The organism is Actinoplanes awajinensis subsp. mycoplanecinus, from assembly GCF_001509495.1.
GTDB lineage: Bacteria > Actinomycetota > Actinomycetes > Mycobacteriales > Micromonosporaceae > Actinoplanes > Actinoplanes palleronii.
The window spans coordinates 1-57,671 of the sequence record NZ_LLZH01000212.1; the positions used below are offsets into that span (position 1 = coordinate 1).

44 protein-coding genes and 2 pseudogenes (1 of these 46 running past the window's edge) are annotated in these 57,671 nt (G+C 69.0%); 33 read left to right on the top strand and 13 right to left on the bottom strand.

Going from position 1 to position 57,671, the window contains the following annotated elements:
- Window positions 1–310 precede the first annotated feature (310 nt).
- The 5 genes and pseudogenes from ADL15_RS21975 to ADL15_RS21990 form a co-directional block, all read right to left on the bottom strand.
- A pseudogene (locus tag ADL15_RS21975) lies at window positions 311–1,126 on the bottom strand (IS5 family transposase); the annotation flags it as partial.
- Between the two features lie 68 nt (window positions 1,127–1,194).
- Window positions 1,195–2,664, bottom strand: a complete 1,470-nt coding sequence (locus ADL15_RS21980) for a tyrosine-type recombinase/integrase (protein ID WP_067694263.1) — start codon at window positions 2,662–2,664, stop codon at window positions 1,195–1,197.
- 84 nt (window positions 2,665–2,748) lie between these two features.
- Complete coding sequence (locus ADL15_RS51605) at window positions 2,749–3,111, bottom strand: helix-turn-helix domain-containing protein (RefSeq protein WP_198170944.1); 363 nt, start codon at window positions 3,109–3,111, stop codon at window positions 2,749–2,751.
- 174 nt (window positions 3,112–3,285) lie between these two features.
- Window positions 3,286–4,170 (bottom strand): hypothetical protein, encoded by an 885-nt coding sequence (locus tag ADL15_RS21985; RefSeq protein WP_232344276.1) that lies wholly within the window; start codon window positions 4,168–4,170, stop codon window positions 3,286–3,288.
- Window positions 4,124–4,681, bottom strand: coding sequence for a DNA cytosine methyltransferase (locus ADL15_RS21990; RefSeq protein ID WP_232344277.1), 558 nt, complete (start codon window positions 4,679–4,681; stop codon window positions 4,124–4,126). Before ADL15_RS21990 ends, ADL15_RS21985 begins: the two co-directional genes overlap by 47 nt.
- A 242-nt stretch (window positions 4,682–4,923) precedes the next feature.
- On the opposite strand from ADL15_RS21990, the gene ADL15_RS21995 reads away from it, so the two are divergent.
- A complete protein-coding gene (locus ADL15_RS21995; RefSeq protein WP_198170946.1) occupies window positions 4,924–5,619 on the top strand; it encodes a TIGR02391 family protein in 696 nt (231 codons plus the stop codon).
- Between the two features lie 47 nt (window positions 5,620–5,666).
- Here ADL15_RS21995 and ADL15_RS22000 read toward each other — a convergent pair whose 3' ends face one another.
- Together ADL15_RS22000 and ADL15_RS22005 are read right to left on the bottom strand one after the other, a co-directional pair.
- The gene (locus ADL15_RS22000; RefSeq protein WP_067694269.1) at window positions 5,667–6,647 is read right to left on the bottom strand and encodes a TRM11 family SAM-dependent methyltransferase; all 981 of its coding nucleotides are present in this window, start codon (window positions 6,645–6,647) and stop codon (window positions 5,667–5,669) included.
- Complete coding sequence (locus ADL15_RS22005) at window positions 6,631–7,575, bottom strand: hypothetical protein (protein WP_067694272.1); 945 nt, start codon at window positions 7,573–7,575, stop codon at window positions 6,631–6,633. The genes ADL15_RS22000 and ADL15_RS22005 overlap by 17 nt, the downstream gene beginning before the upstream one ends.
- Window positions 7,576–8,082: 507 nt before the next feature.
- Here ADL15_RS22005 and ADL15_RS22010 point away from each other — a divergent pair.
- The 23 genes from ADL15_RS22010 to ADL15_RS53145 all read left to right on the top strand — a co-directional run bounded on the left by ADL15_RS22010 (window position 8,083) and on the right by ADL15_RS53145 (window position 36,971).
- Window positions 8,083–8,946, top strand: a complete 864-nt coding sequence (locus tag ADL15_RS22010) for a hypothetical protein (RefSeq protein WP_067694275.1) — start codon at window positions 8,083–8,085, stop codon at window positions 8,944–8,946.
- A 512-nt stretch (window positions 8,947–9,458) separates the two neighbouring features.
- Complete coding sequence (locus tag ADL15_RS22015) at window positions 9,459–9,851, top strand: pilin (RefSeq protein ID WP_067694278.1); 393 nt, start codon at window positions 9,459–9,461, stop codon at window positions 9,849–9,851.
- A 3-nt stretch (window positions 9,852–9,854) separates the two neighbouring features.
- Window positions 9,855–10,763 (top strand): hypothetical protein, encoded by a 909-nt coding sequence (locus ADL15_RS22020; protein ID WP_067694280.1) that lies wholly within the window; start codon window positions 9,855–9,857, stop codon window positions 10,761–10,763.
- A gap of 35 nt (window positions 10,764–10,798) precedes the next feature.
- Window positions 10,799–11,713 (top strand): PrgI family protein, encoded by a 915-nt coding sequence (locus ADL15_RS22025; protein ID WP_394326948.1) that lies wholly within the window; start codon window positions 10,799–10,801, stop codon window positions 11,711–11,713.
- 5 nt (window positions 11,714–11,718) lie between these two features.
- Window positions 11,719–13,503, top strand: coding sequence for a VirB4 family type IV secretion system protein (locus ADL15_RS22030; RefSeq protein WP_067694438.1), 1,785 nt, complete (start codon window positions 11,719–11,721; stop codon window positions 13,501–13,503).
- A gap of 68 nt (window positions 13,504–13,571) precedes the next feature.
- Window positions 13,572–16,013, top strand: coding sequence for a type IV secretory system conjugative DNA transfer family protein (locus tag ADL15_RS22035; protein ID WP_394326949.1), 2,442 nt, complete (start codon window positions 13,572–13,574; stop codon window positions 16,011–16,013).
- Between the two features lie 419 nt (window positions 16,014–16,432).
- Window positions 16,433–17,302 carry a replication-relaxation family protein gene (locus ADL15_RS22040; RefSeq protein WP_067694444.1) on the top strand — a complete coding sequence of 290 codons (870 nt, stop codon included), beginning with the start codon at window positions 16,433–16,435 and terminating at the stop codon, window positions 17,300–17,302.
- A gap of 458 nt (window positions 17,303–17,760) precedes the next feature.
- On the top strand, window positions 17,761–18,528 hold the full coding sequence (locus ADL15_RS22045; protein ID WP_338025558.1) for a hypothetical protein: 768 nt from the start codon (window positions 17,761–17,763) through the stop codon (window positions 18,526–18,528).
- A gap of 155 nt (window positions 18,529–18,683) precedes the next feature.
- On the top strand, window positions 18,684–19,205 hold the full coding sequence (locus tag ADL15_RS22050; protein WP_067694286.1) for a hypothetical protein: 522 nt from the start codon (window positions 18,684–18,686) through the stop codon (window positions 19,203–19,205).
- Window positions 19,206–19,788: 583 nt separating this feature from the next.
- Window positions 19,789–21,150 carry a hypothetical protein gene (locus ADL15_RS22055; RefSeq protein ID WP_067694289.1) on the top strand — a complete coding sequence of 454 codons (1,362 nt, stop codon included), beginning with the start codon at window positions 19,789–19,791 and terminating at the stop codon, window positions 21,148–21,150.
- 137 nt (window positions 21,151–21,287) lie between these two features.
- Window positions 21,288–22,163 carry a hypothetical protein gene (locus ADL15_RS22060; RefSeq protein ID WP_067694292.1) on the top strand — a complete coding sequence of 292 codons (876 nt, stop codon included), beginning with the start codon at window positions 21,288–21,290 and terminating at the stop codon, window positions 22,161–22,163.
- A gap of 291 nt (window positions 22,164–22,454) precedes the next feature.
- Window positions 22,455–22,718 carry a hypothetical protein gene (locus ADL15_RS22065; protein WP_067694295.1) on the top strand — a complete coding sequence of 88 codons (264 nt, stop codon included), beginning with the start codon at window positions 22,455–22,457 and terminating at the stop codon, window positions 22,716–22,718.
- A gap of 203 nt (window positions 22,719–22,921) precedes the next feature.
- Window positions 22,922–23,428 (top strand): Lsr2 dimerization domain-containing protein, encoded by a 507-nt coding sequence (locus ADL15_RS53140; protein WP_067694299.1) that lies wholly within the window; start codon window positions 22,922–22,924, stop codon window positions 23,426–23,428.
- Between the two features lie 193 nt (window positions 23,429–23,621).
- Complete coding sequence (locus tag ADL15_RS22075) at window positions 23,622–24,458, top strand: hypothetical protein (RefSeq protein ID WP_157441521.1); 837 nt, start codon at window positions 23,622–23,624, stop codon at window positions 24,456–24,458.
- Between the two features lie 186 nt (window positions 24,459–24,644).
- On the top strand, window positions 24,645–25,493 hold the full coding sequence (locus ADL15_RS22080) for a hypothetical protein (protein WP_067694305.1): 849 nt from the start codon (window positions 24,645–24,647) through the stop codon (window positions 25,491–25,493).
- A gap of 91 nt (window positions 25,494–25,584) precedes the next feature.
- Window positions 25,585–26,274, top strand: coding sequence for a GGDEF domain-containing protein (locus ADL15_RS22085; RefSeq protein ID WP_067694308.1), 690 nt, complete (start codon window positions 25,585–25,587; stop codon window positions 26,272–26,274).
- Between the two features lie 703 nt (window positions 26,275–26,977).
- The gene (locus ADL15_RS55510; protein WP_232344278.1) at window positions 26,978–28,561 is read left to right on the top strand and encodes a hypothetical protein; all 1,584 of its coding nucleotides are present in this window, start codon (window positions 26,978–26,980) and stop codon (window positions 28,559–28,561) included.
- Between the two features lie 104 nt (window positions 28,562–28,665).
- Window positions 28,666–29,742: a peptidoglycan DD-metalloendopeptidase family protein gene (locus ADL15_RS22100; RefSeq protein WP_067694314.1), complete on the top strand. Its 1,077-nt coding sequence runs from the start codon at window positions 28,666–28,668 to the stop codon at window positions 29,740–29,742.
- A 253-nt stretch (window positions 29,743–29,995) separates the two neighbouring features.
- Window positions 29,996–30,673: a hypothetical protein gene (locus ADL15_RS22105; protein ID WP_067694317.1), complete on the top strand. Its 678-nt coding sequence runs from the start codon at window positions 29,996–29,998 to the stop codon at window positions 30,671–30,673.
- Window positions 30,666–30,989, top strand: coding sequence for a hypothetical protein (locus tag ADL15_RS22110; protein ID WP_232344279.1), 324 nt, complete (start codon window positions 30,666–30,668; stop codon window positions 30,987–30,989). Before ADL15_RS22105 ends, ADL15_RS22110 begins: the two co-directional genes overlap by 8 nt.
- A 243-nt stretch (window positions 30,990–31,232) precedes the next feature.
- Window positions 31,233–32,339 carry an AAA family ATPase gene (locus ADL15_RS22115; RefSeq protein ID WP_067694320.1) on the top strand — a complete coding sequence of 369 codons (1,107 nt, stop codon included), beginning with the start codon at window positions 31,233–31,235 and terminating at the stop codon, window positions 32,337–32,339.
- Window positions 32,340–32,362: 23 nt separating this feature from the next.
- Window positions 32,363–33,964 (top strand): VWA domain-containing protein, encoded by a 1,602-nt coding sequence (locus ADL15_RS22120; protein ID WP_067694322.1) that lies wholly within the window; start codon window positions 32,363–32,365, stop codon window positions 33,962–33,964.
- 136 nt (window positions 33,965–34,100) lie between these two features.
- Entirely contained in the window at window positions 34,101–36,971 is a 2,871-nt protein-coding gene (locus ADL15_RS53145; RefSeq protein ID WP_157441522.1) for a tetratricopeptide repeat protein, read from the top strand.
- A gap of 318 nt (window positions 36,972–37,289) precedes the next feature.
- Here the strand turns inward: ADL15_RS53145 and ADL15_RS22135 are convergent, their stop codons facing one another.
- Window positions 37,290–37,631 carry a histone-like nucleoid-structuring protein Lsr2 gene (locus tag ADL15_RS22135; protein ID WP_067694331.1) on the bottom strand — a complete coding sequence of 114 codons (342 nt, stop codon included), beginning with the start codon at window positions 37,629–37,631 and terminating at the stop codon, window positions 37,290–37,292.
- Window positions 37,632–38,267: 636 nt separating this feature from the next.
- Entirely contained in the window at window positions 38,268–41,390 is a 3,123-nt protein-coding gene (locus ADL15_RS22140) for a BTAD domain-containing putative transcriptional regulator (RefSeq protein ID WP_083971573.1), read from the bottom strand.
- Between the two features lie 322 nt (window positions 41,391–41,712).
- On the opposite strand from ADL15_RS22140, the gene ADL15_RS22145 reads away from it, so the two are divergent.
- The 4 genes from ADL15_RS22145 to ADL15_RS22160 all read left to right on the top strand — a co-directional run bounded on the left by ADL15_RS22145 (window position 41,713) and on the right by ADL15_RS22160 (window position 46,131).
- Entirely contained in the window at window positions 41,713–42,852 is a 1,140-nt protein-coding gene (locus ADL15_RS22145; protein ID WP_157441523.1) for an Hsp70 family protein, read from the top strand.
- Window positions 42,759–43,532: a hypothetical protein gene (locus ADL15_RS22150; RefSeq protein ID WP_067694337.1), complete on the top strand. Its 774-nt coding sequence runs from the start codon at window positions 42,759–42,761 to the stop codon at window positions 43,530–43,532. The genes ADL15_RS22145 and ADL15_RS22150 overlap by 94 nt, the downstream gene beginning before the upstream one ends.
- Window positions 43,533–43,560: 28 nt before the next feature.
- Window positions 43,561–45,387, top strand: a complete 1,827-nt coding sequence (locus tag ADL15_RS22155) for an AfsR/SARP family transcriptional regulator (protein ID WP_157441524.1) — start codon at window positions 43,561–43,563, stop codon at window positions 45,385–45,387.
- A gap of 186 nt (window positions 45,388–45,573) precedes the next feature.
- Complete coding sequence (locus ADL15_RS22160; protein WP_067694343.1) at window positions 45,574–46,131, top strand: hypothetical protein; 558 nt, start codon at window positions 45,574–45,576, stop codon at window positions 46,129–46,131.
- A gap of 502 nt (window positions 46,132–46,633) precedes the next feature.
- Here the strand turns inward: ADL15_RS22160 and ADL15_RS22165 are convergent.
- Window positions 46,634–47,239, bottom strand: coding sequence for a DUF3841 domain-containing protein (locus ADL15_RS22165; protein ID WP_067694345.1), 606 nt, complete (start codon window positions 47,237–47,239; stop codon window positions 46,634–46,636).
- Window positions 47,240–47,512: 273 nt separating this feature from the next.
- Entirely contained in the window at window positions 47,513–48,058 is a 546-nt protein-coding gene (locus ADL15_RS22170) for a hypothetical protein (protein ID WP_157441525.1), read from the bottom strand.
- Between the two features lie 263 nt (window positions 48,059–48,321).
- On the opposite strand from ADL15_RS22170, the pseudogene ADL15_RS22175 reads away from it, so the two are divergent.
- Window positions 48,322–49,006: pseudogene (locus ADL15_RS22175) on the top strand (transposase family protein); the annotation flags it as partial.
- A 107-nt stretch (window positions 49,007–49,113) separates the two neighbouring features.
- On the opposite strand, the gene ADL15_RS22180 reads toward ADL15_RS22175, so the two are convergent.
- Together ADL15_RS22180 and ADL15_RS53150 are read right to left on the bottom strand one after the other, a co-directional pair.
- Window positions 49,114–50,136, bottom strand: a complete 1,023-nt coding sequence (locus ADL15_RS22180; RefSeq protein WP_338025559.1) for a restriction endonuclease — start codon at window positions 50,134–50,136, stop codon at window positions 49,114–49,116.
- Window positions 50,030–50,458, bottom strand: a complete 429-nt coding sequence (locus tag ADL15_RS53150) for a hypothetical protein (RefSeq protein ID WP_157441526.1) — start codon at window positions 50,456–50,458, stop codon at window positions 50,030–50,032. Before ADL15_RS53150 ends, ADL15_RS22180 begins: the two co-directional genes overlap by 107 nt.
- 928 nt (window positions 50,459–51,386) lie before the next feature.
- On the opposite strand from ADL15_RS53150, the gene ADL15_RS22185 reads away from it, so the two are divergent.
- The 4 genes from ADL15_RS22185 to ADL15_RS22200 all read left to right on the top strand — a co-directional run.
- Complete coding sequence (locus ADL15_RS22185) at window positions 51,387–51,800, top strand: hypothetical protein (RefSeq protein WP_067694355.1); 414 nt, start codon at window positions 51,387–51,389, stop codon at window positions 51,798–51,800.
- Between the two features lie 329 nt (window positions 51,801–52,129).
- A complete protein-coding gene (locus tag ADL15_RS22190; RefSeq protein WP_067694358.1) occupies window positions 52,130–54,799 on the top strand; it encodes a hypothetical protein in 2,670 nt (889 codons plus the stop codon).
- A gap of 6 nt (window positions 54,800–54,805) precedes the next feature.
- Window positions 54,806–56,308, top strand: coding sequence for an AAA family ATPase (locus ADL15_RS22195; RefSeq protein ID WP_067694360.1), 1,503 nt, complete (start codon window positions 54,806–54,808; stop codon window positions 56,306–56,308).
- A 184-nt stretch (window positions 56,309–56,492) separates the two neighbouring features.
- A protein-coding gene (locus ADL15_RS22200) for a tetratricopeptide repeat protein (protein ID WP_083971575.1) crosses the window boundary here: on the top strand, window positions 56,493–57,671 show its 5' portion. It continues 834 nt past the right edge of the window; only the first 1,179 of its 2,013 coding nucleotides appear in the window; the start codon lies at window positions 56,493–56,495; its stop codon lies beyond the right edge, outside the window.

Below are 57,671 nucleotides of genomic sequence, written 5' to 3' on the forward strand. Positions count from 1 at the left end.
ACATCATCGGCCGCTACAGCGATGGCGCGCTACGGCTCTACGCCGGCAACGGTGCCGGCGGCATCGCCAGCACCTACACCACGATCGCGACCTCCTGGGGCAACATGAGCGAGATCTTCTGACCTAGGGCGAGTTTTAGAAGTTGGGTCGCCAGGTGGAGGTCACGGCGTGGCGGTGATCGATAACTGAAGAGGTCTCCGGTAAGTGGTTTCAGCGACCAAGCTAGAACTTCATACCGGAGACCTTGTGGCCACCTTAGAGAGCATCTGATCCCGACATGTCCGTCCGGCGACGAAATACGAGTTACCCAACGCCAGGTTTGGGTGGATTCTCCGGTCAGTCTGAGCATGATTGTGTTAGACATCGCCCATTGGACCATCGCAGCCGAACGCTGCGGCAGTGCCTCATAGTCGCGGACCATGCGCCGGTGCTGCATCAGCCATCCAAACGTCCGCTCGACCACCCACCGACGCGGAAGAATATGAAACCCCTTCTCGGCGTGGCGCGGCACCACCTCGACGTCGATGCCGAGTCGTGCTCCGTGACGCAGCACCGTGTTCTGGTAGCCACCGTCGACCCAGACCTTGCTCACCGTCGGATGCTTGTCGGCCAGCGTGCTCAGCAGGACCTTGCCGGCGGCAGAATCGGATACCGACGCCGCCGTGACCACCACCGCCAGCAGTAGCCCGAGGGTGTCGGTGGCGATGTGCCGTTTACGTCCCTTGATCTTCTTCGCCGCGTCGATGCCCTGCTCGGATTCCCTTACGTTGCAAGACGTTTTGACGCTCTGGGCGTCCAGCACCGCAGCGCTCGGCTCAGCATCTCGGCCCATCGTCTCGCGCACCCGAGACCGCAGAAGATCGTGGATGCGAGCCGTCGTGCCGTCGGTCTCCCACTTGGCGTAGTAGTCATAGACGGTCTTCGCTGGCGGGAAGTCGTGCGGCAGGTACTCCCACGCCATGCCGGTCCTCGCTACGTACAAGATCGCGTTGACGATCTCCCGCAGATCATGCACCGGCGGCTTGATCCCCAGACCCCGCCGGGCCCCACGCCACTGCACCAGCACGGGCTCGATCAACGCCCACCGGGCATCCGACAGGTCCGTTCGATATGGAAGTCGCTCCATCCCCATGCCGGACCAACGAACGATCACGGCCGATGACATGCGCAAACGTGAACTATCCCCTTAGGGGATCAGATGCCCTCTAAGCGGCGTTTCGCATTGATGCGTTCGGCAACGGCTCCAGCCGCGTCGTGGTGCAGGGTCTTGGTGACGCTCTGGTAGGTGTCGCGGGTCAGAGTGGTGCTGGAGTGGCCGAGTTGTTCGGAGACGACTTTGATGTCGGTACCGGCTTCGAGGGCGATGGTGGCGGCGCCGTGGCGTAGGTCGTGGAACCGGATCGGGGGGAAGCCGCCGCGTTTGACCAGTCGCCGGAATCGCTGGGATACCGAGTTGGGGTGCCAGGCGCGGCCGTCGGGGCGTACGAAGAACAGTCCGGTGTCCGGCCAGTCTTCGCCGGTGGCGAGCTGCCTCCGGTTCCGGGCGGCTTTGTAGCGGGCCAGGACGGCGACCGTGTCGTGGTCGAGGATGAGATCGCGGTTACCGGCTTCGCTCTTGGGTTTCTTGTGATGCGGTGTCTGACCGTGGACGGCGATCTGGTTGACGATGCTGACTTCGGCCTTGCCCAGGCGCACTTCGGCGTCGAGCAGCCCGCAGGATTCACCGCGTCGGGTGCCGCGGTAGGCGACGAAGTGAAGCATCGGGTACAGATCCGCTGCGTTGATCTCTGCATAGTCGAGGAACTCGGCGAGCAGTTGGTCGGTCCAGACCATGACGCGCCCGGGGACTTCGCCGGTGGCCCGCCACCGTTCGACGCGTTCGGGTTCCCAGACGATCGGCTTCGACCGCGGGTTCGGTGTCTTCATCAGCGCGGCCGGGTTCGGCACTCCGGCGATGACGCCGAGCCGCAGCGCGCTGTTGAAGGCGTTACGCAGGGTGCCCCGGATCCGCGACCGGGTGGCCTCGCCGGTGAGACGTTGCCCGGCGACGCTTTTTCGGACCTCCGGGTCGGGGCTGTTGCGCTTCTGTTGGATGTCGTCGTTTCTTTCTTTGATCTTGCGGATGAGGGTCTGGACGTGGTGCGGGCGCAGCTGGTCGAGTGGGATGTCGCCGAGGTGCGGGATGAGGTGCACGGTGATGTGACCGGCGTAGGAGCGGCGGGTGTTCTCGTCGACCTCGAGGTCTTTGATCCATCCGGTCAGATATTCGGCGACGGTGAGGACTCCGGCCAGAGGGCTGCCCGAGCCGAGGCGCTGGCGGAGGGTTTCCACATCGGGTAGGACACCGCTGGTGCGCCGACAGTGCTGTAGGAAGTCGGCGATCTCGACGAGGCGTTTCTTGTTCTTTCCGGCGAGGTCGAGCAGTCGGCGGACGTGGTCGATCTCGTCCTGCGCGTCTGCCTGACTGTCGAAGCCGGTGGCGGGTCGCAGTTGGCGGCGTCTGCCCTCGACGGTTGTCGGGAGTTCGAGTTGGTAGGCCCACTGGCCGTGGGCGGGGTTCCAGGATCGGTTGGCGCGACGGAGTCTCGGACAGTTGTTCCTGAGTGGTTTGCCGGTGTGCGGGTCTTTGCAGCGGCAGATCTTGAACGGCGTGTGGCTAGCCATGGGTGTAGGGCTCCCGGTGGTTCGAGGTCCGGTGTGCAGCGGTTTGCGGGTTGATGGACATCCACGCTCGATGCCGGGCGCAGATCAAGTCGTCGGTGTATCGGAGCGCTTCGGGGCGGGTCCCGGGTCTGCCGCATCGAGAGCATTGAGACCGGCAGCGTCGGCAGGTTCGACGAGTGGTGTCTGTGCGTCGAGCTGCAAGAGGACGAGGAGGCCGGCCACCGCGACCCGGTACTGCTTGCCGACATGGATGACGGGCACAGGGAAAGCGCCGCTACGGGCCAGCCGGTAGGTGCTGTTGCGAGAGATACCGAGGATTTCCCCGGCGGTGAGCAGATCCGTCGTTGCGCCCAGGGCACGTATCTCACCGATGTCCCATGTACGGCGCGGCGGGGCTTCGATCGGGTCAGGGCGGTTGGTCGGCGTGCGAGTTCGACGGTCGTTCATGCGCTGCCACCTTCGTCATGGCGTAGAGACGGATTCGATGATCGGAACGCGGCCGGCCGGCGCGTGCCTCGCCGAGCGCGGTAGACGTGGGCGACTGGGCGGGCGCCCTGGTAGGGACGCCCGCCCAGCGCGAATGGCTGCAAGTTGACCGTCCGCCGATGGCTCGATGAGTGGCTATCCGACCGTCCGGTGGTGTGGGCAGAGCAGGAGCCGCAGGGCCGTGGATGCCTGTTGCCAGACCACACCGTTGCCCAGCACCCGCAGCGCCGCGGTGCGTGGCAGGTCGAGGCCGGTGACCCACGCCTGGTCGAGGCCCATGAGCCACTCGACGAACGGTGGGGCCAGCACCGGTCTGCCGTGCTTGCCCGGCTGCGTCGGGTCCGGGACCGGCCGGCCGAGCAGCAGTTCCCACCGGGCCACCGCGGTGGCGTAGACGCCCCACCGCTGTTCGTCGAGCTCGCCGAGCGCGGCGACGGCGGTGACCAGATCGGCGCCGCCGTCGCCGTGCACGCAGCGGCCGTGCCCATCGCTGGCCCGCGGGGTGGGCAGCATCCGCACCCGGACCGCCGCGGCCGGCAGGGTCAGATCACCGTGGCTGCCCCGCTGCCCGGGGCAGCCCTTCTCACCATCACTGGCCCGCGGTGTGGGGAGCAGTACCTGCGACAGCGGCGGACGGAACCCGGCTCCCGCCCGCTGGCCGGGCGTGCCGGTGTCGCTGGCCCGCGGGGTCGGCAACAGCCGGGCGGCGTCGGTCAGCGTGCGACCGGCGTGCCCGACCTGCGGTGTGCTGCGCCCGGCGGTCGCGTTGGCCGAGCTGCGACTGTCGGCGACCGTCGGGGTCGGCAGCAGCGTGCCGGCCAGTTGGGCGAGGCCGGGCCGGCGGACCGCCCCGGCCGACTCGGATCTGTTCGACCCGTACGCGACCGCGGTCGGGGTGGGCAGCAGCGGATTGCGGCTGCCGCCCGGTTCGATCAGGTCGGGCAGCCCGTACGGGTGGCCGGGGCCTTTGCCGTCACGGGCGCACGGGGTCGGCAGCACCGGCCCCGACGGCGATGTCACGACGGACAGCCAGCAGGAACAGCCGGTCTCGGCGGTGGGCGGCGCCGACGTCACAAGCGCGTAGGCATACCCACCGTGTGTCGTACCCGATCGCGGCCAGATCGGCGTGGACGACGTCGAAGCCGCGCCGGAGGAGCGCGGCCACGTTCTCCACGAAGACCAGCGGGGGTAGAAACGCGCGAACGGCGTCGGCGACCGCTGTCCAGAGGCTGGAGTGCGCGCCGGTGATCCCGGCACGTTTGCCCGCGTTGGAGATGTCATGGCAGGGGAATCCGGTGGTGATGATGTCGACCGGCGCGACGCTGTTCCAGTCGACGGTGCGGATGTCGCCGAGGTTGACGACGCCCGGCCATCGGGCGGTGAGGACTTTCTGGGCGTGCGGGTCGGTTTCGGCGTACCAGTAGAGCCGGCCGCCGAGGACGGCTTCGACGGCGAGGTCGAGTCCGCCGAAGCCGGTGCACAGTGATCCGATGCGGAGCCCGGTTCCGAGCGGCGAGGGCGCGGCAATCACGCCACCTCCCGCAGCCCAGTTATCGGCTGGATCGGCAGCGCCGGTCCCGGACCAGCCGTCGCGTCGCGCGTCGCCAGGTCCGGGGACGCTTCGATCGGACGAATCTCGTATTCGCCAGTACCTGTCTGCACCACACTCGAACGAGTGGCTCTTGCCTGGTCGACTGGCCACGTGCAGTGCCGCATCCTGTCGGCCAGATGGCTGCCCGTCGGGCAGGCACCCGGAGTGGGCAGGATGGTGAGATGACAACGGATTGGACACTGCATGCAGACGAAGTCATCGCACTTCCGCTGGATGAACTTGGCCTGCTCGTCTTGCGAGACGCACATGACAACGCGGTAGGAAACTGGCGCACCTGGCTTTTGACCAGAAGGAACCCGGGCTACGCGAAGCGACCAGACGCGATGGGGGCGCTGAGCGAGGCCTGGGGTTGGATCGAGAACCGAGGACTGATCGCCTGGGACCTTGGCCAGGACACCACTGGGGCATTTCTGATCAGCCGCAAGGGCCACCAGTTCCTTAACGATGGTCTGAACTGGTTGAAGGCCGTTGAACGGCTCGATGTCGACCTCGTACCCGCCCTGGAGAGAACCGCTCGGCCCCAGTTCCTTCGAGGTGACTTCGAGATCGCTGCGTTCGCGGCGATGAAAGAGGTCGAGGTCCAAGTGCGTGCCAGGTCCGGTCTCGGCACCGCACCTGACGAGATCGGCACCAAGCTGATGGTAAAGGCGTTCAAGCCAGGCGGACCGCTTTTCCGGGAGGAACTCGAGGGTGGCGAATCGACCGCACAGATGAATCTCTTCCAAGGCGCTATCGGGCTGTTCAAGAATCCGTCGAGCCATCGACGGGTGGACTTCAACGACGCCACCGAGGCCGCGGAGATCGTGCTGTTGGCCGACCTGCTGCTGCGGCTGCTCGACAAAATCGAAGTCCCGTAGCAGATGGTCGGGCCGGTCGAGGAGGAGAAAGCGGGCGGCAGGTGCGGTCACGCCACCACCCCGCTATCGGGCATTGGCGGCGCCTGAAACACCAGCACGTCCTCATGCGCGATCAAATGCATCGGCGTGCCGGCCCTGCGTGCCTTGCGGACTGCCTGCAGCTGGAAGAAGCTGGGCCGGGCGACCAGGCCGCCGTCTCGGACCGCGGCGAGCAGCGCTACACACCGGTCCACCGGGATGAGCCCGGCCCGCAGCCCGGCGCCGATGACCGCGGACGGCAGGTCGACGAGCTGCCCGTTCTTGCGCCACGGACGGGCGGTCACCACGACCACCCCGCCGGGGCGCAGCAGCACCCGGCAGCCGGCCAGGATCTGCGCGAACCCGTCGGCCAGGCCGGTCAGGTCGCGGTAAGCAAGATTGCCGCGGTCGGTGCCGTCGTTGTAGGTGTTGTCGGATTTGCGGACGCCGCCTTCGCCGGGTTCGACCAGGCCGTGCACCGTCGGCCCGTACGGCGGCGACGTCACGACCAGGGCGACCTGCCCGGTCAGGGCCGCCGGGACCAGCGACAGGATGCCGGTGGAGTCTCCGCGGATCACCGCGGCCCGGCCGGTCGCCCCTTGGGTGTGAGCGTGTTTGATGTTGGCGTCGGCGATATCGGACCACCGCGACTCGTACTCGATGCCGAACGCGTCGCGGCCGGCGTGCACCGCCTCGACGAGGGTGGTGCCGATCCCGCACATCGGGTCGAGCACCAGATCTCCTGGCTCGGTGTAGTGGGTGATGGCGTGCTCGGCGATCGCCGGGAGCATCCGGGCGGGGTGCTTGATCGACTCGGCGACGTAGCGGCCCTTGCGCTGCACCGGCCCGGTCGACTGGGCGGTCGCCCACACGCTCAGCCCGTCCGGGCCGTCGCTGCGGTGCCGGGCGTCGTAGGCCCGGTGCCTCCCGCCGGAGACCGGCCGCGCGGCGGGAGCCTCGGGCGGGGTGCCCGGCTCTTGATGGGAACGGTGCTTAGCCACGGCGGCCACCGCCCTTACGACCAGTCTTGCCGGAAGCCGGGTCGGGTCGGCTGGTCTGGCTGAACACGAGCAGGTCGGCGTGCACGCGCAGGTGCGCGGCCTGCCACTTGCCGGTGGCGTCGGCCAGGGCGAGCAGCTCTTCGTCGGTGACGTGGTAGATGAACGCGTCGCCGTCGGTGTCAGCGGCGACCGCGACGATGTGCTGCAGGTAGCCGAGCCGGACGCCGGCGGCGGCCTGCACGACCGAGGAGAAGTCCTCCGGGATCGGCGGAGTGCCCGCCGGGACGGCGACGATGAGGATGAGGCAGCCGCCCGGGCGCAGCAGCTGCGCGCAGGCAGTCAGCAGCCACGCCAGACGGACCCGGTTGGCAGCGTCGCCGGTCTCGTCGAGCGGCCAGCGGGCGACCACCAGACTGGTCACGCCGTGCAGGGAACCGTCGACCGGAAGACCGTCGACCGGAAGGCCGGTGCCCGGGGTCGCCGGGTGCAGGGCGGGGTCGGTGAGGTCGTCACCGAACCAGGCGCTCAGATCCGGCAGGTCTTCGTCGTCCTCGCCGTCGCCGGTGCCCTCGGGCACGGTGTCGGCCGTGGTGTCGGCGGAGCGGACCGGGCTGGCTGGGCCGACGATCAAGCTGGGCGCGTCGGTGAACCAGGCCGGGTGGTGCAGACGCCCACCAGCCGTGCAGGCCTGGGTGAGGGCGTGGCCATCGGTGAGGTCGACGACGACCTCACCCGGGCGGGAGTAGGCGGCGATCAGCCGGGCCGCGAGACGCGCGCCGATGCTGCGTCCGGTGTCAGCTTCGGTCCGGGCGGTACGCCAGACGGTGATCGGGACCGGCGGGTCGCCGGCGATCAGGTCGGTCGGGGCCGCATCGATCGCGGCCGGATCGGTGGAGGTGGACGGGCTGGTGTGGTGCTGCGGCGTGTGCTCGCTCATGAACTGGTGGGCTCCACGCCGCGCCGTGATGCGCTGACACCCTCAAACCGGGTTTTGTGCGCTGTGGCGAACACTCGCCGGTCTGTCAGCGGTCTAACGCTTTTCTGACAGCGCCCCGCCTGTCGGCTCCGCCGGCGAGCGCCGGGCCAGCCGGCCGAGGCTGTCAGTCGCGATGAGGCCGCGCGCGGGCCCGCTGCCAGACCCGGCGGCTGCTGCCAGATTCCTGTTGGTCGTTGGTGCACCCACGACTGACACCGCGCCGCGCGCATGAAACCGCCGGTCAGCGCGGGTTTTTAGAACCGTGTCAGGCGGCTGTCAGACGGCGTGCGGGCCTGCTGAACGCGCCGAACGCCCGGTATCGGCCGCCTTCACGCGCGCTGACTTGCACTGTCAGAACGGTGTCAGCCGCTCGTGGCCCAATCAGCGGCATGCCTGCACGGCCGGCCCGATCCCCATAGGGCATGGCCGCGGCGAAACCTGCCGTCTCGATTCCCAGGAGTTCGTTGCATGACCGCCACCGACTGGCCCGATTCACCGCTGGACGCCGTCGACGCCGCCTTCACGGCTCTGACCACCGGCCCGCAGCCGCTGCTACTCGACCTGGAGCCGCTACGCGACGGCACCGACCTGCCCGCGGGCAGGCCCAGCCTGCCCGCGCTGCGGCGCTGGCTACTCAAGCACCCGCACTCCTTTGAGGCCCGCGACGCGGTATGGCGAGAGCTGATCCGCCGCGCCCGCCTCGACGGCTCGGCCTGGGTGATCGCCGCGACCGCCCTCGCCCTGCCCTCGCTGCGCCGCTACGCCGGACAGCTGCGCCGCGGCTGGGGCGGTGACGCCTACGACCTGGACGCGGAAATCCTCACCGGGTTCCTCACCGCGCTGCGGGACCGGGTCGACCTGGTGCGGCCGGCGCCGTACGCATCGCTGTGCCGGGCCGCGTGGCGCGCCGGCCACGAGCTGCACCAACGCGACGGCGCCGAAGCGATCCCACTCCCGGAGGAGATCCTCGAACACGCCACCGGGCCCCGCACGCCGAAACGGCCGTGGGGACACCCAGACCTACTGGTGCGCCGCGCTGTCGAGCTGGGCATCGTCGACGCCTGCGACGAGCAGCCCTACATCGACCTGCGGCTCGGCAACCGGGCGATCGAACCGATCGCCGCCCGCCTCGGCCTGGAGGTCAGCACCCTGCGCCGCCGCCTCGAACGTATCGACGCCCGCATCGCCGAGGCCGTCACCGACGGCATGCTCACCGAGACCACCTCACCGCAGGTCCGCCAGGAATGGAGAGAGCGAGCCGAACAGCGCCGCCGGATCCGAGCCGGCCGTGGCGCTGCCACACCGCAACAGCCGCAGCTACTCGCTGCCTGAGATCATCCGCGCCACCCGCAGCGGGCCCGACACCTTGTCGGGCTCGCTGCTTTGTAGTGGGTGGGGTGGGCTCCGATTCTCCGTATCCAGTCGAACAGCCACGGAGTCGTGAAAGCAGCCCTGAGCTGCACTGTCAGAACCATCGGGCTTCTGTCAGCCGCGTGTCAGACAGCCGAGTGTTCGCCACAGCGCACAAACACCGGTTTGAGGGTGCGAAACCGCGACGACACCGGGATGACCCGGGTGCCCTCCGCGGTCTTCGCCCGCCGTCGAGCCCCGAGTCTTCGGGTCGGTCGCCGTGAGCCGGGACGTTCTCGGGTGCCGCGCCCTTGATGCGCTGACACCTCATCACCAGCGAAACCCGAACAGGGAGGACGAGCTCCTCCCGAGACATCCGCGCTCACGTCGTATCTGCCCTTCGCCTCTGGCGTCCGGCGGCGGTTCCCTTTCCGCCGTTTGAGTATCGCCGCGCACCCGCCTGTCGTGGGTGCGCGGCGGGAGGTGACCCCGCCATGTCCCGCACGCTGTGGGCACGTCTGCGTGCCCCGAACACCCGTTCCACTCTTCTCGCCCGCCGGGCTGGTCTCGTTGCCGCGGCCCTCGTTGCGGCCGTCCTGATCCTGCTCGTCCCGGCCGCCGCCCACGCCGATGCCGGCACGGTGACGGCGGCCGCGAAAACCCTGCCGCAGGTCGTCGCGAACCTGCGGGCCTGGATCATGGGAATCCTGGCCGCTGTCGCCACGCTGTTCTTGGTCTTGGCCGGTGTGTACTGGGCGACCGCCGGCGGTGACCCGGCCCAGGTCGACAAGGCCAAAGGCGCGTTGAAGAACGCGTTGGTCGGTTACGGCCTGGCGGTCCTCGCCCCGGTCCTGCTGCAGGTCGTACGCGGCATCGTCGGCGGCTGAGCCATGGGTTGGCTCGATCCGACGCATTGGCTCGACAAGATTCTGGACTGGTTCGCCGGCCTGCTGCTGGACAGCCTCAACGCGCTGATCGCGGTGATCACCAACGTTCTGCTGGTCACCCCGAACGTGACCGGGCTGCCGCAGGTGCAGGCGTTGACCGGCCGTGCCGTGTGGATCGTCGACACGATGTTCGTGCTGGTGTTCCTCGCCGTCGGCGTGCTGACCATGACCAATCAAGGCGACGAACGGTCCCGCTACACGGTCAAGGACCTGATTCCGCGCTGCGTCGTCGGGTTCATCACCGCCCACTTCTCCCAACTGATCGCCGGCCAGATGATCGACTTGGCCAACGGCCTGACCAGCGCGCTGACCGAACAGAACTTCAACCAGGACGGCGCGTTGCAGGCGATGCGCAACAACATCACCGCCGGCGACGGCGGCCTGCTGTTCCTGGTCTGCGTGTCGATCATCTTGTTCCTGATGGCCGCCACCGGTTGTTCGGCGATCGTCAGGTTCGTTGTCGCGCTGGTCCTGACCGCCTGCGCCCCGATCGCGCTGGCCTGTCACGCGTTGCCGCAGACCGACCCGGTGGCCCGGCTGTGGTGGCGTTCGTTCGCCGGGGTCCTCGCCGTGCCGATGTTGCAGGGCTTCGTGCTGTTCTGCGCGCAGTGGATGCTGCTGGATCCGGCCGCGACGTGGCCGATGCTCGGCCTGCCGGTCGAGCCCGGCAGTGTGCTGAACCTATTCGTTGTCATGGTTCTGCTGTGGACCTGCGTGAAGGTTCCCGGCCTGGTCCGCCGCTACGCCACCGAAGGTGGGCGCAGCACCAACTTCCTCGGCGCGATGGTGAAAGTCATCGTCGTTCAGCAGATTAGCCGGGCGCTGCCCGGGATCGGCCGGGTGTTGCGATGAGCGAGCGCCGTGACAGCGACGTCGTGCGGGCGAGGATGCCCGCCGACGTCGACGCCCCCGACAAAGTCGCCTACGGACTCACCTTCCGCCAACTGGCGATCCTCGCCGTCGCCGCGGTCTGCGGCTACGGCGCCTGGCAAGCCCTGCAGGACCTTCTGCCGGTACCGGTGCTGCTCGGTGCCGCCGTCGTTCTCGGCGGTCTCGTGTTCGGGCTCGCAGCCGGGCGCCGCGACGGGCTGCTGATGGACGTGTGGCTGCTCGCGGCGGTGCGGCACTCCCGCGCGCCGCGGGCGCTGTCGACCACTGACACCACCGCCAAGGTCCCCGACTGGGTCGAGGCCCCGAAATCCAGGGTGATGCTGCCCGCCCCGCTGAAGCTGCCCGCCGCCGCGATCAGCGACGACGGCGAGATCACCCTCGGCAGCAGCCAGGCGGCGATGGTCGCCGCGACCAGTGTGAACCTGGCGCTGCGCACGGCGGACGAGCAGGCCGCCTTGGTCGACACGTTCGGCCGGTGGCTCAACAGTCTCTCCACGGCGACGCAGATCGTCGTCTCGGCGCAACCGGTCGACCTGCGGTCACACGCCCGCACCCTCGCCGCAGCCGCGGACACGATGCCGCACCCGGCACTCGCCGACGCGGCCGCCGACCACGCCCGCTTCCTCGACGACCTCGCCGAACGCCGCGACCCCTTACGCCGTCAGGTCCTGATCGTGACCCGCACCGGCGCGGGGGAGCGCGGCGAACACGCCGCCCATCGCCGCGCTGACGGCACGGTGCGGGCGCTGTCCGGGCTCGGCGTCACCACCCGAGCCCTTGACGGTCACGCCGCCACTGCCGCGCTGGCGGCGGCCGCGGACCCCTACCGGCCGCCGCGCCCGGGTGGGCTGGCCGCCCCCGACACCGTCATTACCGGCCCCACACCGGCCACACCCAGGAGACGAACGTGAAGACACTGACCCGCAAACGGGAACGAACTCCACCTGTTGAAACCCCGGCCTCGTCGCTGGCAGCCGCCGCTGCCCCGGCTTCCGTCGAAGTCACCCCCCGATTCCTGCGGGTCGGGGACGGGTACGCCGCCACCCTGGTGGTCACCGGTTACCCGGCCGAGGTCGGCCCGGCCTGGCTCGAACCGCTGTTGTCCTGGCCCGGTCGCCTCGACCTGGCCCTGCACATCGACCCGATCCCGGCGCCGGTCGCCGCCGGCCGGTTGCGGACCCAGCGCGCCCGATTCGAATCGAGCCGACGGGCGGACGCGGCGAAGGGCAAGCTGGCCGACCCGTACGTGGAGGCCGCCGCCGACGACGCCGCCGACCTTGCCGAACGCCTGGCCCGTGGAGTGTCGAAACTGTTCCGCGTCGGCCTCTATCTGACGGTGCATGCCCGGACCGAGGCCGAACTCCTCGAGGCGTGCAGTCAGGTGAAAGCCGCTGCCGCGTCGACGTTGATCGAGGTGCAGCCGGCGACCTGGCGACATTTGTCGGGCTGGACCACCACCTTGCCGCTGGCCACCGACAGTTTGCAGATGCGCCGGACCATGGACACCGCCGCCCTGGCCGCCGCGTTCCCCCTGGCCTCGGCGGATCTGCCGGCACCGCTACCCGGCGATCCCGCGTCGACCGGTGGGGTGCTCTACGGCATCAACCCGGACTCGCAGGGCATCGTCTGGTGGGACCGGTGGAGCCAGGAGAACTACAACAGCATCGTCCTGGCCCGCTCCGGTGCCGGGAAGTCGTACTTCGTCAAACTCGACGTGCTGCGCAACCTCTTCCAGGGGGTGCGGGTCGCCGTCGTCGACCCGGAGGACGAGTACCTGCGCCTCGCCGACGCAGTCGGCGGCACCATCGTGCGGCTCGGCGCCTCCGGTGTGAAGATCAACCCCCTCGATCTGCCGGTCGGCGACAACCGCCCGGACGTCCTCACCCGCCGCGGCCTGTTCCTGCACACCCTCATCACGGTGCTCCTGGCCGAGGCGCCGCCACCCGGCGAACGCGCCGCCCTGGACCGGGCGATCCTGCAGACGTACCGGCAGGCCGGGATCACTGCGGACCCGGCCACCCACCACCGGGCCGCCCCACTGCTGAAAGACCTGACCGCGGTGCTCGACGCCGACGGCGACCCGGCGGCGACGCAGCTGGCTGCCCGGCTCGCGCCCTGGGTGCACGGCTCTTTCGCCGGGCTGTTCGACGGGCCGACCACCACCCGCCCCGACGGGCACCTGATCGTCTGGAGCCTGCGACAGCTGCCCGACGAGCTGCGCACGGTCGGTCAGCTGCTGGCTTTGGACGCGATCTGGCGCAGCGTCGACGCGCCCGGCCGGGCCGGCAGGTCGGTGCGCCGGCTGGTGGTCGTGGACGAGGCATGGCTGCTGATGCGCGACGGCGAGGGCGCCAAGTTCCTGTTCAAGATGAGCAAGGCGGGCCGTAAACGTAACGCCGGCCTGTCGGTGATCACCCAGGATGTCGCCGACGTGCTCGGCACCGATCTCGGTCAGGCCGTGGTCGCCAACGCCGCTACCCAGGTGCTGCTCAAGCAGGCGCCGCAGGCGATCGACCGGGTCGCTGACGCGTTCGGTCTCACCGCCGGTGAGCGGCGCATGCTGCTGTCCGCCCGGGTCGGCCGCGGCCTGCTCATCTCCGGCCCGCAGCGCACCGCGTTCGAGGCGATCTCGTCGCGGGCCGAGCACGGTCTGGCCACCACGAAGCCGTCCGACCTCGACGACGAGGAGACCGAGCTGTGAACACGATCCTGTCCGTACTCTCCTCGCCCACGTCGGCGCCTGGTCCTTCCGGACCGGGCGCCGATGTCATTGCGCCGCCGAGCGCGCCCGCGCAGTGGATCCTCGACACCGGCACCTGGGCATGGCAGCGGCCCTGGCTGCTCGGCGTCGCCGCCGCGCTGCTCGTCGTGTACGTCGCGGCCCAGAATGTCCTGGCCGGGTGGCGTCACCACCGTCACGCCGAAGGCGCGCGCCTGGTCACGGTGGCGCCGCCGCCGGAAGTCGACGCGGCGTCGGCCGGCGCGTTGTGGGCGAACCTGCACGGCACCCTCACCCCCTCCACGAAACGGCGGCTGCTGTACGGCAGCCCGCACGTCGTCTGGCAGTACACCTGGACCGGCCGGCAACTGTTCATCTCCATGTGGGTGCCCGGCACCGTCTCGCAGGGCGCGGTCGAAGCCGCCGTCCGCGCCGCCTGGCCGTCCGCGGCGTGCACGACCGGCGTCGCAGCACCACCGATCCCCCTGCAGGTGCCGCAGGCGACCGGCGGCCACCTGCTACCCCAGGCCTCCGAGTGGTTGCCGTTCGAAACCGACCACGACAACGACCCGCTGCGCGCGTTGATGTCAGCCGGTTCCCAGCTCAAGGACGACGAGTACGCCTGCGTGCAGATCCTCGCCCGGCCCGCCCCACCCCGCCGGGCGGCACGGGCACGCCGGGCCGCCGGCCGGCTGCGCGACGGCAAGACCGCGGTGCCGACGATCAACCCGGCAGCGCCGCTGCTGTTCCTGCTGGAGATCTTCCTACCCGGCCGCAGCACCCCCACCCGCAGCGCACCGGCCGCCAGCCGACGCGACCCCGGCCTGGAACGCGACGTCCGGGCGATCCTCGACAAGACCGTCCACAGCCTGTGGACAATCGGGATCCGGTACGTCGTCGCCAAGGACAACCCGCGCGGCGGCGCCCGCTCGGCCGACCGCCTGCGCGGCATCGCCGACACGATCGCCTCCGCCTACGCCGTGTACGCCGGCCGGAACCGGCTCGCCCACCGCACCCGCATGGGCCAGCCGGTGGAGGTGGTGGCGGCCCGGCGCCTCGGCGCCGGGTTCCTCGCCTGCACCCCCGAACTCGCGGTCATGGCCGCACTACCCCGGGACCTGGCGGTCCCCGGCCTGGACCGGGCCCGGGCCAAGTCGATGCCGGCGCCGGTGGCGGTCCCGACCGGCGGGCGTGGGGTGAAGGTGCTCGGCGACGCCGAGATCGGCGGGCACCCGGTCGCCCTCGCCGTCTCCGACGCCCGCTATCAGATGCACGTGGTCGGGTCGACCGGCTCCGGCAAGACGACGCTGCTGGTGAACATGGCCGTCGACGACATCATCGCCGGCCGCGGCACCGTGGTGATCGACCCGCACGGCGACCTCGTGCTGGACATCCTGGACCGGCTCCCCGCCAGCGTGGCGGACCGGGTGGTGCTGTTCGACCCCGACCAGCCCAACCCGCCCACGATCAACCCTCTTGAAGGCGACGACCCGGACCTGGTCGTCGACAACATCGTGAGCATCTTCGGCAATATCTTCGCGAAAGCGTGGGGGCCGCGGATGGACGACGTCATGCGGGTCGCCTGCCTCACCCTGCTGCGCCACGCGAACGTGACCTTGCAGCACATTCCGCCGCTGCTCAACTCGGCGCAGTTCCGCTCTGCGATGACCGTCGGCCTGGACGACCCGGCCGGTTTGAGTGGGTTCTGGCAGTGGTACGACTCGCTGAACCCGGCGCTGCGCTCGCAGGTCATCGGCCCTGTCCTGGCCCGGCTCCGCAGCTTTCTGTTGCGTGACTTCGTGAAACGCACGATGCGGTACCCGCGCAGCAGTTTCGACATGGGCAAGGTCCTCGACGGCGGCGCCCTGCTGGTACGCATCCCGAAAGGTCAGCTGGGGGAGGACACCAGCAAACTGCTCGGCTCCCTGATCCTGGCGCAGGTGTGGCAGGCCGCCACCGCCCGCGCCGGCATCGAGCCGGAACGGCGACGCGACGCGACGCTGATCATCGACGAGGCGCAGAACTTCCTCACCCTGGCGAGCAGCCTGGACAGCATGCTGGCCGAGGCCCGCAAGTACCGGCTGTCCATGGTCCTGGCCCACCAGGACCTAGCCCAGTTCCCGAAGGAGCTGCTCGCGGCGGCGTCCGCGAACGCCCGCAACAAAATCTATTTCTCGGTGGCGCCGGAGGACGCTCGCGTCCTGGCCCGCCACACGGCACCTGAGCTCGACGAACACGACCTCGCGCATCTGGACGCCTACACCGCGGTCGCCCGGCTGGTCGTTGCCGGCCGGCAGACACCGGCGTTCACCTTCAAGACCAGGCCGCCCAAGGCGGTCGTCGGTGAAGCGACCGCCATCCGGCAGGCCGCTGCGGCCCGTGTGCCGGCGCAGGACACCAGCGCGATCGACGAACTCGTCGAACAGTTCTCGGCCAAACCCGACGACGGGCGCCAGCAGCGCGGCAAGAGCGGCGAGAAGCCGAAATCCTGAGCACGGTGCCTGTGTCACAACGCAGAAAAGGTCGGCGCTGACCGACCAAGAAAGTTTGTCAGCGCTGCTCAACAGCGTGTGAGCCCGCCTTCCGTGTGGGCTTCACCAGCCCTTCACCACCGAGCACTCCGTCGCCCTGACAGAACCGGCGGATGTGCCCTGTTCTCGCAGCACACCGCCGCTGAGCGACTCTCGGCGGCTCCTGCGCGCACCCCGACACCCCTCCAACGGAGGGACAACCTCTTCCGCCTGAAGGAGCCCCACCCGTGTCCACCTCGGATCACTCCGATTCGTCGTCCAGTTCCTCCTCACCCCCTTCTCCTCGTTCTTCCTCTCGTTCCTCGTCGTCCCGTTCCTCCAGTCCTTCGTCCTCCCGTTTCGCTTCGCTCCGGTCCTCGTCTCGGTCCTCGTCATCTCGCCTGGACCGCCTCGACCGGCTGCGTCGCCTGACCGCCCGCGACCACCTGCTGCTGTCCTGGCTCGCCGAGCACTACGTGCTGAGCACCGGCCAGATCGCCGCTGCTCTGTTCCCGTCGCTGCGCTCGGCCCGGCTGCGTCTCGCCGTGCTGCATTCGTTGCAGGCCGTGACCCGTTTCGTCGACGTCACCACCGGCGACCGCCAGTACCTCTACACCCTCGGCCCGCTCGGCGCGGTGGTCTACCCGACGCAGTACAACGACCCGAGACGCACCGACGGCCGGGATCCGCGTTCCAGTGTGGAACGCACCGAACGCATCATCGGCAGCCGCAAACTGGCGCACCTGATCGGCACCAACCAGCTGTTCGTCGACCTGCACGCCTACACCCGCACCGACGAGAACGCCCGGCTGGCCCGCTGGTGGTCCGAACAGCACGCCACCGCCGTGTACGGGGCCGTCGCCGCGGCAGCCACCGGCCCCGGCATCCGCCCCGACGGGCACGGCATCTGGGAAGCCGGCGGCCGGGAAGTCGGCTTCTTCCTCGAACACGACAACGGCACCGAGACCATCGGCACCGTCCTGCGCAAACTGCGCGAGTACGACCGCCTCGCTGCCGGCGGCCCCCGCTACCCGGTGCTGCTGCGGGTGCCCAGCCGCCGCCGCGAGCAGCATCTGCTCGACGTCCTCGCCGGGGTGCGGCTGGCGATGCCGGTCGCGACCGGCATCCACACCGAGCACCCCGCCGGCCCCGCCTGGACGCTGACCCACGACCCGGCACCACGCCGGTGGCTGCACGAACTGCCGTCGGATCACGGCCCGGAGAACCCGGCCACCAACCCGCACCGCTACCCCGGCGCCGCCTCGGCGTAGTCGTCCTGCAGCGCTACTCCGTAGCGACTGCTGCGGGGCCGCCTCCAGGACCCTTCGGTTCTGGCAGGCCCGCAGAAAGTCTCACAGCGCCGCACACCGACCGTCCGCGAGCCTGACAACAGTCTGACATTGCAGGTCAGAGCACGTTCTGGCGATCATGACGGCGGCTGGTCCTGACAGACCGTGCCGCTACTGTTTTTCGGCAACACCTCTCTCATATATATCTCCACCCCGGTCCGGTCCCGCCTACAGGAACCATCGCCGCACCACCCGGTGCCCGCACCCACCGCCCTTAACAGGCCGGTCGGCGCCCGCGCCGCGCGGCGACCCCCAGGTCGCACCGAACCACCCCAGCAGTCCGCTGGACCTCCACCCCTTTCGTGAACCGACCCATGTACCCGGTGGGCCGGTCACTTCTGCGTGCTCTCAGCACGCCCGTATCGAAGGAGATCGTCACTATGACCGCTACCGCGTCCCGCAACGGACAGCGTGTCCCCAACCCCCCGGCTCCGCAGCCGGTCGCTCAGCCGAGCAATGGTCAGCCGCCGCTCGTCCGGCCCGCCGCGACCATCACCACGATGATCGTGTGCCTGCCCGACGGACTGTCGAGCGATGCGCTCACGGCTCACCAGCTGCACCGGCACTTCGGTGTCGACGGCACGTTGCAGGCCCGATTCTGGACGATCGAGAATCTGCGCCTGTGGCAGCGCCGGCAGATGTTCGAGCTGCGCAAGGGCACTCCCGCCTACTGCGCGGGTGGCCCGGCCAAGCTGCTGAACCTCGCAGGATTGAGGTACGCCGCCGGTGTCGGCGCGGGTATCCGTCACCAGCAGTGGCAGCAGGCCGTACAGGGCACCAAGCCGGCCCAGCCGTGGGTGACCTTCCACAGCCGGCACCTGAACGACCCGAGCAAGTACACCTTCGACCAGGCCGCCGCCGACTTCTGGCGGCAGCCGCGCGTCAGCGCGATGCGCATGCACAACGCGGCGAACACCGTCGCGCCGCTCGCGGTCGACGAGCTGGAGATGCTGCAGGCCGGACCTGCGGCCTACCAGCACTACAGCGCCTTGACCGCGGTCTGCGGCGACGCGCTGCTCACCGCAGAGGGACAGCAGATCGCGCCGGAAACCGACGCTCTCGCTGACCGCGTGACCTTCCTCGCGCAGGCCAACCGCTACCTCGAACACATCGAGGACGACCAGCGGCTGGTCGCGGTCACCCTCTAGCGCCACCACCAGAGTCCGGTCCGGTAGCCGCCGCCACACCCTGAACCCAAGGGACACGCGACAGCCCGGACCGGCTCCACCCCGCACCCGCGCACCGGCCCAGCCCGGTGCACGGGACCCGCATCCACCACGAACACGGAATCCGGAGGACGCACATGCTCAGCAGCATCCACATCCAGGCCATCGCCCGATGCCTGATCGATCTCGACGCTCACGCCCAACGCACCCAGGGCGGGCCCGGCGAGAATCTGCTCGCCGTCCTGCAGGAAACCCCCGTCCCGGGACACCCCGATCCGAGCGCCCGGCATCTCGGCGTCAACCCGTTGCCGGTGCAGCCGCAGGTCTGGCGCCATCCCGACGGGCCGGTCGCCGCGCTGCGCCAGGCCCACGACGACATGCGCCGCTTCGGTGTCCAGGAGCAGCTGGCCCAGGTCACCGGCGTGCGATTCCTGGCCTGGGTCTACCTGTACACCCAGACGATCGACGACGAGGACGGACCCGCCACCGTCCGGCAGATCGACGCCGTCGACATCGACGGCCGGGCCCACCTACTCACCCACGTGCTCGGCGAAGCAGGGCACTGCCTGCTGGTACTTCCAGACACGGCGGCGCCCGACTTCGACGGCACCCTCACCGTCCTGAACACCCTCGCCCGAACCATGCGCACCAGCGGCTGACAACCACGCGCCGCCCGCACCGACGCGCCCAGCGCCCGCGCGACACCGACCCGCTCGACCAGACCTCCGAACCGGCGCCCTGGCGGACGGAGCCGCTTCGCCCCTGCTCCGGACAATGCCGCCAAGGCGGCTGCGCATCCCGGCGACAACCCCTGCGCCACACGAGCGCTCCCGCTTGAGGGCCGCGGCGGCGACCGCAACCTACGGCCAGCCGTGGCAGCCCGGAGAAAGCCGGTAAAGGGCACCGCCCTGCCGCCGCAAGCGCAGATCCCGCCCGGCAAGAAACAGCCCGGCGCCCCGGGCCGGGGTGCTCGTACAGCCGCGGTCGGCGACACGGCCGCCCTTTCCCTCTTCCACCACCCACCCGCTCACGCGGGCCACCGGCCGCTGTCCGACGCCGATGACCTTGCCGGCCCCACAAGCCGCGTCCGGGTTCAGTTCCGCGCCCGGCATCCGCACCAGCCGACCTGCTGACACCTCTCCCCGGGACCACGCCTGGCCTGCCCTTGTCCCGGGTTCTCCCGAGACGAGTCACGCGGGTCCGCCACGGCCACCGGGGCCATCGAGAAAGGACTCCCAACCCATGTTCGAGCCCTCCACCGCGATCGCCAATCTGCTGACCGCCGTCGCGTCGAACCCGGCCGCCGCCGCGGGCATGCAGATGATGACCGACCGCGCCGCCGAATTCCCGCACTCGCTGGCCGCCTCGTTGACCGGGATCGCCCTCGACCCCGCCGGCCGTGAGTTCGCCGACCGATTCCTGGACACCTACTGGGCGAACCGGGACCGCCAGTTCGACGCGCTCGCCGACGCCGGCTCCGGGATCTACCGCGAGGTGATCATCGGCAGCGGCTACCACGCCGCCGTCTACGCGGCCACCCGCGTGCTGGCCGGCCACCCGCGGCCGCTGGTCCTCGAACGCGGCCCGCGCGTCGGCGGCACTTTCGCGATGAGCAGCCGGCCGGTGTTCTGGCTCAACTCCCGCAACCGTCCCGGCGGGCCCGGCCTGGCCGGCGACCAGACCGCGAACCTCAACTACCTGCCCGGCGCGCCGATCCAGGCCGCGAACGTCTCGGCGATCGAGTACCAGAACAACACCGACATGGCACTCGCGATCCGGCTGACCCTGGCGCAGTTCGCCGACGTCGTCCCGAACGCCAGGGTCGCCGCCGTCAGCCTGGACGACGGTGAGGGCGTCGAACTCGACATCGAGGGCCGCGGCCCGCTGTCGGCCAGGCGCGTCATCGACGCCCGAGGACTCGGTGACCCGGCCGGCGAGCACCTCGCCAACGGCACCACGATCGTCACCTTCGCCCAGTTCATGCAGCGCATGGACACTGCCTGGCCGTTGCGTGGCCTGCGCCGTGTCGCCGTCGTCGGTGGCGGGGACTCCGGCAAATGCACGGTCGAGTCGCTGCTGGGCATCGCCCCGCAGCCGTACATGACCGCCGCCGCACTGGACCGGGTGGACCGCATCGACTGGTACGCCGAACAACTGCCTGCCAGCTGTGTGGAGTGGCGGATGGAGGTCCGCGGCAGATACCAGGCGATCGGCAGTCATCTGCGCGCCGACCGGTTCGGCGTGCGCCGGCTGACCGTGATGCCGCGCCGCGCCAACGTCCTCGATCTGCCCGGCCGGGCACTGATCGACGGCAGCGGCTACGACCTGGTCGTGCTCTGCACCGGCAGCAAAGAACCGCTCATCCAGGGCCTGGGAACCGTCGGCGACTGCGAGATGTACACCGTCGCCGGTGCCGGCGCGGTCGCCCGCAAGTACTACGACCTCCCGGTATTCCGGGTCGGCCCGCACGCCAAGCTGCCGTTCACCCCGCAGGAATACGCCGCTGGGATCGACGAGGAGCCCGGCAACGCCGCCGCGATGTTCCGGCTCGGCAGCAAGACCGCGGCTCTCGCAGCGACCCTGCCGAGCGCCGGCGGCAACTGAAACGACCACCCAGGCACCGCCCGGATCGCGGTGCCTTCGGACAGGTTCCGCAACACCTCGTGACCCCACCGCCCGGCCGCGTCCGAACGCGGCCGGGCGGTCCTTGTTTCCACGCCATCTCTGCCCAGGGAGGCACCATGCCCCGCTACTGGTTCCGACTCGACGACGTCGCACCGTTGACCGCCCACGCGATCGGCTGCGAACAGCACACCACCACCCGCGCCGAGGCCCTCGCCGGCGCCAACAACGGACCGGCACTGGTCTTCGCCAGCACCCGCGACGGCGCCACACTGCGCTCCAACGGCAACCCCGCCTGGTACGACCACGACGGCAGCCAACACTGCGCCTACGCCACCGCCTGGCGGCACGCCCCGACCGGACGCACCAGCCACGTGCACCTCAGCGACTACGTGCACGCCTTCCTACCGCTGACCGGCCAGATCATGCACCTGATACACACCGCCCGCCGCACCGGCGACAGCTGGATCAGCGTCCACATCGATTCCCGCGACCAGCACCTGATCAGTGCCTACGCGATCCGCACCGCCACCCAACGCGACAGCATCGTCCCGGCCGGCTGCCGGTGGCGGCCCGCCCACGTCACCTGCCCGGAAACCGGCAGCGTCGCCTACCCCGCCCAGATCCCCGACGGCTACACCACCACCGCCGGGCACGCCCTGCCGCGCTTCGACCGGGACACCATCGCCAAGATCGCCGCCGACCTCGACCGCCTGCGCGCCATCGACGCGAGGCCCGGCGCGTATCCCATCCTGCGGCTGCGCGGCGACGACCTCACCGTCCTCGAGGAACAGACGTACGACGGCAACTGGACCTGGCGGCAGGTCGACCGGCTGCGCCCCGACCGCGCCGGTTACTTCCCCCTCGGGGCCTACCAGTGGTCTTGGGAGACCGTCACCCGGCCGTCACCCCTGCTCGCGACGGTGCGCCGAGCACTGACTGCCGTACGCCGAGGGCTGCCGGGCCACGCCCGAAGCCGAACTGGCCGGCCGTGAACACGGCGCACCCCCGAACGCGCCATCGTTCGCCGCGCAGCCGGCCAGCGACGAGGTGAACGCCAACAGAAAGGAACCTCCGTGACCAGTCCTCAGCGCGAGCCCGACCCGACCGGAGCGGACGCAACCAAGGGCGCAGATACCGCCGACGGACCACTTCCTTGTTATCACCAGCCGATGAGCGAACGGGATGCCTAGGCACTGGCTGGCAAGCTCATCGAGCGGGATTACCCGGGTAGCGATGACAAGTGGGGACCGGCCGGCGCGATCGTCGTCAAGATCGAAACCCGCGTGCTGATCGTTCGGGACCTACCACGGCCGAGCAACGATCCCGACCTCGATGGCGCGACCCTCGACACCGTCTTCGACGTGTGCTGCCAGCGGCAGCTGCTCGCCGCCGACGAGACGGTCGTCAAAGCCGGGTGGCTGGCCCCGACCGGCCGCGGGAATCCTGCCGCCGGCACTGCCCGGCTGACAGTGCAACTCGGCCCGGTCACGCTTGCTGGCCGGACCGCACCGGACGGCTGGCTGTTCTTCGGCTGGGCCAGCAGATAGAACGCTGCCGCCCGGCCGCACCGGCACACCCGAGGCCAGCCGACCTCTTGGCACCCCGACGCGTCGGCGCTCTCTGTGTCACCGGTCCTTGACCTGCACGACCCGGCCGCTGCCCGGCCTCTCCCGCGCAACCCGCGCACTCCGGGCACGGCCGATTGGCCGTGCCCGGGTTTCCCGTGTCTACGACGAAAAGGAACCCGATCATGGCTACCCGAATCCAGTACATCGTCGTCGATGACATCGACGGCACCGACAGCAAGGTCGGTACGTACCGGTTCGCGTTCGACGGTGTCGAGTACGAGATCGACCTCGCCGACTACAACTTCGACAAGCTCGCCGCCGCGCTGCGCCCGTACCTGGCGGTCGCACACCGATTGCCGAAGCGCAAGAGCACCACGACCGGCCCCGGAAAGCCCGGGAAGAACACCAGCCCATCAGGCGGTGGTGGTACGCACACCAGAACGACCCCGGTCTGCCGCCTACAACCCGCGCGGCACGATCCCGCAGCAGGTCATCGCCGCCAAGAGCGCCACCCGGCAACCGTGAGCCGCGTGGCCATCGCCGCTCCGTTCACCACCGTCGAGACGGGCCGGAACCTGGCGGCCCCGCCACACCACCACCAACAGCGCCGCCGTCGAGGTGCTCGTGGTGCCTCTGTACCCGGCCTGACCTTGGGCACGGCCTGCATCGGCCGACGGCTGCGCGGCTGACGATCCAGCGCACCAACTCCGGTCGGTGGGCGCCGCAGCCAGCAAGGGCGCTCGACGTCCACTGGCCAAGATCCACATCATCTTTCTCCGGCCGACGCCCGGCCACGACGCGCAACGCGCGTCAGCTCACCGCAGTTTCCGGGCGCGGCCGTGACTGGCCGTGCCCGGACTGCATTTCGCAAAGGAGTCCACCATGGCATCGCCACTCCCGCCCCACCCTCACACGCCTGCCGCCGACATGCCGGACCGGCTCTGGTTCCACCTCAACGACGTCGCACAGTTGGCCCTGCATGCCGTCGGCACGCCGTACCTGGCGTTGACCGCGGCGCAGTTGATCGCCTTCGCGCCGCTGGTGCCCGCCCTGACCTGGCAGTCCGGACCCGACGGCGACGCCCTCACCTCCAACGGACTGCCCGGCTGGTACGACGAGAACGGCCGGCAGAAGGTCGCCCGAGCCCACGCCTGGCGGACCCAGGACACCGCCGCCCGCGTCACAGCACGCCGGTACGGCTACCTGCCGCTGATCACCGCCGACGGTGACGCGCAGCTGTTCAGCCAGCTGATCGAGGTATCGCGCGACAAGCATTGGCTCAGCCTCGATGTCACGTCCCACGATCCGGTGATCAACCTCGACCAGGTCGAGGTCGCCGAACAGCACGGCGGCGCCTACCCGAGCGATGTGATCTGGACCGAGGCGACGGTGGCGTGCGTGCCGCACACCGGCAGCGGCCTGTATCCCGCGCTGATCGCCGACGGCTACCACAACATCCACGGTGGCGTGCTCGCCCGGTTCGACGCGTCGACCGTCACCCGGATGATCCTCGACCTGGGTCGCGCCTACGGCTCACAGCCCGGGGCCCGGGCTTCGCTGCGATGGGCCGGCGACCGCGTCGAAGTCTTCGCCGAATACCTCGGCGGCGGCAGCCACACCCGGCACCGGTGCGACGTCATCGGCCCCGACCCCGAGGGCCTCTACCCGATCGGCGGCCACCGGTGGACCTGGCTGCCCATCACCTCCGAGCGCCGCTGACCGCCTGCCGGACCCGGCTGGCCGCCCGCCGCCGCGGACTCGGCGACCGTCTCGTGCCGCCAGCGGCGTCCAGAGACCACCACGAAGAACACCACGAGAACGCATTCGACTTGATCAATGCGCCGAACGAAGCGTGGATCAGTGCAACCCCCTCGATCACCCTCTGAGCAGGAAGGAAGTACAGCGATGACCGACGAACCCACTGTCGCGCCGCCCGCCAACAGCGCATTCCGGGTGCTGGCCGCGATCGCCGACCTCGGTGAGGCCACCGCGGCCGCGATCGCCGAGAAGGCCGGACTCGCCTACCCCACCGTCACCCCCAAACTGCGGGCCTGGGAAAGCACCGGGCAAGCAGAGAAGTACCAAAACAAAGACACGGCGCAGACGCTGTGGCGGCTGACCGAATCCGGCAAAGCCAGCACCGCCACCCCCGCCCAACACGCCGCCAGACCTGCCGACGCCGACGAGACGCCGGCCAAGGCCACCGTGAAACCCGCCAAGCGCAGGCCGACCGTGGCCGAACCCGACCCGGGAAACCCCACCAGCGACGGCGAGCCGGACGCCGCCGAACCGGTACACCACGACGCCGCCGTGCCCGCCCCTGCGCTCGCGCCGGCCACCGCCGCAACCGGCACCGACGATGCCACCCCGGATGTGGACGCCTGCGCTGCCGCGATACGCGCCGCTGATCCACCGGACGCGCCGCCTACGGCCAGCGCTGCCGATGACGAGACCGTTCCCGCTGACGGCGGCCCCGCCAAGGCCACCGGGGCCGGGATGCCGGTCAAGTGCAGGCGTCCCAAGGGTGCGCTGGAGGCCAGCGCACTGGCCATCCTGCAGGCCAACCCGGACAGCGAGTACAAGGTCGGCGCGATGAAGGCGGCGATCGACGAAGTCGACGCGGACACCGGCTACCCGAGGGCCAGCGAAGGCGCCGTGTCCAACGCGCTCGACAAGCTCGCCCACCAGAACAAGGCGGTCCGTGTGGAAGGCCGCAAGGCCGCGACCTTCCAGCTCGCGGCCACCGCCGACTGACCGGATCTGCCCCGTCAGGTTGCCCGGGACGGGCGGCAGTCGTGCAGGACCCGCCCGTCCCGGTGCTCCTCAGCAAGAAGGAGCGACCACATTGTCTCTCACCTGGACATCGATCCTTTCCGCCGCCGGCGGTCTCGTCGCCGGCCTCGCCGTCTCCCTGGTCGTGGTGTTCCGATTCCTCGACCGCCTCGACGACGCCGACCGCAGCGTCCTCGCGGCCGACCAACGTGCTGACGCCGCTGAACGGGAGGCTCGCACCGACGAGACCACCGGCCTGCCCAACCGGCGTGCCTTCCGCGAACGCCTTCGGGAAACCCTCGCGGCGGGCGATCCGGTCGGGGTGGTGATGATCGACCTCGACCGCTTCAAAACCGTCAACGACACGTTCGGCCATGAGGCCGGCAACGACCTGCTCACCGCCGTCGGCCTGCACCTGGCCAGCCTGTCCGCGCCGGTCCGGCTCGCCGCCCGCCTCTCCGGCGACGAATTCGTCCTGCTCGTCGCCGGTGACGCCGAACAAACCCGGGCCTGCGCCCGCGCGGCGTGGCGGGCGATCATCAGCCAGCCGATCCCGGTGGCGGACCGCACCGACTGGCAAATCGGTGCCAGCGTCGGCTACGCCACCGACGGCCGTTCGGCCCGCGACCTGCTGGCCCGCGCCGACGCGACCATGTACGAGGCCAAGGCGGCAGGCGGCGGCGTGTACGACGGCACGGCCGCCACCTCACCTCCGGTCCTGCCGGCACACACCCGCCGCCGCGACGCGCACCGGCGCACCTGAGCGGCATACGCCACCACCGCGGGTTCGCGACCGGTCCCGGACGCGAACCCTCACGGTCGGCCTCGTCGAGCGCCGGTGGCGTCGTCTCGTGACGCGCCGTCCCTTCGCCGCGACCTTCGGCAGGGGTCCTGGCTTGTCGCATGACTTGGCCTTCGTCGGCAGGCACGCGTCGATCGTCGTGGTCGCACTCCGAGGTCATCGACCAGCAACAACGCCTTCGAGAGGTGAGGGATCGGAGGGCGGCCGTCGCGTGCACACGCCAGCCGACGGAGGCCACCGCCACGACTTTCCCTATCCCGCCCGAACGCCGAGGTCAGCAGCCCCGCGCCCGCGTACCAGCGCCGGACGACGTCACGGACCGGCTGCTGTGGACCACCGCCGCCGATGTCGCCGCCGCCCACCGCAGCGGCCCCGACGGCACCTGCACCAACCTGCAATGCCGGGGCCAGCACGCCCCCTGCGCAGCCGCCCGCACCGCGCACCGGGCCGCCCAGCTCGCATGCGCCGCCACCAGCACACCCCCGGCTCCTGAGCCTGATCCCGCGCGTGGACGCGCACCGCTTCCAGCCGGGCCGAGTGGATTCACCGCTCTGCTGCCGGACGCCGCGACGCCGCAGGAGCGGCCCGCGCCGAAGAGCACCTTCGCCCCTTTCCGGCGGCCGGGTGTCCGGGCCGCCGACCCCGACACTCTGGAGGCCCGCCCATGAACTTCCTGCCCAACGACTCCCTCGCCGGGTTCGCCCGCACCGCCGTCGACCTGCGTGCCCGCATGGTCGAGTACCACGGCAGCAGCCTGGCTCACCGTTACCTGCAGGCGCTGTTCCAGGACATGCCCGACGACTACGGCACCATGACGCCGAACGTCCTCACCACGATGCACGAGGTCACCGGCACTGCCTGGAAAGCCGGCGAGCCGTACATCGTCGCTCCGGCGATGACCGCGATCATCGCGGCCGCCGCACAGGCCCTCGACCTCACCGGTGAGGTGCTGCCCGACGATATCGCCCCGTGTGACCACGGCGTCGTGCTGTTTCCCGAGCCGCTCTACCACCGCGGCCTCAGCGGGAAGGTGTCGTCGCTCGGCGCGATCACCTGGACCCGTATCGCCACCAGCCGCGAGGCCGCATGGGTCATCACCGGCTGGGCCGACCAGCACGACCCGTACGACCCGGCGGCGGCGCGCCGCCGCGCTGATCTGGCCGACCGTCCGGATCTCGCCCGTCAGCTCGGTCCCTACCTGCTGTCGCACTACACGATGGTCCCGATCGGTCGTCGCGTCGAAGCCGATGACCTGCCCCAGGTCGACGCCGCCGACCGCGACTGGGAACCGGCCCCGGACGGCCGGTTCTGCATCGACGAGGCCACCGCCCGCACCCGAGGGTGCACCGCCGTCGCCTACGCGTTCTGGTGCATCCAGGCTCAGCCCCTGGCCAGCGTCACCGCCGCTTCGATCGACCGGCCCGCCCGCAGACGAGCCGCCAGAGCTCGATCAAGCACGACACCCGGGTGGTCATGCTGCGCCGCACCAGCCCTTCGGCCGAACCCGGCGACGGCAACCCGAAATGGCACTACCGGGTCTGGTTCGTGGTCCGCGGCCACTGGCGGCGCTGACCGACAAGAACGGTCACACCTACCGCATCTGGATCAACGCGCACATCAAAGGTCCCGACGGCGCGCCCTTGCTGCACGGCGAGAAAGTCGCCGTCCTCGCCCGCTGACCGCCATCCCCGCCCCCAACCTCGCAGGTCAAACGCGCCGCCCACGCGGAGCCGTACGGACCGCATCCCGACGCCGCCAACGGCGGGCCCAGCCAACCCGCACACCGATCAAGGAGAAGGCAACCGTGAGCACCCACAGTTACGTCGGCGTCCGCGACCCCGACCAGCCCGGCCAGGTCCGGATCCGCTACGTCCACAGCGACGGCTATCCCGCCGGGCTGATCCCCGCCGTCCGGCAGATCTGGGCCACCGCCGCGCGGCGGGACACCCGCCGCTTGATCACGCTGCTACTCGAGCACGACTGGTACTACCTCAATGGAGAAACCACCGCCACCGGTAGGCCCCCGTTCGCCGGCGAGCAGCCGATCCCCGGGGTCGGCATGACCTTGGCCGCCACCGACTTCACCACCGGCCAGGTAGTGCCGCCGGCCCCGGTCACCGTCGTGGCGCTGACGGCGATCGGTGGCCTCGATGCCCAGTGGTTCTACCTGCTCGACCCCGCCGTGAACACCATCGGTGTGCACATCATCGACGGCACGCTGGCCGGTATCCGGCCGCTCGCGTCATGAACGGCCATCTGGTGGCCGGCGCGCGGATCGGCCATCAGGTGGCTCCGAATCCGCCGTGCACCGGCATCATGCCGCCCGCCGCGCGGGCCTGGAGGTGAGCGGCGATGACCACCCGAACGCTCGCCGTGGTCGCCGCCGCGGTCGCGGTGATCCTGCTGGCCTGCTCCGGGCTGACCCAGCTGTTCGGCGGCGGCGCCGCGGCAGGTGACTGCGGTGGCACCGCTGGGCCGTCACGCTCGTTCGCCGGCACCACCACCGGGCTCAGCAGGTCCATCTCGTCCGGCCCGCTCGGATCGTGGACCCGTGAGCAGGTCGGCAACGCCGACATCATCGTGGCCGTCGGCGTCGGCCTCAAGATCCCGGTCCGCGGGCAGGTGATCGCCGTGGCCACCGCCATGCAGGAGTCCTCGCTGATCAACCTGACCGGCGGGGACCGCGACTCGATCGGTCTGTTCCAGCAACGCCCCAGCCAGAGGTGGGGCACCCCGGCGCAGCTGCACGACCCGCAGTACGCGGCGACGAAGTTCTACACCAAGCTGCTCTCGATCACCGGCTGGCAGACGATGCCCCTGACCCGCGCGGCTCAGGCGGTGCAGGTCAGCGCCTACCCGGACGCCTACGCCAAATGGGAACCGGACGCGGCCCACCTCGTCGCCGCGCTCACCGGCGGCGACCCGGCCGGGCTCGGCTGCACGGTGGTCATCTCCGCGCTCGGCTGGACCAACCCGGCACCCGGCGCCGAGGTCGGTTCCGGTTTCCGGACTGTGGACCGGCCCGGCCACGACGGCGTCGACCTGATCGAGGACAAAGGCAAACCGATCCACGCCGCCGCAGCCGGGATGGTCAGCCGGGTCCGGTGCGACGCCGTCGACGTGCGCACCGGTAGTGACTGGGGCTGCGACCGCGACGGGAACCCCGACCTGACCTCCGGATGTGGCTGGTACGTCGACATCGATCATGCCGGCGGCATCGTCACCCGCTACTGCCACCAGCTCGTCCGCCCATATGTACAGGTCGGCCAGCAGGTCAACACCGGGGACATCATCGGCCTGTCGGGAAGCAGCGGCCACTCCAGCGGCCCCCACCTGCACTACGAGGTCCACCTCCACACCGATCACGGCGCCGAGTCCGCGATCGACCCGGTCGTCTACATGCGATCGGTAGGCGCCCCGCTCGGCTGAGAACAACCTGACCTGCAAGAACACTTCACCACGGCACCAGCGGTTCGCCGACGACGATGCCGAGCGAGCCCCTGCAGCAGGACCCGACCACCTAATCCGCCGGCGCTGAGCGGAACGGGCCATCGCTTCCACCTCGCGTCGACCGCCGACCCCGCTGCATGCACGCCGTCGCCGCCGAACGCTGCGCGGCTGATACCGAAAAATCGATAGGAGAACTTCATTGAGACCCTCGACTGTCGGACAACGAGTCACCTTGCTCTACAGCACCGAGACGGTGCGTGCGGGCGCTCTGGGTACCGTCCGCGAGTTGCAACCCGAGCAGGGCGCCGTCGTCGTGGACTGGGACAACGGCGTCACTGCAGCTAACCACCCGATTGCGGAGGTCAACGCGTTCACCTCCAGCTGGGTTCCGGCAGCCGGCACCGGCCTGACCTGGCCGCAGACGCTGGATGCGGTCCGGGCCGCCGCCCGGCAGGCCGGACGGGAGGTCGCCGAACAGTGGTGCCGCCACACCATCGCCGAGCATGCCACCGGAGACCCCGAACCGGCCGCCCGTAACGCGCTGCAGTACATCCGTGACGGACGTCCCGAGATGGTCCCCGGGATTGCACTGTGCCACCGCGCCGACAACGACGCCGTGGAACCGCCGACCGACACCGACCTGGTCACCGTGATGGACGGTCCGGACCTTCCGTCGCACTGGAACATCTCCGACGACCGCTGGAGCGAGGCCGTCGACGTCTACCAGCATGCCTTCGACACCACGCTACTCGAGCGCGTCGCCGAGCAGTGCCGCCTGATCGTCAGCCCCACCCGCGATGGCCACGACCAGTCCCACCTCAACGCCGATGACATCCGCGTCGGCCAGACCAGGATGTTCTCCGGCGCGTACCCGAACGCGGATACCGCGAAAGGCGGGCGACGTGACTGAGCCCGACGGCCTGTCGGTCGGTGATCCGGCGACGATGCGGACCCGCAGGTTGTCGCAGATGTGTGACACCTGCATCTTCCGCCCGGGAAACCGCATGCACCTGGGCGAAGGGCGGCTACGCGATCTCGTCTCGCAGACCCTGGCGGAACAGAGCTACATCGTCTGTCACAGCACCCTGCCCGGCATGGCGCCCGACGGGGTGAAACCGGCGGTGTGCCGGGGCTTCTTCGACCGGTACTCCACCCAGGCGCTGCAGCTGATCGGCCGGCTCTTCGGGTTCGACGACGTCGACCCGCCGCCCAAGCCTCAACCCTGAATCTCGGCTGCGCGTCGTCCGTGGACGCGGCGCCGGCCCATGCCGGTCCGGCCGTAAGGCGACGCGCCGGTCACGAATCCCCTTCCGTTCTCGAAGGCACTACCGCGGGTGTGGCATCCCCCGGACCGACGATCCGTCGTGATCGCGGTTCCAGGACAGCCTCGCCCGTCTCCGTTGTGCGGCCCACAGGCCTGCACGCCCGGAGACGGGTGTGCAGGCCTGTCCTGTTGCGAAAGGTCACCCATGACGACACCCACCCCGGACCCCGGCACCGCCAACAGCGGCGGGTCCGGCTACCTGTACCGCAAAGTCGCCCTCCACCTGCGCGATCACCCCGACGCCGTTCTCAAGGTCGGCGAGATCACCAAAGCCATCGGCGCCCCCTCGAGCGGCGCGGTGTTCGAAGTCGGCAAGAAGATGGCCGCCGCCGGGCACGCCACCCACCACACCAACCCGCACCGATTCCAGATCACCCAAGCCGGCATCCAAGCCGCCGGCACCATGCCGCCGCCCACCAGCGGCAACCGCGGTGGGAGCCGAAACCGGTCCGCGCGCCCGACGCCGGTGACGCGGCCCAGCGGGCAGGAGTACTTCCCGCGCCGGCTCGCCGGCGGTTGGGACATCGAGGTCCTGCGCACGCTGCGCCGGGAGAAGGTGCCGGTGCTGTTGTACGGGCCGCCGGGAACCGGCAAGACCGCCATGCTCGAAGCCGCGTTCCCGGACCTGCTGACCGTCGCGGGCACCGGCGACACCGTCGTCGATGACTTCCTCGGCTCCTACGTCCCGCTTCCCGGTGGCGGGTACGACTACATCTACGGCCCGCTGCCCGTCGCGATGCGGGAACGCCGGGCGCTGCTGGTCGACGACGCCACGCTCATCCCGCCGCGTGTCCTCGCGGTGCTGTACCCGGTGATGGACGGACGCGGCAAGGTCACCGTCACCACCCCGCAGGGCGTCGAGACCGTCGACGCCAGCGACGGGTTCTACGTGTGCGGCGGCCACAACCCCGGCGTGCACGGCGCGATCCTCACCGAAGCGCTGGCGTCCCGGTTCACCGTGCAGATCGAGGTCACCACCGACTGGGACCTGGCCCGCCAGCTCGGCGTGCCCGCCAAGGTCATCGCCGCCGCGATCGAGCTCAACAACGACCTGGCTGCCGACCGCATCGACTGGGCGCCGCAGCTACGTGAACTGCTCGGCTTCGTCAAGGTCCGCGACGCCCTCGGCACGGCCGCCGCCCTGTCGAACCTGGCCGGCATCGCGCCCCCGGGCTGCCGGGTCGAGATCACAGCCGCGTTGTCGCGGCACACCGGCCAGACGATCACCGCCCTCGCCCTCGGCAAACGCTGACCACGCCGCAAGGAGGCATCCTGATGTCGCATCCGAACACCCACCGCCCGCCCACCCCGGCCGTACCGGCCGCCGCGGACCCGGACTGGAAACCCTGGTCCACAGCGTGGACCAAGCACGTCCCGGTCCTGACCGGCCGCACCGACCTGCACGTCCACGTCGCGCCCGGCGCCGGCGGCGGCGCACCCGAATGCTTCTACCCCGACCTGCGCCGCATCGAGGTCGACGCCCGCTACATCGCCGACACACCGGATATAACCGACCCGCGCAAGGCCGGCCACAAGAAGATCGTGCCCACCGGTTACGGCCTGCTGGTGCACGGCGCCGCGCACGCCGCCCACAGCCTGTGGACAACGCCGCCCGGCACCCCGCCGGTCCTCGCCGAGGTCGCCGAACTCCTCGAGGAATCCCGCGCCGAAGGACGACAACGTGGCCGGCGTCGCGCCGACCGCCGCTGGCTCCGCCACATAATCAACATCGTGGTGCACCCCGGCACCGCCCCGGTCGACGACCCGTGGCACGCAGGCGTCCTCGCCGCCCTACTGCTCGCCCGTGTCGACGCCCGCATCCTGACCAGTAAGGACGTGCGTGCGATCCGGGCCGCCGTCACCACCGTCATCGGCAAGCCCAGGCTGCACCGGCTGCGCGAGATCTGGAAACAGGCGCACACGGTCGACGACCACGACGCCATCACCATGATCAGGCTGGCCCGGCGGTGGTGCGAAGTCCTCGGCATCGACCCGTGGCGCCAACGCCAGGTTCCCGTCGCGGATGCCGGTATGTTCCCCGGCCGCCTCGACCAGGCGCTGACCGACCTGCTCGCCTCCCTGACCGGCATCACCCCCGCCGACTACCGAGCCCAGATCCTCGCCCGCCGCAACAACCCGCCCACCGACTGGCCGCGCACCGACCCGACCCCCGAGCAGCAGGCCGCCGCCCGGCGTCTCGCCGACCGCATCCAGCAAGCCCGTGTCCACCACCCCGAGACCGTCCGGCGCGGCACGGTGCTTCCGCCCGGCCGACTGCGGACCCGGCAGGCGATCGCCGCCGACGCCCAAGCGGCCGCCGGACAGACGCCGACTGCGCAACCGTGGCAGCACCGCACCCAGCAGCCACCCCCGAAACCGACCCTGCACCTCGCAGTCCTGGTCGACCTGTCCGGCTCCATGTCCTCATACGCGGCCGAGCTGTCGTCCGCGGCGTGGATCTTCGCGCACGCCGCCCGCCGCGGCGAAGTCGTCACGACCACGATCGGCTTCGGCGACAGCACCACCCTGCTGGTGCCGCCCCACGGCCGCCCCAAGCAGGTGCTGCAGATGCAGATCGGCGGCGGAACCTACACGTTCTGCGACGCGGTGAAACTCGCCGACCAACTCCTCGGCCTACGCCACGCCAGGACCCTGCGCCTCGTCGCGGTCGTCTCCGACGGCGACCTCGACGACAAACCCGCCGCGCAGAAAATCATCACCACTCTGCACAAGGCTGGCTGCGCTGTGCTGTGGCTGCACCCAGACGGGTACTCCCAGCACACCTTCGCCGACACCACCACGATCACCGTCGCCGATCCGGTCGACGCCGTCTCCCGTATCGCCGACGCCGCAGTCGCCGCCCTGGAGAACTCCTGATCCGCGCGGGATCGCACCTCCCACGCCGACCGGACCGATCACGTGTTGCTCTTCACGCGCTGGACCCGACGGCCGGACCGCCCCGCCGAAAATCGGCAGGGCGGTCCGGCCGGGCGTGATGGCCGATGATGGTGAGGTGGATGACAACCTCAGCCGGCTGGGTGAGCGCCAATTCGAGGACCTTTGCCGGGCCCTGGCGATACACGTACTGGGCGCCGGGCTCCTGGTGTTCGGCGATGGCCCCGATGGAGGCCGAGAGGCAACCTTCGACGGTCCTGTGACCTATCCAGGCTCGATGCAGCCATGGAACGGGTATGTGGTGCTGCAAGCGAAATACCGACGGAAGGGTGTCGGCAACAACGACATTCGATGGTTGAGTGACCAGGTCAAACACGAGTTCAAAACCTGGTTCGCGCCAGCCCGCCAGCGCAGCAGAGCGGGAAGACGGCCCGAGTACCTGATAGTCACGACGAACGTTCGACTCTCCAGCGTGCCCGGCTATGGGAAAGACAAAATTCGCGAACTCATGGACGGATACGCCAGACAGCTCGGCCTTAAGGACTTCGCGTTGTGGGACGGTGACCAGCTGAGCGCCTATCTCAACGTCTACCCGAACGTGCGCGCCAGCTTCTCGCATCTCATCACCCCCGGTGACGTCCTCGCGAAGGTACTCGATGTCGTTGGCCAAGCCTCTGATTCCGGTTCGCCCCTGATCACCAGAGCCACCGGTAACGATCTCGCTGCGGTCGCAGGCGCCGGATCGGCGGCGGCAAGTCGCCGCAGAACATGGCGCCTAGTTCCCGTCGAATCCTGCTCGGCGTTTGAGCTCGGAGTCCATCCCACGTTGGAGCCGGCGGGTGAGTTACCCCGCCTGCCTCGCTACATCGCCCGCGACCACGACTCCACGCTTTGTGCTCAATTACGGCGCGCGGCCGAGCACGGCGGAGGATCAGTTGTGGTCCTAGGCGACTCATCGACGGGGAAGTCACGAAGCCTGTACGAGGCATGCCGGCACGTCCTTGCAGGCTGGCCCATCCTCCTGGCAGAAGACTCCGACGGCATCAGGCAAGCGCGGGCAGAATCGTCGCAGCGCATGGTGATGTGGCTTGATGACACGCCGAGCCCGCGATTCCTCGCACCCGGAGGTCTGACCGCCAGCGACATCGCGGTATGGACCTCAAATGAGAGCACAGACGGGCCGACGATCGTAATCCACGTTCTGTGGCCAGCTGTCTATCAAGAAATTGCAGCTGCCCCGACAGCTTGCATCATCGAATCGAGGCCCGTGCCGGATCCCTGGCGCACCGCCCGGGAATGCCTTGGCCTGGCGAAGGAACCTGCTCTCTCGGTCAGTGACAGAATCACCAGCGCTGAACGCCAGCGCGCCAGCGCCTTGGCCGCGGAGACCGGCGACGCACGCCTCCATGCCGCGCTGGACGATGGACACTTTGGATTTGCGCAGCACCTGGCTGGCGCACCACAGGTCATCGACCGGTGGAAGTTGGGTCAGGGAAGTCAGCCCTACGGTGCGGCCGTCATAACCGCTGCTGTCGACCTCACACGCCTAGGCGTTCAGGTTCTCAGCCGGGAGCTGCTGGCCGCCGCGATGGCGACCTACCTGACCGACGAGCAATTCGCTGAGGCCCCACCCGGCGCGGTCGACAGTGCCCTACAGTACGCCACGGCGAAGCTGCGAGGCGGTGTCCGCGCTCTCCATCCACGCCGCGGATCTCAGTTGGGCGAGGACGGCGGCTTCGTGCTGAATGACTACCTGCAACAGCGCGGCGAACTGGAACGTCACTATGTTCCCGTGCCGACGGCTCTGTGGGAGGTCCTCGAACTTCAGGTCACTGACATGGAGCTGCTGAGCAGCTTGGCGTTGGCTGCTGATGACCGCGGGCTCACGGAACAGGCCCTACCGCTGCTGCTGCGTACCTACATGATTGACGAGGAGTGCTCGTGGCGGTTGACCTACCTGTTCATGCTTCAAGGTCGTGAGGACCGCCTTCGTGAGCTTTCTGGTGAAGGTGTTGGGGCGGCCCTGTGGGGAATCGTCTGGCTGATGATCAGTAGAGGTCGACTTGAGAATCTGATTCAACAGTGGGGTGACGAGGCCGTCAGCCAAGACGGGTGGTACAACCTCGCCGAAATGCTCTACCGGCGAGGAGATGAGGCCACTTTGCGGAAACTCATGGATACCGGACATGGCGAGGGGCGATTTTACCTCGTCTGGCTTTTGAAGGATCAACATCGCGAAGTTGATTTAGAAAGCATGGCGGATGCAGGCGGCCAGGATGCCCAAATGAAACTTGCGAAGCTATACGAAGAGCAAGGCCGAATCGATGAGGCTATTGGGGAATACGACGATCTCATCGGAAACGGCGACGGCGACTTTCCGGATGAGGCCGCCCGTTCTCTGGCTGGCCTCCTGGCCAGAACAGGTCGACGTGAAGAACTGAAGGAATGGATGGTCCAGGCAGACGCCGAAAGCTACAGAATCCCCCGGATGCACTACGCCCAACTCCTATGGAGTGAGCAACGTGTGGACGACCTCCGTGACCTCGTCAAGGCCGATGACAGCAGATTTCCTGAACTTGTGCGGTTCGCCCGGCTACTGTCTCATCTTGGCTTGGTCGATGAGCTACGCGAACTAGCTGAGAAACACCCCTCAGCAGCGCGGGGTGAATTGCATCGAGCCTTTGCTGCGGCCGGTGCGGAGCAAGAATTACGGGCGCTTTCTCGCGAGAACAAATCCGCGAGTGACACTCACCGGCATCTGCTTGAAATGCTGGCACGCCAGGGCAGGGAAGCCGATATCCGCCAGATGGCACATGCTGGGGACCGCGAGGCACGGCAGATGCTGGTCGAGGTGCTGGCCCGGGAAGGAAGAAGCGCCGAGATCAAAGCGATGGCAGCCGCCGGTGACCCGGCAGCTTGTCGGCATCGCCAAAACCAGTTCCAACGGCCAGAAACACTTCTCGGTTCATTCAGTATCAAAAATACATAGAATTCCTGCTCGAAGCTTCACAGGAAATGCGGCCGCAGCCGGCGGCGAAACGCCTTGGGCCGATGCGAGCATCGATACCAGGCAGATGCCACAGCTTATAGACCGGATCGGCGGCCTCACGATTCGATACCCGGAGCAGGTCTCGGCACGGTTGACCCCCACACCGCGCCCTCACGTTCTGGATCACAGTCTGGCGCCTGACCGTTCAGCACGCCCGCACAGCCAGCGGCGCCAGCCTCCGGGTGCCGGCGGGGAGTTACCGTCCCTCAGCCTGATGGCGGCCGCCCCCGGCCGATCCGGATCGGCGGGTGCAACCGGTCAGTGATTGGCCTGGAATGCCTCGACGACAGCCTTGGGGATTCGGCCTCGTTCGGCTACCTCGTGTCCGTTCTTGGCGGCCCACTCCCGAATCGCCTGGTTCTGGTCACGACTCGTCCGCACCGGCACCGTGGCCCGCGGCGCGATGCGTGCCGTGGCCCCCGTGCGGCCAAGGCGCGCCGCAACCGCCAAATAGGGGTCGAGCGCTTTGCGCAGGCTGCCGGCGTTCTTCTCGGAAAGGTCGATGGTGTAACTCACGCCGTCGAGACCGAACTCGACGGTGCGGTCAGCATCACTTCCGTCGAGATCGTCAGTGAGGACAGTAATGATCTTCTTGGCCATGGGATGCCCGTTTCTTGTGGCGTCTTAAGGTCGTTCGGGGCTTTCGTCGAACAGTTTCGGCGTGGAGGTGACCGTTCCGCCTTTCTGAAGCCCGCCGGATTTGTCGTGACGGTACTTCATGACGGATTCGCAGGGAACCGGAGGCTCCGTTGCCGGATTCCTGGTTGCGGCACGTGGCCGATCCTTCGCTCATCGGCTCCCGCGATGAGCGTTCATGATTTGAGCGGTGGCTGGTCTCGAGCCCGACTTCGTCTCCCGACGCAACTCCGACCACTGGTCGGTACCGTGGCCGTCGGTCGTGGCGGAGACCACGCCACGCGCGGTGCGTCCAACCCCAGCCCCAGCGATTCATGAAGTTCACGGAGGACCGCGGCATCCGCAGCCGCCCCACTCCCGGACGAAGGATCGGAGTCGGGATCGATCTGCACTCCGCGCGTGAAAGGTGCCGTGAGCGCCTGCACGAACCGGCGTACCGCAGCGATCTAGGAACTCCGCGCCAGCGATGTCTGGCGCTCGGCGCGCCCCCACACCTGACAAGTACGCATGTTCGATTTCGACGCTGGTTGAGGTGGCATACCGACAATGCGGTCGAGACCGCTGCAGCGGACCTTCGGTGTTCAGCATTCGGCAGACTAGTCAGTAGGCCGGGGGTAGTTGGCGGCGTTCTACGTCTGCAATCAACTCGTCGGAGAGGCGGATCGTCTCGTCGCTGGCTTCGGCGTCGATGGCTGCCATGGCTCGGCCGACGGCTCGCCGCAGGGAGCGGATCGCGTTGATGTCGTTCAGGTCAGCGCGGGCGCGCATCGCTTGTTGGTATACCTCTTCGCTGTACGGGCTGTGCGCGATCGCCGCTTCCAGGACTTGTATGCGTTCGCGCGGGTCGGTGAGGGCGTCGGCGAGGTCAAGGTGAGCGTCGAGGGCTTGTTTGCGGATGGCTTCGCGGTAGGGCTCGGCCCACTCGTAGCCGGCGCCGTCGGCGAGCGGGCCGCGGTAGACGGCGACCGCCCGGCGCAGCGCGGCGATGCGCCGTGGCGCTTCGGTGGTGTGGCCGGCGTCGCGGATCGCGGTTCGCATCCGCCACAGGTCGATGTCGATCAGGTCGGCGTTGAGGACGTACCGCCGTTGTGGATGGGTGAGGTAGGTGCCGGGTCCGGCGGCACGGCGCATGACGTTGCGTAGATCGGAGACGTAGGTGTGCAGCCGCTGCGGGGCTTTGCTGACCGGGGCGTCGGGTAGTAGATCGTCCAGGATTTGTTCGGTGGTGGCGCTGCCGTCGTGGACGGCCAGGTAGACCAACAGTTCCATGGCTTTCCTGCGGGGTAGGCGGTCCAAGGCGCCTGTGGCGATCTCCGGTGCGCCCAGTACGTCGACGGTGACCCGGCCACCGGTCCGGGCGGCGTGCGTTGCGGTGGCCGGTGTTTCGCTGTCGTTCTCGCCGAGGCCGGGATCGGTGCTGGCCGGCAGGGTGGAGGCGATGGCCGGAGTGGTCGAGGTCGGCTCGTCAGGGCCTGCGGGCTCGTTCTCGGCGAGGTCGGTGGTGAGCTCGAGGGACGCGGATCCGGCCGCGGTGAGCCGCCAGAGTGTCTGGCCGGTGTCGGCGCGGAACGTTTCGGCGTGTCCGCTGTGTTCCCATCGGATCAGTTTCGTGGTGGCTGTCGGGAACGCCAGTCCGGTGTGCGCGGCGATCGCGGCGGCGGTGGCGCTGCCGAGGTCGGCCAGGGCGGAGAGGACGAGGCCCGCTTCGTCTTCCCGGTGCATGATTCCGACCGGAGGCGGCTCGGCCGGGAGTTGTGGCTGCGGCCGGCCGGTGTGCGCCTCGGCCAGGGTGGCAATCACCGCGAGGGTTTCGGCGGGAGTGAGCACGGTGAGGCGTCCGATGTCGGCCGGGTGCCGGCCGTGACGGCTGCCGCCGTCGGGGCTGGTAGTACCGTCCGTTTCCACGCGGGCGGTGTCGCCGTCCGGCCAGTCACCGAGCAGCACGCCGTGGATGTCCAGCCGTTGGCCTTGGGCCAGCAGTGCGGCGATGCGGGTGCGTTCGTGCGGGCTCGCGGTGTCGGTGAGCAGCAGGATCGGTGGGGTCGATTCCTCGACCGGGTCGGCGGCACGCATCGCGGCGATGGTGTCGACCTCGTGGGCGTAGGCCAGGCGGCTGCGGTGCAGAGTCTGCTCCTCGAGCAGGGTCAGAGCATCGGCGAGGTCGTCGGTGATAGTCAGCTGCGGGGTACGGGGCAAGGCGACCGCGGCGGCGCCGAACAGGGTCACAGCGGTCGAGGACGGCATCACCACCTGCCCGTGCGGCTCGTCCGGGCTTCGGTCGGCGATCGCCGCGACGAGCAGGCCCCGGGCGGCGGCTTCCGCGCCGGGTCCGGTCAGGCCGAGCCCGGACGACGGCCAGACCGTGAGGACGGGGTTGGTCAGCGTCGGCACGACCGGACGCACGGCCGACAGTTCTTCCTGCGACTCCTCCGCAACGCCGTGCCCACCGGCGGGGGACGTCTCGTCCACCGGTTCACGGCCATCGGCGTCGTCGGTGTCGAGGGCCGTGGCACCAAGGCCAGCAGCCTCATCGTTGTCGGGCCGCTGGGATGGGCTGGTTGCGGCGTTACGCAGCTGGCGCCGGATCTGGGTGACAACCGGCGGCAATGCAGCAAGGTCCGGGTCCTGCAGTCGTAGATCGACGGAGACGGGCCGCCGGGTGTAGCGACGGCGTCGGTGCGCCCACAGCAGGGCGACGGCGCCGGCGACGGCCGTGGCGAGGCCGAGGTCCATCCAGCTGCCGCTGGCCAGTGATACGCCCGGCGGAGCGGTTCGAGCACTCGCCGGTTTGCCGTCGTCCGCGGTCGTACGGGATTCAGATGGGGCCGGTGTCGCCTGCTCGGTCGGAGCGGAAGTGTCAGTGACACCGTCATTTCCCGGGTTGCCCGTACCCGTGTTCGCTGGGGTGCCCGTGGGCGCCGACGGACGGGTCGGCGTAGCGGTGACCGTCGACCCGGGCGGCTGGTCGGGCGCCGGTGTGTGAGCGCCGGTGTCCGATGGCTGCTGCGGCCGTGGTTGTTGGTGGTGCGGCTGCTCTTTCGCCGGGACAGGGGGTAGGGCGAGTTTCCAGCCTGGCAGGATCCGGTCGCCGCCGCGCATGTCGTAGCGGTCGGCGTTGAGGTGAAAGATTTTCGTCCACTGCTGTGGCTTGCCGAGCCGCTCGTCGGCGATGTCCCACAAGGTGTCACCGCGATGCACCGTCACGGTGCGACTGTCGTGGCCACCGCGGGCGGTCATCGACACGGCGACCGTGGCAGGACGGTCGGGAACACGGTCGTGGCGCGGGGTGTGCGCCCCGGGCGGGGGCTGGTCGTCGAGCGTGGTCGTCGGCGCCGGGGACGCGGCGTGGGCGGGTAGCGCGGTCCCGGCGCCGGCCACGGCCGCGGTGCCCAGCAGGGTCGCGGCGAGACCTTGCATCGGGCCGGGCAGGTAGAAGCAGATCCGTTCCCAGCTGCGCTGCCAGTCACGCGACCGCGCACGGGTGATGGCCAACGCGACGACCCCGGCGGCCACCAGTCCCCAGACCAGCCATCCCAGAGCCCAGCCCGTCGCCGCGAGATAGCGGTCGGCCAGCGGCGCGTCCAGCCACTGCTGCACCTGTTCGGCCGACGGTACGTGATCCGGCCACGGCGCCCCGGCGGCCGTGATCATCAGAACCGGCGGGCCGGTTAAGACCGCCAGGACCACGATCAACGTCCGTGCCGCCGCGAACATACGGATCATCGCTGCCTCATTTCGGAGAACGACCAGCGGCGCTCACCACCGCTCGGAGAACGACCGGCAGACCGCGTTCACAGGCCTGCCGCGCCCGGCTCGAATGCCGTGCCTCGACGCTAGGTCCGACAGCCCGGCGCGCGACCTTTCGCGGCGCTCACAAACACTCACAACTTCCTTACGCGCTGCTCACGGGCTTGAATAGTGAGGGCCACATCGGACATTCGACTGCTGGAAGTGGGCTGACGAATCGGCGATCATCTGTTTCACTGGGGCGGTGAGGCCATCGCTGACGATCGATTACGGGGCCGCGATCACGCGAGCAATGCTCATGCGGGCCGACGGATCCCTGCACCTGCTCGAATTCGACGGCGGCGTGGAGATGTCCTCCGCCGTCCATGTCGGCGACGGCCGGGTAGCCGTCGGCGCGCAGGCGTGGCGCCAGGCCGCGACGGATCCGGACGGATTCGTCCTCTCGCCCTTACGGGCCGGGACCGGTCAGCTCACGGCCGGCACGATCACGGTCGACGCCGCAGACCTGGTAGCGGCCACCCTGCGACAGGTCGCCACCGAGGCCGCCCGGGCGGCGGGGGAACCGGTGCACGACGCCCAGCTGCTGGTACCGGCCGGGGCCGGGCCGCGGCACCGGACCTGGCTACGGCACGCCGCGCGCAACGCGGGCCTGCACGTCACCCGCCTCGTCGACGTGCCGGTCACGGCCGCCAACCGGCTCGCCCCCACCGCCCTGCTGCCCACAGCGTCCGACCGGATGATGCTGATCATCGACGTCGGGGCCGGATGCGAGGTCAGCGTGCTACGCCAGAGCATGCAACAGACCGACGTGCTGGCCACCCTCGACGACCAGGATGCCGGCGGCGACCGCATCGATGCCCTCCTGACCCACGCGTTGACCGGCACCGCCCTGGACGACCTGCCCGCCGCGCAGCGGTGGACCACCCTCGCCGTCCTGCGGGCCGCGCAACAAGCCCTCGCGCAGCAGGCCACCGTCACCATCCCGCTGCCCGGCGCGGCAGGGCCGCTGGTCGTTCCCGTCGGCCACGTCACCCAGGTCGCCCAGCCGGTCCTGGAACGCGTTGGCGAGCTTGCCGCGGAAACGGTCGCCGCCGCCGATCTCACCCTCGCCGACATCCACGGGGTGCACCTGATCGGTGGGGTCGCCGCCGTCCCGGGGGCCGCCGAGATGATCGGGGCGAAACTCGGCGTCGTACCGCAGATCGCCGCTCAACCCTCGATCGCGGCTGTCGCCGGCGCCGCCGAATCCGACCCGGCCCGGGCGACACCTCACACCCCCGGGACCGGGCAACCCTTCCGGCTACCGCCGCTACGCCGGATCCTGCTCCTCGGCTTCCCGGCCTTGTGTCGCTGCTGCTGTACGCCCACTTCCTCCAGAGCGCCGACATCTTCGGCGCCACACCGCTCGGCGGGTACCGCGGCGATCTCTACCAGCTGACCGCAGCCTGGTCCGAGCTGACCATGGCCGTCATCCTCGCCCAGGTATGCCTGCTACAGATGGCGGCCGTCTTCGCCGCCCTGCTGGACCAGAACGGCAACGTCCCCGGCAGCACCGGCTCCGTCAGCAGAATCACCGCCGGCATCGGCATCGCCGTCGTCGCCGGACCAGCGATCGCCCTGCTCATGGCGTTCACCGCCCACGCCTACTTCACCGCCCCCAGCTCCCTGTTCGCACCCTGGACCCTGCGCTGGTCGATCTGGCCGGTCCTGCCCGTCGCCATCAGCGCCGCCCTCGTCGCCGTAGCCGCCTGGCGCCGCCGGTTCACCCCCACGGACGGCTGGGACGCGTTCCTCGCCTTCCCCGCCAGCTCGCTGACCACCACTACCTTGGGCATCGTCACACTCGCGGTGGTGTCGGTATACCGCCTGCCGTACTGGCTGGCCCCCTGGCACACCGGCCTCGTGTACGCCGGTGGGTTGCTGATCGCGGTCGGGATCGCCTGCGCCCTGGTCCGAAACCTCATCATCCGAGTCGCTGTGGCGTTGCCCCTGGCGATCAGCCTGATGATCCTGGCGCAGGGCCCTTACGGGCGCCGCATGCTGGGCGCGTTCTACGCCGCCGCGGTCGCCGTGTGGTGGCTCAAGCGGCTGTGGGCGCTACTGGCCACACCCCGCTGACCAGAAACCGCCAACTCTGATGCGCTGGATGACCCGAGCCGCCGCCACGCTGATCACCCTCACCGTCCTTGCCGGCCCGCCTCTGGCAGCCGTCAGCTGGCTGCTACGCCACGGCTGGCCGACCCTGTCCGCCGATGCGGTGCAGGGATGGCTGCAGCGGTCCCGCACGCCGGTCGACCTGGTCAACGCCGTCGTGCTCGTCGCCGCAATTCTCTGGTTCCTTGGCGCCGCATACGCCCTGCGTCGAACCGTGCCGCGCCTCGCCTTGCGCTGGCGACGACTGCGGCAACTACCGCTACCCACCCCGGCCCAGATGACCGCCGGGTCCATCGCCGGGATCGCCGCGCTCGCCCTGCCCACCCTCACCGCCGGCCACACCGGCGCCCCGCCGACCAACACCGCTCCACCACCGGCCGACCCCGACAGCATCGACGCCGACAGCCCGGACACGGCCGTGGCACCGCTCGAGGAACACGCCGGCATCGAGCTACCCGGCGGCGGATGGGTGCCGTACCCCACAGCCGCAGCCGTCACCGCCCTCGCCGGCCTGATCTGGCTGCACCGGCGCCGCACCTACACGCCCACGCGGCACCGGATCGGCACCCACCTGCACGATCCGGACCTTCAACCGCTCACCCCGACGGTCCAGGCGATCACCGCGGCGATCGGCAAGGAAGCGACCAACGACCACGCCCTGCCTACATCCGTCACCAACGACGACCTCCCCCGCGGATACCTCTACTTGCACGGCGCAGGCGCACCCGACGCCGCCCGAGGCCTGATCGTCACTGCTGCCCTCACCAGCGCCATCACCCCAGGCACCCCAGCACGACTCCAGGTGCGACACACCGACTGGCAGTGGCTCCTACCCGGCATCGACACCGCCGCCCTGCCCGGCATCCGTCTCATCGAGCAGCCCAGGGACCACCCCCAGGGACCACCCCCAGGAACCCCGCCGCAACAGGCCCGAAGCTCTCAGACCGGCATGAGCAGCGACCTGACGATGACGACGATCGTCCTCGACTACACGACCACCCCGACAGCCCGTTGGCGCATAGACCCGGACGGCACCACCACCGGAACCGGCATCACCGAGATCCGGCGACTGTGCACCCTCGACCGCAGGGCCGCCACCGACCTTCTCGGTCTCATCCGCCGCGGCCCCACAACCGACGACCACCCCACCGCACAGGATCCTCAACCCCCGGCGCGAACGGCAGCCCCGACCACACCCATCGCGCAGCTAACGCTCCTCGGCGACTGCACCCTCACCGTCGCAGGCAAGCCGGTCAAGCTACGCCGGACCGCCGGACTCCAAATCCTCACCTACCTCGCGATCCACCCCGAGGGCGCCAGCCGATCCGAACTGATCGCCGCAATCTGGCCCCACCTGCCACCGGCAACGATCACGCAGCGGCTACACACCACGATCAGCGCCCTGCGCAGCCAACTCCAGCAGATCGGCGATCCCGTCATCCGTCGCGGCGACCATTACCGCCTCAATATCACCGCCGTCAGCAGCGACCTGCAGCAATGGCGAGCAACAGCCGCGGAAGCGAGGACGGCGCTCAACGAGACTGCCCGAGCCGACGCCTGCAAGAGACTGCTCGAAATCTACAAAGGAGAACTGGCCGCGACCTATCCCTGGCCTTGGATCAACACCGCCCGTGAAGCGATGCGCCGCGATGCCCTAGACGCCTGCATCACCCTCGCCGATAGCAGCCACCCAGCAGAAGCACTCGCCCGGCTGCAGACTGCCACCACCATCGATCCATACAACACGGCGATACAGCAGAGGACACCGAGGGGTTCAACCTTCCAGGACGACACCTACGTCGGGCTCTCCGACAGCTAGCGATGGGCTGATGGGCTATACCTGTCCACGGCTGGAGGATTCACCGCGCTACGCCGCGTACGGAGCACCCCCGCCGCACGCGGGGCGGGCCCCGACGTTTCCTTGTCCCCGTGCGAGGGCTGGCGGGGACGGTTTACCGGGCGTATTTCCGGTTTTGCCGGGTTAGCAGAGAGTAAGTTACTTGTCATGGCGGACGATGGTGGAGCCGACGAGGGCGGTGGGCCCGCCGAGACCACCGTCGAGGAACCGGGTCGGCCGTTCGAGCCGTGGTTCGAGGCGTATGTGGCCGCAATGGTCAAGCCTGGGGTATTGAAGCCTGCCGGGCCTCTCGGGGTCGTTTGCGAGGCCACGGCAGGCAAGATCGCCGATGAGCTGGTCGCCGAAGCTAACCAGGATCGATGGAACCGATTCACCCAGAAGCTTGCGATCATGGTGTTCGACGCTTACTGGTTCGATCGGGACGATGAGGCGTGGCTCGAGGAGGAAACAGGCGGATCGCTGGCCGGCTGGCTGGCTGATCGCCTCGACTCACAGTTGATCACCATGCCCCTGGGCAGCATGGGAGTTCATTGCCGTGACGCTGCCTATGAGTTGGTAAGCGGCCTGCGCGCGAGTGCTACCCCAGATAGCCGGACCGAATTCGTCCGGATCTTCGCGTCCTTGCTCTACGACTCGTACATAGGCGGTAATTGGGTCGAGGTGCCCAATACTCCATTTTGGTGGCGTGCTGGCGAGCGTCGATGATGAGTGTTGCTGATCCCCGACCCGGATTGTCGCAGCACTGGACCTTGACCACGCGGTCATGGAACTCCCCGTCCCGCGAAGGCTTGGCATGGTCAAGCCCCGGGAAGCGTTGTAACGGCTGATCTTTCGAGTTGTGCTAGTCAGAGGGTATGGGTGGTTCCCAGTTCGGGTTGGCCGGTGCGGGTGTCGGCGGTTTGCAGGCGCGGTCGGGTATATCGAGGTCGAAGTAGCGCGTACCTGATGTTCAGCGAAACCCTCAGCCAGGAACCCGGGCGAAGCCCATGGGGCAACCCCGCAGACGGAGAACGCCGTGCTGCCCGGATCAGACGGTGACGCCACCACGGCGGTCCTGGAGGCCATCGAGGACGCCGCGTCGGCCTTCGCCGCGTTGGCCGACGTCAGCCCTGCTGACGTGGACGACTTCGAGCAAGGCATCCGGCACCTGCAAAGAATCTTGCTGGCCCGAACGCTTAGGCCCGCAGATGGTCGGCTGGCGGCCGCCTTAGCAGGCAGGTGTCGGTCCGCCCGGTGCCCGCCGCGTACCAGCGGTGGGAACAGTGAGGATGACGGCAGCGGTCACATCGGTGATCCGCAGTTCGGCGACGGTCGCCTGCCAGTGCGGCATCGCGAACCACGCGCTGGTGTCGAAGATCAGCTCCCACGTCCGCTCGAGTACGGCGCGAGCCTCGGGCGACGCGGTCTCGGCGCGTCGCCAGCCCGGCGCCTCGGCGTCGAAGCGATCGTAGAAGGCGTCGACGTCGGCGTCGGTAGCGCTGGCAGGGAACACCGGCGCGAAGTTGAGGACCAAGTGCCACGTTTCGAAATCGCTGATCAGTAGCCGGCTGCGAGGAATTCTGGCGGTGATCAGTACGCTGCCGGGTTCTTCACGGGCAGCGAACCGGGCCTGCCTGACCAGCTCGAGCCGCGTTGTCTTCGCCCACAACCAGATCGGCCACGCGTCACCCAGCCCACGGCGCGCCGCCACCGCGCGGATCCAGGTGTACGCGTCGGTGAAAAACTCGTCGATCAGGTCCGCGCGGCCGGTCAAGACACCGGTATCTGCCAGGACCGCCCATGCGTCAGCGCTGAGCACCGAGTACAGCGTCATGTCGGTGGCATTCAGATTCCAGCGCAACCGGCCGGGCGGGACGGCAGCGTCAGCGCTCGCGGTCGTCGGGTGGATGACCGGGCGGTCGATGGCTGGGATAGGGCGCTCCTCGTGACCTGCGGTGAAGGTTCGTCGGGTGGGTCGAGCATCATGCGACGGCTCGCTGTATCGGTGTCGATCTCGATCATCGTGCGGCCGTCGGCGCAGGTGTAGCGGCGCGGCACCGTGACGCAGGGGGCGGGGTGGCAGGGTTCCACCGGCCGACCTGGGTGATCAGAGCGTGGTGGCGGGCCGGCCCTCGGCGCTGTTGGTGTCTGCCCTGCCTGCCGTATCGGCCTGCCGGCGCACTCGCTGGGCATGGGCGGCGAGGATCTCCGCGGTGAGCCGGCGGGGCGGTTTCGGATAGTGGTCCATCCACACGTCCAGGTCCGCTCCCCAGCCGACGCTGAGCCCGAACTTCCGCGCGGCCACGTTCAGATTTTGGCGGTAGGCATGGCGACCAAGCGTCGACGCGTTCACCGCACGGCAGAGCGCTTCATCGATGAACGCGTTGCGGTCCGGCACCGTGTCGAGATAGGCGACCAGGTCGTCGTCGAGGTCGATCTCGATTTCGATCATCGCGCGTCCGTCTTCACCGGTGTAGCGGCGCAGCACCTTGACAGAGGTGTCGGGCGGCAAGGTCCGGACGGCGCTCGTGGTGGCTACGACCAGATCGTCGAGGAGCTTGCCGATGTCGGCGGTGCCGAGCTCGGCCTCGCTCAGCTTGCTGCCGGCTGCATCGGCTGCGGCAGTCAGGTTCTTCATGATCTCTGATGACATGGGCCGGACCGTAAGACCGGGGTCTGACAAGTGTCCGGCAGCAATCCGGACACCCAGCAGCCAACAAGGCATAGGTGCCACACGATTCATCTCTTCGGTCAACGCCGCTCCGCCGTTCAGCCGCCCGACCGGGGCCCGCCGACGTGTCCGAATAGTGAGGCTTTCCAAGCTGATCTTGCAGCTCGGGGCGGGTAGGACAGGCCCGGTGAGCTATGTAGGACAACTGTCGACCAAGACCCGAAGCCCCGACCGGGAGCCTCACCATGCTGTCCTGCCCCGCCACGATTGCGTTGTCCAGCCGAACCCTGAACCACCTCGCCGAACGCATCTACGCCCATCGCAAGCAGCGCCGATCCCGATGGCGGCGCCTCGACCCCGGACGCCAGGCCCTGCTCGCCCTGGCCCACCTGCGCAACGGCGACACCGGCACCCGCCTCGCCGCCGGCTTCGAGATCGGTGTCGCGACCGCCTGGCGTGACGTCCAGTAAGCGATCTTCCCTGCTCAGCGCCGCTGCCGAGGATCTGGACACCGCCATGCAGCGCGTCCGACTGTTTGGCGTACGCGATCCCGGCCGGCACCCTGATCCCGATCGACCCGGGTCGCCCATCAGAAGCCGTACTACTCCGGGAAACACAGACGGCACGGCGTGAACGCACAGGTCATCGCGGATGCCGTCGGCCGGCTCGTCTGGGCCTCGGCCGCGCTGCCCGGCTCGACCCATGACCGGACCGCTGCCCGCGCCCGCGGCATCATCGACGCTTTGAACAGCGCAGGCGGAATGACTTTCGCCGACAAGGGATACCAGGGCGTCCGAGGCAGTGTGAGCATCCCGTTCAAACGACGCCGTTGCGGGCCGCAGTTGTCACGTCCGGCAGAAGGCGGTCAACCGCGCGCACGCGAAGATCCGCGACTGCGGTGAACGGGCGTTCGCCACACTCAAGACCTGGGATAGGGCAGCGACAGTCGCATCTTCTGATCTTGGCTAGGGGTGGCCCGGAATTTCGATCCGCGTTCGGCGAGGTCTTGACAAGACGAGGTCGGCAGCCCTCGGCGCCTACATGTCGGCAAAGAAGCCCGGTTGGACGGTGACGTCTTCGACGGTACGGGTCTCGACACGGATGCCCAGTTCGTAAGTCTTGAGCAGGTCACAGAGATGGTCACCGTCGATGAGATCGATGGGCTGGGCACCGGCCCGGTTCGCTTCCTTCGTGGCGTCCGCGCTGAAGGACCCCGTGGTGATCAATAGACCCTTGTCGCCACGACCGGCCATCGCGCCACGGAAATCGCGGACCGCACCCGAGCCGACGGTGCCTTGGTAGCGCTTGCATTGAAAGAAGATCGGAAAGCTGACCAGGCCCAGCCGGTACACGCCGAGGCCGTCGATCCCGCCGTCACCGCTCTTGCCGGTGACGGCGACGCTGTCGAAATTCGCCTCCCGCAGAAGCCGCTGAGCCAGCCGTTCGAACCCGTCCGGTGTCATGGCCATCAGCTCATGGAGCAGATGTTCCTTCCAGCCGCGTACCTCGCTGGCCTCGTCTGACTCCTCCGGCGTGATCGGTTCCGCGTCATCGTCCCCGAGTGTCCTCCGTTTGCCGGGGCCTGCCCGCAGTTCCCCGACGTAAGCGATCCACCGGTCGTGGATACGCTCACGCTGCAGTTCGTCAGGCAGTGCGGAGTCGTTGACCAGGGCGGCCCCTTCGTCGGTCAGCGCCCACACTCCACGGGAACTGTTGGTCAGCAGGCCCATCAGCTTCAGCCGGGTACGTGTCCAGGCCAGCCGGTAGCCGACCTCGGTCTGCGGCCCCTGGTTATGCAACTGCGACTGTTGCTGATCGCTGAAGCCTTCACGCTGGACCACCGTCTCGACGATCTCGTTGATTGACGCAGACCCGCCCAGTTCACGCATGGCTCGCAACGTAGGCACCAGGAGCTCACTGGGCCGTGGCAGATCAATGACAGCCATGTCGCCATCATGCCGCCCCGGCCGAGCCCGGCACCGCCGAAACCGAGACAGTCCCCGTACCACCTGTCCGGCCGGCCGGATTCGGGCCGGGTGGGGTGAGCGCTGTCGGCTCATGGCTCTTGGGTCCGGCACGCCGACGGGTTCTGGATTCCCGGCGTGGTTCGGTGACGACGGCATCGACAACGTCCGCCAGCCGAAGTTCGGGAACCGTCGCCTGCCAGAAGCTGGACGGAGGCCACCAAGTGGTGTCGAAGATCAGATCCCAGGTGTCCTCGATGATCCGTTGTAGTCGTGGAGGCTTCGGCTCATGCCGCTTCCAGCCGGAGAACTCGCCGATCGCGCTGTCGATTCGGTCGATCTCCGCGTCGGTGGCGGTGGGTGAGAACGCCGGCATGTCGTTGAGAACGCAGTGCCAAGCATCGAAGTGGCTCAGCAAGACACGATGCCGGGGGATACGTGCGGATCAGAGCACGCTGCCGGGCTTCTCGCGGGTAGCGAGTCGCACGCTATCCATCACGTCACAGCGGGTGGTTCGTGCCCACGACCAGACGGGCCAGCCGTCTCCCAGTCCTCGACGGGCCGCTGCCCGGCGGATCCACCGATAGGAGGCCACGAAATACGGGTCGATCAGATTCTCGCGCCCTGGCAGGACGGCCTCGCTGGTGAGTGTGTTCCATGCCTGCGGGACAGCACGGAGTACCAGGTCAGCGCGGCGTGCCGGATCGCCTGCCAAGCGACCGAGTGGAACAGCCGTGTCTACGGTTGCGGCCCGGGGATGGACGGCGTCTGAGTGGGTTACCGGCATGGGTACTCCGACGGGTAACTATCGGCGACGATGTGCCGCCTACAGACTTCGTGCTCCAGCGGTAGTACGCCACGAGCTGCGTCATCCGAAACGTCGAATGTCGGCGGGCGGTGGTTGGCTTGCCGGTCTCGGCGGGCGAGATCGGCCCAGTTGTGACGGTGCCGCCGAGATTACGCAAGTAGAGCGATGATCCCGGCGGGGTCGTCGGACGGCGTTCAGGTTGTCTGTATAGCCGATGCGGAATTGTCCGTAGCGATGAATTGCGCCTCCGGCGCGCGTCATTCACAACCGAGTGTCCGGATCAGTGACGGATTCTGTCGGACCCCACTTCTACGGTTCGGCCCGTGTCATCGCAGGTCGCGACGCACCCGGCCCCAGCAGGTCGGGTCGCTACCCGGCTGATGGCCGATCGAATATCCCGCGTGTCGCGTCATGCCACGCCTGTCCTGAGGAGGACGACATCAGCGACCAGAACCTTGAAGTCCGGGTACGCGACCTGGAAGCACATGCTTTCCGAACCAGCTGCCGCCTCCGAGACCTCGAAGCCCTCATAGCCGAAGTGACCGGCGCCGGTGCCGAAAAGGCAGCCGCCGCGACGCGGCCGGCGACGGTCGGTCAGCGGCTGGACCGGATCGAGGAGACGCTGGAGAAACTGCGCCGCTGGAAGACGATTCTTCCGAAGCTGGAGTACGAGAAAGTCAAGACCGCGGCCAGCGTAGACGGCCTCACCGTCACCGAATGGGTGTCACGGGCGATCACCGAAAAGGTCCGGCAGGAGGCGATTCGTGACGGGCAGCGTGGCGGTGCCCGCATGGAGGCGATTCCCATCGCGCCGGCCGTACACAGGATCCTCACCGCGCAGGCGGACGCCGAGATGTTGAGGCCATGGTCTTTGGCCGCCAGGTACATCCGGGACGGTGTAGAGGCGACTGCGGCTCGTGCTGCGACTGCGGACGCTGGCCCGTCCGCCTGAGCAGGTACCCGGAAGCCGTCTTCGCATCTCCGGGGGTGCGGAGGTGGCCTCCGACCCGAATTTTCGTACGTGGGAAGCCCGAGGTCGCAGGATGCCGGGCCGCGATCTTGCGTGAGATTGGCGACCGCGACCGCGCCGCGACGGGCCGAGGCCGCCAGCAGAACGATCAGTAGTCCCCCGTGTCGCCTGTCCGAGACTCCCCCTGCGGTTAGTGCCCTGGGGGGACCTCCCGGACCTCAGGGATTCCGATAAACCGAAACGTTCACGTCGCGCACGCATTGTCCGATCGACCGGCGAGCCGACGACGAAGCCATGGATAAGAGGAACGAATGGGTGGACTACAGACCGGCGGTGGCACCAGTGCCGTGGCGGCCTCGGCGCATGCCGGTTGTGAGCGCTTCCGGCTGACCGATCCGTTCATCACCCGCGAGAGCCGCCGGGCCCTGGCCGCACGGCTCGGTGAACCCGACACCGGCGCCGGCATTCCGCAGGCCCGTTGGATTCGCGCGATGACGTTCGAGAAGCTCGTACGCGATGACCGTTTCGCCGCGGAGCTGGTCACCACGACAGTAGGGCAGCTCGGGCTTTCGCGCCCGACGGCGGTGCGGCGCCGGGCGTGTCGTGCCGACGTCAGCACCACGGCTACCGAACTGGCCAGTGCCCACCGGCAGGCGATCGTCGCCGGAGAGGCCACCATGCTGGTCGGGCTCGCCGTTCCTTACCTGGAACTTGAGCACGTCCCCGATGCCAGCAGCATCCTGCCCGACTTCGCGGTCGTCTGTCCGCGCCGCACCGGCAACCGGGTTGAGGGTTCCTGGCTGATCATGGGGGATGCGAAGGACTACGAACGGGTCCGTTCCCGTATCGATGACGGCCGGATGCTCAAGGGCTTCCTGCAGGTCGCGCTCGGCGCGGAGTCCGCTGCTGCGTGGACCCGGCTGCCCGACGGCATGCACGTTCACGGCCACGGCGTCCTCGCTGTCCCCCGTAACGCGTTCCTGCGTCCGCAGGCTGTCGTCGAGCGGCTCGACGACCACCGTACCGAGGTTCGCGTCCGCGCCCAGGAGCGACTTGCGGCCCGATCGTCGCTGGGTGACGGTGCTTCGGCGCAGGAAGATCTGGCGGCGTACGTCGCGCACCTCGAAGCGACCTTCGACCCCCGTAGCTGTGCGACCTGCAATCTGTTCTCCTACTGCCGCACCGAACTGCGGTCCTCCGACGACCCGAAGTCGCTGCTCATCGAGATCGGTGTGGCCCCCGCTCAGCGCAACGCGGTCCAGCCGCTGGTCACCGGCACGGGCGAGACCGGCCGGGCGCCGCACACCACCGTCGCGCAGGTCACCGCCACCGTCACCGGCATGCCGCAATGGCATCGCCGTCCCCGCGTTGACCCGTGCGGCCGTCCCGGCACCGTCAACCTGGTACTGGTCAAGTCCGACGGCTCGGCGCTGGGAGTGCACGGCGTCGCGGTTCAGAGGGTCGGTGTGGCCGGGCCAGAGGAGTGGAACCGGCTCAGCTTCGCCGACCCGCAGGCCGCCGACACCCGCCGGGCGGTGATGAGCCTGCTCGGCCGCACCATCCGGGAGCAGCACGAGAACAGTGTCGGGCCGGTCCACCTGGTGGTTCCGGACCGGGCGACGGCTGACCTGCTGGCGAGTGCCGCGGACTCGCTGGCCGGGGTCGAACTGAGCCGGTTGCGGTGGCAGCGCGACCAGGACCGCGGCCGGCCGCTGCGCACGTTCGACGACGAGGAGGCGACCCTGCCCGGACCGTTGACCGCGGACGAGCGGCTGGCGGTCAGCTTCCTGCTCGAGGAGGACCGCGCCCGCACGATGCGGCTGCGCACCCCGATCGTCGACCTGCACGGTGTGCTGTTGGCACACGTCGTACCCGGTGGTCCCGCCGTGGACGCCGGCCGCCTCGACTACCTGATCACGTGGGCCGAGGCCATCGCCCCGCTGGATCACCGCAAGGTGTCCGACACCATCGCGGAACAGTCCGAAACACCGGGCGTACGGCTGTCCAACCGAGCCTCCGACGACCTCTTCCACGCTCTGCGCCGCAAGCCCGCGACGGAATACCACCTGCTCGTGACCGCCGCACTGGACTACCGCATCAGCGTCCTGGAACGAGCCCTGACGATCCTCGACGGGCTGGCCGTCTCCCGGTTGCGGGAGGTCCATCAGGCGTTGGAGAGCGACGCCCAGCAGGTATGGCGTCGCCGGCAGATGCTCCAGGCCTCCGACCTGGTCAGGTTCTCGCGCATGTACCCGCACTGGCGTAACTCCCAGGTCGACCTGCTCGACACCGACCGCTCCTGCGGCGACCAACTCACCTGCCTGACGGACCTGTCCTTCGCCTTGGACAAGGCGCGCGACGCGGGCGTACGCCAGCTCGCCCTCGCGGCGGTCGTCGGCCTGAACCCGATCCGCCTGGAGGTGCAGTCACGGCGTCTGGGCCATGGTGTGAACGTCGTGGCGCTGCACATCAACGACCGCAGTCTCGTCGAAGATACCGACACCACCGTGACCGTCCAGAAAGGGTCTTTCAAACTGGGCCGGCTTCCGTTGGGTTTCCTGACCCAGATTCCGGACACCGACGGCCTGGTCTGGGCGCCGGCGATCGCCCCGGAACTGGCCGTCGGCGACGAGCTGGTCCTAGCCGACGCCGGCTGGTTCGGCAAGCTGTTCAAATCTGGTCACGAGATCGCGGTCGCCCGGCCGGCGCTGGACAAACAGTCTGCCCCGACGATCGATTGCACGCCCGCGAGCTACCCGGCCGACCCGGAAGCTCACCGATGGTGCTGCAAACCGCACGCCGTAGCCGAGGCCGAGTGGTCCGACGAACTCGCCGCCCGCCGCGAACGCGGCGAGCTGAACCCTGCCGTGTGGCCACCTCTGGTCGACGACGAGCACTTCGACGTCACCCCCGGCCCCGGCATGCCCGAGCCGGAAACGGCAACAGCCCCGGCACACCTGACCCCCGACGATCTGGACTGAACCGCGATGACCATCACCTTCACCCCACCCACCGCCGCAGTCACCGAGGCGCTGCATCACCACCAGGCCGCGCACGGCAACAACCAGGCCGCCGCCGAGGCGGCCAAGGCACTCACCGACGCGTTGAGCGCCACCGAGAAGTACGACAAGATCCTGCTGCGCGCCGCAGCCGGCGCCGGGAAGACGCATGCGCTCCGGCACATGGTCCGGCAGGCGCTGGAACATCCGTACTGCTCTCGGGTGGCGGTCACCGCCTTCGCGAACAAGCAGGTCATACCCCTGGCCGGCACCCTCGGCCGCGAGCTGGGCGCCGACCGGGTCTGTCTCTTCGTCGCCCGAGACCGATTGCCGGACGTCCCACCGGCGGTACGCGACAGCGTATCGATCGCCACCAGCACCGCCGACATTCCCGCCTCCTGCGACGTCATCGTCGGCACCTCCCACAAGCTCGGCGCCTTCGGCGAAATGAAACGCCTGATCGACAACCTCGGCCCCGCCGACAACGGCACCCTGCCCTTCGACGTGCTATTCGTCGACGAAGCCTGGCAGCTACCCGCGCACCGCTACGCCACCGTGGCCGGCCTGGCACCGATCTCCGTCGGTGTGGGCGACGTCGGGCAGCTCCCACCCTTGGAACCCGGTCAACAGAACCCGTGGCGAGGAGATCCCGGCTACAACCCCTACCGTGCCTGGCCCACCGCCTACCCGGCAGGCACCACGACCCGCATCGTCGACCTTCCCACCGTATGGCGGCCCACCACCACCCAACTGCCGCTCTGGCGCGCCTTCTACACCGACTGGGACCACCTGCACTGCGTCGCCGGGCCCGGCGACCGCGCCCTGCAGCTGCCACCCCTGACCGGCGTGGCCGCCTCGGTCTGGGGCGCCGTCGCCGACGGCAGCCCCACCCTGCTGGAAGTCGACGGCCTACCCGACCCCGAGGCACCCGACATCGACCTGCCCCTGCTCGGCGTCCTCGAACAACTCCTGGAGCCGTTACTCGAGGGCGGCTTCAGCACCGTCGCACGCCGCTACAACAGTCAGGGCGTGCCGGACGGCGAGACCGTCGTGGACTCGGCAGACCCGCACGGTGACCCTCTTATCGTCATCCTCGCCACCCGTAACCAGGCCGTGGACGACGCCAATGACCTGGTCGAGCGATTGACCGAGCGCTACGACCTGCCCGATGGTGTCCTGGTCGCCTCCACGGTCGACTCCTGGCAGGGCCAGACCAACGCGATCACCGTGGCCATCCACCCGCTGTCCGGTGCCGAACAGCTCGACGACTTCAACTCCGCCTTCGGCCGCCTCGCCGTCACCTGCACCCGCGCCACCCACGGCCTGCTCATGATCGCTCGTCGCGGGCTGGACGATCTCCTCGACACGACACCGGCTCGCCCCGGCACACCCCTTGGTGAGCCCGGGCCCCGGTCACTGCCACGACAGACCCATCAACGCATCCTGTCCACTTTCAGTCGGGGCCTCCTGGACATCCCAGCGTCGGCCTAAATTCCGACGTCGCGGGTCACCCGGGCGCCCGCAACGTTCAAGACACGGGCCTACGGACCGAAGCACGAGCCGTTCGCTACACGACAGCGGCCCGCCCGAGACCAAACCGGCGGCCGAACCAGCCCGACCGACGTCTCCCACCTGGAGTCCTCATCTCCGGTGAACGGTCGCCGACAAACCAGTCATGTCAGTGGAAGCGTCGCCGCGGGACCACGTCAGTCTCCTCACCGGCCTCTGGCCACAGGCCGATGCGCAGCGGGTAGCTGTAGTCGGCGGTCCAACGGTTGCCGCACAGTTGCCGGCCGCCGATGGCCGATGCGGTATCTACGTCCTGTCCTTCGACGGTGGGCAGCTGTACGTCGGCCAGGCGGTCGACGTGGTAAGCCGATTCAGTGATCATCGCAAGACGTACGGCGATATCGCGGAGATGTACTTCTGGCGGGTCGCGCAAGCACGCCTCGACGATTTCGAGCAGCAAGCCATCCATGCGCTGCAGGCCGAGGGCTTCCTCCTGCGTAACGTGATCTACGCCTCTGGCAGGCTTGGAGCCAGCGATCTTGACACGCTCGTCTCGGCCGGGGAACAGCAGCAGTGGTTCGCTTCCGTGCCATCGGAGTACCTAGGCGACGACGAGCGACCGAACCGACCTCAGGTCCGGATCGCCAACCAGTCCAGATTCGAGCGGCTGGCCACGGATGCCCGTCTGGCCGCGGTGCTTCCAGCGGTCCGGCGCTACCTTGCGTGGACCATTCCGTCCCCCCGACGCACCGAGTTCTCCCGATGGTCGATCAGCGCCGTACCGGACACCAACAAGAACTCCGCACCGCGGATGCTCACCATTACCCTGCACTCACTCGAGACACTTCACGTGTGGGCGCCATTCGAAGAACAGCACCGGACCATCTTCGAACTCAACGTCGACCTGGCGACAATGCAGCGCCACTGGCCGGACCCCGACGACCTGCACGAGGCCTTCGGTGCGGCATTCGTTCAGGACTGCATCTACCGGGTACGCCCAGGTGTTCTCAGACTGGCGGTCGAGGGCGCCCGAAACTTCATGAGGCTCCTTGACCTGGGCGGAGTTGTCGAAGCGGCCCGGCGACTCAACCTCGACATGATCCGCAAAGGTTCCGCACTGCAGTGGAAGAGCCATTCGTTCGGTCTAGCCGACCTACTGCTGGAACCACCTGCCGTACCCACCGAGCATAAAGGCCCTGACCCACTGAGCCGCGGCCTTGCTGCTGATGCGCTAGGAGACCTTCCCCGTGCGAAACACTTCTACCGGGTAGCCGCCGGCACAGGCCAGCCCGAGGCGGCCTTTCGCCTCGGCGACCTGCACACCGAACTCCGCGACGATGAGCAG

Excerpts from the sequence above, each read along its gene's own strand:
- ADL15_RS21980 (WP_067694263.1), bottom strand. The coding sequence starts at position 2,664 with ATGGCTAGCCACACGCCGTTCAAGATCTGCCGCTGCAAAGACCCGCAC.
- ADL15_RS51605 (WP_198170944.1), bottom strand. The coding sequence starts at position 3,111 with ATGAACGACCGTCGAACTCGCACGCCGACCAACCGCCCTGACCCGATC.
- ADL15_RS21995 (WP_198170946.1), top strand. The coding sequence starts at position 4,924 with ATGACAACGGATTGGACACTGCATGCAGACGAAGTCATCGCACTTCCG.
- ADL15_RS22005 (WP_067694272.1), bottom strand. The coding sequence starts at position 7,575 with ATGAGCGAGCACACGCCGCAGCACCACACCAGCCCGTCCACCTCCACC.
- ADL15_RS22010 (WP_067694275.1), top strand. The coding sequence starts at position 8,083 with ATGACCGCCACCGACTGGCCCGATTCACCGCTGGACGCCGTCGACGCC.
- ADL15_RS22015 (WP_067694278.1), top strand. The coding sequence starts at position 9,459 with ATGTCCCGCACGCTGTGGGCACGTCTGCGTGCCCCGAACACCCGTTCC.
- ADL15_RS22020 (WP_067694280.1), top strand. The coding sequence starts at position 9,855 with ATGGGTTGGCTCGATCCGACGCATTGGCTCGACAAGATTCTGGACTGG.
- ADL15_RS22025 (WP_394326948.1), top strand. The coding sequence starts at position 10,799 with ATGCCCGCCGACGTCGACGCCCCCGACAAAGTCGCCTACGGACTCACC.
- ADL15_RS22045 (WP_338025558.1), top strand. The coding sequence starts at position 17,761 with ATGACCGCTACCGCGTCCCGCAACGGACAGCGTGTCCCCAACCCCCCG.
- ADL15_RS22050 (WP_067694286.1), top strand. The coding sequence starts at position 18,684 with ATGCTCAGCAGCATCCACATCCAGGCCATCGCCCGATGCCTGATCGAT.
- ADL15_RS22055 (WP_067694289.1), top strand. The coding sequence starts at position 19,789 with ATGTTCGAGCCCTCCACCGCGATCGCCAATCTGCTGACCGCCGTCGCG.
- ADL15_RS22060 (WP_067694292.1), top strand. The coding sequence starts at position 21,288 with ATGCCCCGCTACTGGTTCCGACTCGACGACGTCGCACCGTTGACCGCC.
- ADL15_RS53140 (WP_067694299.1), top strand. The coding sequence starts at position 22,922 with ATGGCTACCCGAATCCAGTACATCGTCGTCGATGACATCGACGGCACC.
- ADL15_RS22075 (WP_157441521.1), top strand. The coding sequence starts at position 23,622 with ATGGCATCGCCACTCCCGCCCCACCCTCACACGCCTGCCGCCGACATG.
- ADL15_RS22080 (WP_067694305.1), top strand. The coding sequence starts at position 24,645 with ATGACCGACGAACCCACTGTCGCGCCGCCCGCCAACAGCGCATTCCGG.
- ADL15_RS55510 (WP_232344278.1), top strand. The coding sequence starts at position 26,978 with ATGAACTTCCTGCCCAACGACTCCCTCGCCGGGTTCGCCCGCACCGCC.
- ADL15_RS22100 (WP_067694314.1), top strand. The coding sequence starts at position 28,666 with ATGACCACCCGAACGCTCGCCGTGGTCGCCGCCGCGGTCGCGGTGATC.
- ADL15_RS22115 (WP_067694320.1), top strand. The coding sequence starts at position 31,233 with ATGACGACACCCACCCCGGACCCCGGCACCGCCAACAGCGGCGGGTCC.
- ADL15_RS22120 (WP_067694322.1), top strand. The coding sequence starts at position 32,363 with ATGTCGCATCCGAACACCCACCGCCCGCCCACCCCGGCCGTACCGGCC.
- ADL15_RS22135 (WP_067694331.1), bottom strand. The coding sequence starts at position 37,631 with ATGGCCAAGAAGATCATTACTGTCCTCACTGACGATCTCGACGGAAGT.
- ADL15_RS22140 (WP_083971573.1), bottom strand. The coding sequence starts at position 41,390 with ATGATCCGTATGTTCGCGGCGGCACGGACGTTGATCGTGGTCCTGGCG.
- ADL15_RS22145 (WP_157441523.1), top strand. The coding sequence starts at position 41,713 with ATGCGGGCCGACGGATCCCTGCACCTGCTCGAATTCGACGGCGGCGTG.
- ADL15_RS22155 (WP_157441524.1), top strand. The coding sequence starts at position 43,561 with ATGACCCGAGCCGCCGCCACGCTGATCACCCTCACCGTCCTTGCCGGC.
- ADL15_RS22160 (WP_067694343.1), top strand. The coding sequence starts at position 45,574 with ATGGCGGACGATGGTGGAGCCGACGAGGGCGGTGGGCCCGCCGAGACC.
- ADL15_RS22165 (WP_067694345.1), bottom strand. The coding sequence starts at position 47,239 with ATGACGCTGTACTCGGTGCTCAGCGCTGACGCATGGGCGGTCCTGGCA.
- ADL15_RS22170 (WP_157441525.1), bottom strand. The coding sequence starts at position 48,058 with ATGTCATCAGAGATCATGAAGAACCTGACTGCCGCAGCCGATGCAGCC.
- ADL15_RS22180 (WP_338025559.1), bottom strand. The coding sequence starts at position 50,136 with ATGAGCCGACAGCGCTCACCCCACCCGGCCCGAATCCGGCCGGCCGGA.
- ADL15_RS22190 (WP_067694358.1), top strand. The coding sequence starts at position 52,130 with ATGGGTGGACTACAGACCGGCGGTGGCACCAGTGCCGTGGCGGCCTCG.
- ADL15_RS22195 (WP_067694360.1), top strand. The coding sequence starts at position 54,806 with ATGACCATCACCTTCACCCCACCCACCGCCGCAGTCACCGAGGCGCTG.